This window comes from Aerosakkonema sp. BLCC-F183, assembly GCF_041929145.1.
Lineage (GTDB): Bacteria > Cyanobacteriota > Cyanobacteriia > Cyanobacteriales > Aerosakkonemataceae > Aerosakkonema.
Genome location: NZ_JBHFNU010000108.1, coordinates 1 through 54,434 on the forward strand (window position 1 = coordinate 1; position 54,434 = coordinate 54,434).

Genomic DNA, 54,434 nt, shown 5'->3' on the forward strand with positions numbered 1-54,434 from the left:
TGTTGCCAAAGTGTCCGAACGGGTTAGTAACTCACGGCAAGATTTTCTGCATAAACTTAGTTACAAGTTGGTCAGCGATAGCCAAGCTGTCATAGTAGAAAATCTTCATGTCAAGGGCATGGTTCGCAATCACAATTTGGCGCAAGCAATATCTGATTGTGGATGGGGAATGTTCACCAACTTTTTAGCCTATAAGTTAGAGCGTAAGGGCGGAAAGTTGGTTGAGATTGATAGATTCTTTCCCAGTTCCAAACTCTGTTCTAACTGTTTCTATCAAGTCAGCGAAATGCCACTAGATTTGAGGGAATGGACTTGTCCCCATTGTGGCACTCATCATGACCGCGATGGAAATGCAGCAATAAACATTAGAGCAGAAGGAATCAGAATGCTAAAGGCGGATGGTTCAGACGTCTCTGCTGTAGGAGGGGAAGTAAGACCAAAGATGGGGCGAAAGTCTCATCTACGGCATTCCCCCGTGAATACAGAAGCTCCAACTATAGCCTCAGCTTAGTTGGAGTAGTTCACAGGCGTCACTTCATCAAGAAGAACGCCCTGGTTGCCGCTTATATGCGATCGACTATTGTTAAATTTTTTGCTGCGCGAGAATATTCATACCTCAGCAAGATAAGAAAAATTGCAATTTCTAATCTTGCTTTGACAGCCTCTAGCTCAAAGCGGGATGGCTGCCATCTTAGCTTGCCCGAACACTAGGGTTCGCTTTGCTTTGATTAACGTTCAAATCTTCACCATCAACTGACAAGCCAACTTCAGCTGCTGCACGTCCCAGCATGGATTGCTGTCGATTCTTAATCAAGTGCTGATGACGCATCATGAGGGCGCGAGCTTGTTCGTTAGCAGACATAGTAGTTTCTCCTTGTTTTTCCATTGCTTTATTGCCTTCAATAACTAATTTATCAGATAATTCTGTAGCTAAAGCTACAAAATTGACATCGTAATAAAAATTAATACTTTTTTAAGGTTAGCGGGATACTTTCGTTTGACAAACTCTTTGTCTGGCGGCGTCCCGGCAGGCAAGATCGCCTTGCTTGTTCCGCCTACCCAGCTGGAAGCCATACCTGAAGAGACTCTAAATTTGCATCTACCGCAGGAATAGAGAAGGGCGCTAACCTGGATACAGAAACCCGTATCTCCAACAGCAATGCCTACATCCTGTCACATCGTCGTAGAAGGGAATCCTGTCATCGTCTACGCCAGCAGAAATGGCACACCAAACAAAGTCCTGCTCATCCTCGAACCATTTTTAGAAAAGTTTTGGCAAGAAAGAGAAACCTGCGGAGAATACTGCGATACTCCTGAGTGCTTAGTAGCTCAGATTGTCGTCAGGTTTGGCTATGAGATTTGCGAGGATGATTTTTCTAACTTAAGAGTGGGTGTCAACTACGACCCCAACGTTGAGTACATCTATTCGATCGGATTGGATCGATCTCTCAATGTTTGGCTTCCAGAAGCAGACTATCGCAGCAATCCCACTTTGGGATTGAAAGGTTGTCGTCAACTGGCGACTCAGGTTTGCTGAATTGCCACTACACGCTAGGGAAAGTCAAAAGCCAAAAAAAAGCGTCGGGCGTCGGGAAGAGGGAAGAGAGAAGAGGGAGAGGGAAGAGGGAAAAGATTAATTCTTTTGCCCCCCTGCTCCCCCAGGGCTAATTCATGTTCGCGGAAGAAATTATTTTTATGTTGGTGGCGTGTAGAAAAATCGTCAAACTTTCTTCCCCCCCTGCCCCCCTGCTCCCCTGCCCCTCTGCCCCCCTGCCCCCCTACTTATTACAAATTTGGGGGTTCTAACCCCTCATCCAGCATTTTTAAATCGGTGATAGATTTTATATTGGGTAGAACGCGGACGCGGGCAAATTTTAAGCCAGTCACTCCTTGGAGTGCTTCCACCGTACCCGATTCAATTTCTGTATCAACCCAACCTTCGCGAGCTAAGTATCGCAAGTACTGTTGGTACTCTGTCCACTCGTCATCAGTAGAATAAACTACTGTAAGCAAACCCGGTTGGGTTATCCGTTTGTGCGATTGTGTGTCAATAGCTTTATCAATACGCTTTTTGACGAGCTCGTAACGGGTGTCGCGGGTGCCTCTAACTTCAAATAATTTTTCGGTATCTTCGTTGTGGAAGATATCAACTGTGGCATCCTGCACTAAGACCAAATGAGTTACTTGCATTTGGGTGTTATATTCAGCTTGAATGTTGAAGGCTGTTCTGGCACAGTCACACATAGCTCGCAGTTGTTCGTAGCGCAAACTGCGAAGATGAAAAGTTGAAAACTTTGGATCGATTGATGCGCCGGCATAAATCATGTGATCGATACCGTCGGTAGACTCGATATCGCAGTAGTGGGGTGTAATTTTTTGCATGGAAACCTGCCAGCGATCCCAAGTTTCGCGCAGAAGCGCGTTGATTTGTCCAATTGTGCGATCGTAGCGATCGCGAGCCTTGTAAACGCACTGATGCTCATTGTCGCACCCAGATCGGTAAGCTGCGACAGCTGCGTTGACATTGGGACAGCATTGTGCAAAGTAATCGAAGTAAATTTCCAAAGAAGAACGCAGATAGCGAATAGCAGTGACTTCCGCATCTACAGTTATCCCCGACTCTATTTGTTCGATGTGATAAAGCAGATCGAGGCGAAGTTGTTCCCCTAAAGAGGTTTCTTGAGATTGACAGAATGCCTCAACCACTTTTAATCCCATCTGAAATTGTTCCAGCACATCAGTCTGAATAGCACGGTTGCGCTCCTCAGAAGAACCGCGAATGTCCGAGATACCATACAGGGGGTAAACATTGCTAAAGATAATTGGTTCTGGGCGCATTCCCCAGCTGCGCCGTTCTGCTTCTTGCAAGAATTTCCATTCCACTGCTGGGTGGATATTGTTAAATTGAGTAAATCTTAACTGGATAGCTTGACGCAGCGCCACTGTAAAAGGGAGGATGAGTTCGGAAGCATACCGACAGTCAACGCTGCTGAAGTTGTAAGCCCGATCGCTCGTCAACCCCACTACGCCTGCCAGTTGGCGAAATCCCGCTTTATATCCTTTCGCTTTGACGACCAGTGGAATGAGCAACAAAGAACGGACACCCATCTGAAGTAGCGATCGCTCGCACTCGGTAGGACAATCCTGACTGAGATCGCCAACATTCCAAACTTGATTTGCCTCCGCTGCTCGTAGAAAGTGCGACCCTTGCAGAGACTGCATAGAATAAGTAGTAGTTCTTAACTCTTTCGAGTCTGGCCCAAAAAACAGCCGCGCCTCGGAGCGTTCGGTACTTAGAATCAAGCTATTTTTAGCGTGCAGAACCGATCTCAGCAACTGGTCAATTTTCCGAAACTTCTTCGGTCGTAAAATCGAGTCCTGGTCAATCAACAGATTCGTGAGGCGGCGCAGCATTTCGCGGATTGTGACATCAACGCCCTCCAGCAGCAAAAATCCTTCTACCCGGTAGTTGTTCAGTTGCAATCTGGATAAAAGCAATTCTATCTGGGTAGAGTTTCTTAACCAATTTTCCCAATCTCCCGTCTCCATCCGTTCGATATTCAAATCCGCAAACTCGTCTACATTGCGATCGAGCCGGACAACTTTTAATTGTGGCCATTGGTCCGCGCTTTTGTGGGGTAATCGCAACCAAAACTCCACCCAGCGGATCTCTTGTCGATCGGATTTGCCAACAGAGGCGAGGATCGGTTGGTCAAAGAGACCTTGAATGTCAATCTGGTAAATATCTTGCAAAACCAATCCCAGTAACAGCCGACGGTATAAAGATTCCGCATCTGGGCCATCCCAATCGGAGAATAAATTGGAAAGCCCGATCCCCTCAATCCCAATCTCTTGGCGGTTAACTTCTATACCTACTAAACGGCAGAAGTAATTGTTAGCATATCGGATAGCAAAGTCTGGTAGCTCAATTGCAGCCACTAGCTGCTGGCTGTTTTGCTGGAAACAAACCAGCCAGTTTAGGTATTTTTCCGATGCGTCTGTTGCTTCCGTTTCAGCAGTTTGCGGTATATAAGCCTCATCATTAGCCGTTAAAGAGGCTTTAGACAAAAATATTTCCTTATTCTGCACATTTTGCTCGTTTGCTTGGTTTTCCTTACCTTGCTGAGCAAGTTCGATCGCGCTCTTGCTTGCTGCTCCAGAAGAGATCGGCTTTAAGTGATTCATAAGTTTGCACCCAAGGACGTTGGATTTAAAACACGTATAAAGGCAGGAAAATTGGAGCAGACAGAAGTGGTAAAATTCGATTAATGTATCCAAAATATCTCAGTAAAGCATTTTTTTTCAATTTTTCCAGTTTAGATTATTGTGATCTGCTATACTAAAAAAATCAGTTTTATTTTATGCCAACAGCACTTTTTTGGTGTTTTCAATCTAAATCAAGTAGGGAAGCCAAAATTATCGCAGGCTCAGATATCCCCCGCGATATATAAAATTTTGCGTCTGATATTTTTGTTTGATATTTTTCTTATCTGAGATAACCTTAGAAGCCCCAACCGTAAGCGTTGCAGGTTGGGGTACTTCATAAGGTTTGAATATAGAACCATACGAGTGTGCCGCAACTTATTTTTTAGGCTGCATCGGCAATCACCGCAGGCGTAATTAACAAGTCTAAGCCTGCTTTGTATTGAGGATCTGCTTCTGTAGCAACTAGATCTCGACTGACAGACTCCCAACTGACAACTCGATCGGGTATGATGCCTAACTTGTTGATATCGTGATGGTTTGGGGTTTCGTACTTAGCGACGGTAACAGCCAATCCAGATCCATCCGAGAGGTCAAACAATGATTGGATTAAGCCTTTGCCGAAGGTTTTTTCCCCGACAAGGAAAGCACGATGGTTGTCTTGCAACGCACCGGCAAGGATTTCGCTGGCACTGGCGGTACCGCGATTGACCAATACTACTAGGGGATCTTTGGTAAGTGCAGATCCTGTAGCATCAAAGCTGCCGATGATTCCTTGGCGATTGACTGTATAAACAATAGTGCCTTTATCTAACCAAAGGCGAGCAATTTCAATCCCGGATTGCAAGAGGCCACCTGGATTGTTCCGCAAGTCTAAAATGTAAGCGTCAGCTCCTTCTTGCTCTAGGCGAGCGATCGCGTTAGCCAGCTCTTGAGTTGCGTTAGCGTTAAACTGATTGAGGCGAATGTAGCCAAATGGCACTCCTCCTGGTTGGGTACGCAATTCTGCAAACACTGGGTTGAGAGCTATGCGATCGCGTACCAATTTAATTTCTTGCGGTTCTGTCTTATCTCGTATGATTCTGAGGGTAACGTTGGTGCCGATCGGCCCGCGCATACGAGCAGCTGCTTCGTCAAGGCTAATATTTTTTGTTGAGAAACCATCAATTTCCAGGATGCGATCGCGCGGTTGAATCCCCGCCCGTTCCGCTGGCGAACCTGCGATCGGCGACAACACCTGCAACTCTCCAGTTTGTTCGTCCAGAGCAATTTGCAGTCCCACACCCGTGAGTTCTCCAGAAGTGTTGACCTGCAAACTGCGATATTGGTCGGGTTGGAGGTGTCGCGTAAAAGGATCGTCCAAACTTGCCAGCATTTGTCCAATTGCTGCGTATGCTTCCTCTCGATTTTTGAGAGGTTGTTTTAGTGCCTTTTGGCGCACTAACCACCAGTTTTGATGATTGAAAGTGTCATCAACATAAGACTGGTTGACAATTCGCCATACTTCTGCTATTACCTTTTGTTCTTCTGTAAAAGCAGAAGCAGGCGGCGTCCACCAGCCAAAGACAAAAACAACCGATAGGAGTAGTAGGAATCCGAACCTAAAGAAGCGTTTTTTCATAGCTCAAATTTTAGACTTCATTTTACAAAAGTCAAAAGTCAAAAGTCAAAAAGCTGGGGGTTAGGGGTTAGGGAAAGTCAAAAGTCACTCATTCAAAAGTCAAAAGTCAAAAAGAAAAGGGAAAATATTAATTCTTTCGCTCCCCTGCTCCCCCGCTCCCCCACTCCCCCGCTCCCCCACTCCCCCACTCCCCCGCTTCCAGGCTTGTGTCAGACTGAAGTCAGTACAAGAATTTATTGAAATCGTGATTGAGGTAGAAGTACACAACTCACTGCGAGCGTTCCTGCGATCGCTAGGTGCAGGACACTGGCCCCATCATTTAACGATGGCAAGGCTGGTGGCACGAGCCTTGCGACTGGGGCGGAGCGCCTTGATTCAGGTAGGAGTTCCCGCAGGAATAAACGTGCGGTATCGCCTGAGTTACCTGGCACCAGCCTTGATCTGGCCGGGGCCAGTTATTCTGGTAGTAACGGAATCGGTGCAGCAGCGTCTGCTGAAAGTGGAAATACCCCAGCTGTTGGGCTGGATTCGGACTCGGAAGGCGATCCGAACAGGTGACGCCTTGCCTGACGCGGATTTCCAGGGACTGTTACTTACTTCTCCAGAAGCATGGCTCTTCGATCGGCTGACGAACCAAAACCGTTTTGGCGCAGGCATTCCCACCATCGTAGATGGTGTTGACGATTTGGAAACTTGGACTCGCGATCGGCTGACTGCGGCGATCGCACCCCCCAACTGGGACGAATTGATGTTAGCGAAACCATCCCAGGCGAAGGCGATTCGCAATGCACGGGTGCAACTGACAAAGGCCGTGTTTCAGCATCCTGCCAACCCCTACGAATGCTATCCGATCGAGCCTTTAGAGCAAAATATCTTGAAGCATTTGTATGAAAAACTGACAGTATCAGAAGACACAGAAGAAAATTTCTCCGCTTCCGATCGGGATTTACCGGATGCGTGGAGAATTTTTTGGCAGCGATTTCAAAGCGATGGGCAGCTAGTCTGGGCTGAAATTAGCAGGCGACAAGGCCAGTTTTCTTTATACTGCGCTCCTGTAGATGTAGGTTCAACTCTTGGCGGCATATGGCAGCAGCAACCTGTGGTTTTAATTGGCGGTGCTTTGGAGTTGGAAGCAGAGGCTCCTATTTATCGCCAGCGTCTGGGTTTGGGAGAGTTGACTTGTGTGAAGTTTTCTGCCGATCGTCACAATGAATTAATTCATCTGTATTTACCAGATGGGTTACCTATGCCCAATACGCCCCAATTTCAATCTGGGCTGTTATTGGAGATTCGCAGATTGCTGATTGTGAGTACGGCGGTGCGAGGGCTGACGGTTCTGTTAGTGAGCGATATGCCGCTTAAGGCTCAGGTGGCGGCAACTCTGGCCGCTGAGTTTGGCTCGCGAGTTCAGGTGGAAAAAACTTGTTTGGATGAGAATGGCATTTTGGTCACAGGTTGGGAATTCTGGCTTGAGTATCAGAATGTGCTTCCCGCACCGCATTTGCTCGCGATCGCTAGTTTGCCGATCCCATCTCTGGAAAATCCTTTGGTTGCCGGTCGCGTTGCTTATTACAAGCAACAGCGTCAGGATTGGTTTCGCTTGTATCTGTTGCCGGAAACTCTCAACTCTCTTGCTAGAGCGATCGCTCCGGTACGAGAAACTCAGGGCGCGATCGCTTTGCTGGATAGCCGAGCCATTCACCGCAGCTACGGTCAGCAGGTACTCGCAGCTCTGAGTCCGTTCGCCCGCATCGACTATTTAGACCTCAACTTTTTGAGTTCCGATCGTTAATTCAATACCGCAATAATCTCTTAAATTGTGTGCATATCGTTGTATTTTTGTCAAAATTTTGGCGACCACTGGAAGACAAACGCTATCATCAAGCCAAAGTATAGAAGTTAGTTCTTAAGGTCATGGGCGAAGCGAAACGGCGTAAAGCCACTCTCGGAGATAAATACGGGCAAGAACCTTACCTTGTCCCCTGGTTACCGTTGACGAAATCTCAGGCACAAGAGATTTCTAAATGGGTAAATCGCGGTACTTGGATAGGCATTGGCCTACTTGTCTTTTTCTGGGTGAGCGTGCGGTTTATAGGGCCTGCTTTCGGTTGGTGGCAAGTTAATTAACTCTTGTCTCAAGCAGATAAATTCAGACTTCCGGGAGTTGGGGCTACCTAAAAATTTCATTTTTTGCCTGGGCTGTCCCCAAAGTATTTCTCTGGTAGGAACTCCGTTTTTGTTTTTTGCGTCTATGATGCAGTTGAATCGATCGGACTGTCACTACTGATACGTTGCTGACACCCTCGATAGGTTAACCTAAAACAAAAGAGTTAGTCGTTCGGTGGAAAAGTCTGGTGGCCATTTTACCAACCTCAGAATGTCTGAATTCTTAAGAAAATATAAAACACGTCTAAAATTAGGTGTGGTGGTTGGAGGATAACCGTGTTTATCAGACTTGCAGAGCAACACCGCCAATTTGTTCAAGATCTGGTTATGAACCTTCAAGCGCTGGCAATCGTGCTAGAGCGGCGAGGATACCTAGCTTCTTGCTATACGTGCGGTGGCCAAATGACAAGCGCCTCTTTTATGGTTAACTTGGGGGACAATCATCTGATCAGATTTTTAGTCTCCGACTATGGCATAACTTGGACAGAGATGCGAGACGATCGGGAATTAATGAAGCTAGAGGGTGCAGAAGCGATCTCTCAGCTACAGGAACTGGCTAATCTCGTTAAATACCAAATGGAAGTTTCTGGGTGTTGTGCTGTTAGCGCCAAGACAGATTAGAAACCTCGATCGCACAGTTTACCTAGTGATTCAGTCTCAGAAGCGAGGAGTCCCGCGCTGTCAGCGGTAAGGCAGTGTCGGGCCGATCGTCTTTATGCTGCTCATTTTTGAAACGCAATCATTCTATTTTACCGGGATCGCGCCACTGATGGGCCAATTTTTTTATTCTCAAATACCTGGCATATTTTTCTTTAATCAAAAATAATTTTAACAAAATTTTAACATAAATTTTAACAGAAATGTCACCATTCGTACATAAATATCTTAGTGGTAACGAACTGCACAACCAGGGCGTGTCTGTAAATTAGTAGAAATTAGGAAAACTTTATAATATTTCCGTATTTGTGCGGGACTCTTAAGAGTCTAAACCTTCTAAGTTAATAAACAGGGGGAATATAGCGGTATGCGCTTTTAGCATCTTGAAATAGTCAATGCGGTAGTTTGACCTCCTGGATGGAGAGTAGCTGGCAAGCCAGTCACCTTGGTGGGAGCCAAAAGACCGATCGAGCCAAGGGTAGCAGTAACTGCTTGATTTCCCAACAGCAGTCTCGGATTCAACATCTAGCTAACGATCGTTAACCCGCGTGTATCCACGCCAAGCATCTCATTGCTCCTGGAGTCATCTGAAGGTATGGAACTGGAAAAACGCCTCGGTTTATATCAGGTATTTTTAAGGATTTACGAGCATAATCGTGGCTTATTGGATGAAATTTTACAATTAGAAAACTCAGCCGCTTCATCTCTAGGGAGGGCACCAGCTTACGTGCAAGGAGTGGTGCAGGGGCAGCAAGCTTATATTGTCACCAATTTACTGAACGGCAAAACGCAGCGACTATTTCAGCCTCAAAAAATCTGGATAATAGGGCGAGATCGCCGGATTGCCCTACCAATCCGGGATGGGTGGATGTCTCGCCGTCACGCCGCCATACAGTATATCCACAACGAAGGTTTCTACTTAGTTGACTTAAACAGCACCAACGGTTCATTTGTGAACGGCGAACCGGTGATTAAACGTGTGTTGCTCCAGGATGGCGATCGAATTCGCTTGGGAAGTTTAGCCATAACCTTTTTCTTTGGTCAAACAGCCCAAACGGTAGAGCCAGTACCCCCAGAAATACTCGCCCAAATCAACGCCAGCACAGTGCGTCCTCCCGCACCAACAGATCGACAGATGCTGACATCGATTACAGACGAAGATGATTATCTGAGTGACAACCCAGATGATACTTCTCTGGTTCTCAAACAAAAACTCTCCTCTGAAAATCCAACCTCACCATCTCCTTTACCGCATTTGTCGGCATCTGAGCGATCGCAAATTTTAGACCGCTTTCTGAGCAGTCGCCATACAACAATAGAAAAAAACTGAGTTAGGGGAGTGAGGGAGCGAGGGGGCGGGGGAGTCAAAAGTCAAAATTCCTCTCTCTCCCTCTCCCTGTTAACTCTATTCCAGATCCTCGATATCTTCTGCCTCGATATCGCTTGGGTGAGCTACCGAGTTAGCCGAAACAACCGCTCCCTTATCCAGTTTTTCGCGGATTTGCTGCTGGATAGTTTTGGCGAGTTGGGAATTTTCGTCTAGATACTTGATGGTATTGTCCCGACCTTGGGCGATATTATCACCGTTGTAGCTGTACCACGCTCCTTTACGGTTAATCACACCAACTTCTTCCGCAATGTCTACAATACAGCCCATTGTGGAAATGCCCTTACCAAAGATAATGTCAAACTCGGCAATCCGGAACGGAGGAGCGACTTTGTTCTTGGCAACTTTGACTTTGACGCGGTTCCCGAATTCTTCCGCACCTTTTTTGAGGGTTTGAATGCGGCGAATATCGAGTCGCACCGAAGCGTAGAACTTGAGGGCGTTACCGCCAGTAGTGGTTTCTGGATTGCCGTAAGTGACGCCGATTTTCTGCCGCAATTGGTTCAAGAAAATAACCGTACAGCCAGATTTGCCTATATTACCAGTTATTTTACGTAGGGCTTGGCTCATCAAGCGAGCTTGCAAACCAACGTGGGCATCGCCCATATCGCCTTCAATTTCAGCTCGCGGTACCAGGGCGGCTACGGAGTCAACGACTACGATGTCAACTGCCGCAGAACGTACTAGCTGATCGACAATTTCCAGTCCTGCTTCCCCAGTGTCGGGTTGGGAAACGAGCAAATTTTCGATATCGACGCCCAGCGACGCAGCGTAGGTGGGATCGAGGGCGTGTTCCGCATCCACAAAGGCGGCTATGCCACCGGCTTTTTGTATTTCTGCGATCGCGTGTAGCGCCAGCGTTGTTTTACCGGAACTTTCTGGGCCATAAATTTCGATCACCCGTCCTTTGGGTAACCCACCACCCAAGGCTAAATCTAAAGTTAGTGCCCCGCTGGGGATGGTTTCCACCCTCATACGGGTAGCATCGCCCAAACGCACGATCGCCCCTTTACCAAATTGTTGTTCAATTTGTTTGAGTACCAGGTTTAGCGCTTTTTCCTTGCCAGCGATATCATTTGCTACCATACTTATTCCGCGTCTCTAAGTTAGAAGGTTGTAAAATGGTGGTCTGGGAGACCTGACTAGAACAGATATACTATTTTAGTTTAGTCTTCCCCAGTTGGAACGTCCAAGCTTGCCTATTCTTTGTTGGTTTAGAATGCTGTTGATGCTCGATCGGAGTCTAGCATCTGAGGAGTTAGGGCGTGTTTAAAGCTTTCTTAAGCTGATTCGGGATCGAAGTGGAAATGAGCTCTTATTTTACCGATACAGTAATTCCAGACACGGCCCTATCCCTGGCTGGGTTGACCGACTATATCCAAGACCTATTAGAACAAGACGATCGACTGCGACAAGTTTGGGTATATGGTGAGGTTTCTAGCACTAATAAGCATCCCAGCGGGCTGTTCTTTACGCTGCAAGACTCAGACGGGAAAGCGACAATTCGCTGTGTGGTGTGGAATAGCCAAATGAGCAAACTCGCACAGCAGCCCACAAGAGGCGAACAGTTGCTTGTTTTGGGCAGCATCCGCCTTTATCGTCAGCGGGGAGAGTATCAGCTGACTGTTTGGCAGGCTTTTCCAGCCGGGGAAGGGTTGCAGGCGTTGCGCTACAAGCAGTTGCGATCGCGTCTGGAAGCGGAAGGACTGTTCGACCCCGAAAGAAAACGATCGCTTCCTATTCATCCCCAAACTATTGCCGTCGTCACTTCACCCTCTGCCGCCGCTTGGGGGGATATACGGAAAACACTGAGGCAGCGATATCCGGGTTTGCACGTACTCTTTTTTCCAGCGCAAGTGCAGGGCGAGCAGGCACCAGCTTCGATTGTGGCAGCGATCGAACGAGTGGAGCGAGATGGTCGGGCAGAGGTTTTGATTTTGGCGCGAGGGGGCGGTGCAGTTGAGGATTTAAGCTGCTTTAATGATGAAGGGGTGGTGAGAGCGATCGCTTTATGTCCTATTCCCGTTATTACCGGCATCGGTCATCAGCGGGATGAGTCTTTGGCTGACTTGGCGGCTGATTTCTGCGCTCATACTCCCACAGCTGCCGCCGAACAAGTTGTACCGGAACTCGATTATTTAATTACACAACATCGAGAGAGAGTTGCGACTTTGAAAGAAGCTGTCGATCGACAATTAGATACCGCGCAAGCTAAAATTTTAATATTGCGAAATAAGTTGCGGCGGCTGCGACTAGACAGGCAAATTCAGCAAGAAAGTCGATCGCTTTCTTGGTTGCGTCAAAGATTAGTCCAAGTGACAAACCAAAAATTTCAGTCAGCCACTCAGCACTGTCAGCTACTCCGGCAAAAGTTGGCAACACTCGACCCGAAAGCTGTACTGCAACGGGGTTATGCGGTGGTACGGCAAGAAGATGGTACTATTTCTCGTTCTGCTGCTAGTTTAAAATTAGGACAAGAGTTGTCGATTCAGTTGAGTGACGGTCAAGTAAAAGTCAAAGTTACTGAAATTTTAGATAATCAGATTTCACAACCGAAGACAAGAAGAACGCGAAGTTATAAAAAGAAGGATATTTAATGATTAATTATACGAATTCACCAGCTTCTCCTAACATCCCATTTGAGAAAGGCTGGAATTACGAAGAAGCAGTTGCAAAAGTTGAAAAGATCATCGCCGAAATAGAATCTGGTAAATTGGAATTGGCTCAAATTTTTGATGAGTTTGCCGCTGCGGTTGAATACTTGCGTGAGTGCGAAACTTTCCTCCAAGAAAAACAACAACAGGTGGATTTGTTGATTGAAAATATTGTGGATGAAGCAGATTCTTTTTGATATATTCTGGCATATGCCATCATAGATGGCTTAGCAAATCAGCGAGCGAGCGAGCAAAATCTAAAATTTATATATATTTTTTTACAAAATATCTATGATGTGAAATAATTTTATTTGCTGAATTCCTGGAGAAATATGAAAGGGATAAAATTGAGCTCAATCGCGCTATTGGCAATAATAGCGTTAGCTGGATGCAGACAGCAAGAGCCGCCCCCAGCAGCAAAAAAAGCACAACCAGTAGCACAAACAACACAACCGACACCACCAAAAAAAATTGAATGGGTAGGTAAAACATTCTTGATTGATTTTGGCGAACTAAAAATAAAGGCACACTTTCCAGCAGCCAACAAGTATAAATGGGAATATCTTACAGGTAACGAGAAAGGCAAAACAGGCGAAGAAACTATACGTTCTGTAGAAATCCGCCCCAATGTCCATATAAATTCGTGGGTAGAAAAAGACGGAACGGCGATAGTTGAAGTATTGGATTTGGAAAAAAAGGCCGTGCTTGCCTATGGTACTAAAGATAAGAAGATGAGCGAATACAAAGCAAAATTGAGTGAAATGAAGTAATACCAAATCCGCGTTAGCTACCCCCTTTATTGAAAGTGGTGGTCAACTCCATCCCCTTGTGGGTGGAGTTTTTCATATATTTTTCTCAAAACAAGTTGCTGACGGTGTTAAAGACAGTTTTATGTAGATGCAAAGCCAAATTGATTTAAATAGAGTTTAAGCGATGCTACTGCGCTTGCGAGTTTCCTTGTAAGATGTGCCCACATTCTTCAAACCTGCTTTAATCATTTGTTGTTCCAGCAAAGCGAAGAAACGAGCGCGATCGGCCCCTTTAACTACCGCATGATTGTGCGCTTCTGAAAGTACAATTGGATAACCATCCCCTTTTTGAATTTGCGCCAACATTAGACCGAGGGATAAATCTAATAAAGCAGAATTTTCTGCTACCCATGCCGGCATTTCAATGCGAGCAATTTCGCTCCCTACATGAACGTAGCAAAAATAAATTTTGTGAGCATCACCGTACAAATTAATAATTTTATTCGTACTGCGCCACAGCGGACCCCGTTGTCCCGGTTGCAAACGGGATGCCCAAAAAATTATATCCCTTAAAGGATCGAAAACTTGACACGGCGTTTTTTCTTGTGAATGATTGCAATGAGCCATGCAGTTAGGAGTAGAGTAAGTGCAAGCTTGCAGGCGCAGAAAACTCAGAGATTCGCTGCTGCGAGAGGCGCTGAGATACCCTAGCAAGGGAATGCCAGATCTTCGCATTTGTTCCCAAGCTTCCATAATAGGCGGTATGATGTGGGCGATCGCCTCTGTCGGCAATTCATCCAAAAACCAGTACAGCAGCGAACCATCAACCATTGCTAAAGTTGGTACATCCAATTTTGGATTGGCAATTTCCGATTGATGATTTTCCTGTTCCTTGTTTTCCGACGCCGAACTTGCAACTTGACTTTTTGCCCAATCTGTTGCTAATTCTGACAAAACTAACGCTTCCGAGACAGTACGGCGATAACCCATCCATTCTTCAGTACGAATTCCCCATTGGCGAGAAACATACAAATCTTCAGGTCGATAGAAAACTTCTGGTAAGCTATCGAGAAGCGGATGGCGTCCCTGCCCGTAATGTAACATCACCCGACCGATATTGATTAGATAGCAATAAGCAATCTCGTGGTGAGAAGGGGCAATTTGGGAACCATCCGTAGCGATGACAGTATGCGCCTTTGGGGGAACTGGAATCTCAACGCAGGTATCCAAGGGTTCGACTGGTATGGGCGGGTAAAATATAAAGCGATCGGAACCTTCTTCTATTTGTTCCGCCAACTCCGCCTGTCTAGTATAAGCCTCCTCCAGCAATTTTTGAGCCACTTGCAATCTTTGGCGACTCGCCGTCGCCTCCGCACTCAAGTGCTGACTCAAACCTTGCATTTCTCGCGCTACTTTTGTCAGATCCAGCATAATGACTTTAGTGGTTCCAAACGTCCTGCCATTTCACAGTACCTTGAGGTGCTAAAATCCAGCGACGATTGAGGACTTCTTCTCGCACGGGTGGTTGGTTCTCGCGCAATATAGCATATTTGTATGCGATTCCCTTCCCAGCACTTTCGTTAAACGGAATTTCGCCAAACCAGGTATTCGGATTGATATATTCCAAAGCGAAAGCCTTACTGATATCCCAATTTCCCAATTCCGGACAATCTCCCGTCACCACAATAGTTTCTCCCGGTTTGGTAGCAACACCATTCAGTTGCGCCCGCACAATCGTTTGTCCTCGCACCTTTTCTCCCAGGTAACTGAGAACGATCGTTTCTTTCGCTCCCAATTCTAAACCCAACAACTGTCCGTTTTGGATATGGAAATGACGTTTCGTGATAATACAGATATATTCCCCATCTTCCAAATCTGTAGACATCACATCAATCTTAGCCGGATACCCCTTATTCATCGCTACAAAACAACGGGAATCGCGATATTTCCGCACATAGCAGTAAATATCGGGAGTGATATATTTTTGTACCTGACTTCCCAGAGAAATGGCTGGATTGATTCGCCGCAACTTCGATAGCAGCTGCATATCTTTATAAATCTGGGTATCGGTATCCCACTTTTCCATCATCGGGCGGTTGTAAGGGTCGTTCCCGCCATTTGTATCATTGTGTAGATATTGTTCGGTGCCGTAATAAATACAGGGAATGCCGCGAGATGTCATCACCAAGTTAATGGCAAGTCTTAAAATATTCGGATCGGAATTGAGGCTTTGAAATCGGGGCATATCGTGGTTATCGATAAAAGTAATCAATTCCGTTGCCCGATTGTAAAGGTAATCCAAATCCAAAATGTTTTGAATTAAATAAAATCCACCTTGGCTATTTTTTGCTAAAGCCGATCGAATTGCTTCGCACAATCCGAAGTCGAGAATTGACATACCGGATTTATTGGCAAACTGTGGCGATTTGCCATCCCAAGGCTTGCTGAAACCCCACTCACCGAATGCGAACACCGAAGGTTTATGAGTTTGGATATCGGTAATAAATTCTTGCCAAAACCAAGTTGGCATATGCTTAACGGTATCGATCCGCAAAGCATCGACTCCCCGGTCTAGCCATTGCTTCATTGCTGTTTTAATATAGTTGCGATAGTCAGGATTGCTTTCATTAAAAGTCGCTAAGCCTGCCATTTCGCCGTACAGTAGTTGCCATTCATCTTCCCAATTAGTTATTTCCCCGTTGTGGTAGTACCAATTGTTAACATCGTTGTAAAAGTTGGCAATCAAAACTCCATCATCGTATAGTTCTCCTTTGTGTCCGTTTACATCAGGGCTGCTGTGATTGCACACAATATCAAGAATTAATTTCATTCCCCGTTTGTGCATTTCGTCAATCAAGCGATCGAACACATTACACTCAAATAAAGAAGTTGGTTCGCCCTTCCCGACAAAACGAGGATTAATTCGTTTGAAATCTTTTGTCCAATAGCCGTGCATCGCAGCAGATTCAAACTGCAAACCTTCCACTTGTTCAAACAAAGGAGAAACCCATATCGCGGTTACTCCCATGTCTTTTAGATAATCTAATTTCTCGATAATACCTTGCAAATCTCCACCCCAGTATCTACCCCATTTTGTCCGAGTTGGATCGTAAAGTTCTGGGGTTGGGCCTTCGTCATTGTTAGAATCGCCATCAAAAAAGCGATCGACAACAATAAAATAAATTGTTTCTTGACGAAATTCAATAGATCTGGTAAAGAGAAACTCAAAATCTGCATACTTATCAGGTTGAACTTCTTCTGTATGAAAACCAGCGGCTGCTTTGGCTACTGTGACATCAAGTTTCAACTGAGCTGGAGATGAAGGAGTTTGTACCATAAAATTAGCTCGCTCTGTTGTGAAAATATCGATAAGCGCATCAAATTTCGCTTTTAATGCACTAATTATTCACAATAATTTCTAAATTGTCCAGACTGTCAATCCCCAACACCCTTGGATAGAAACGTGAAAAATCAAGCGATCGCGGCGTTACAGCAGTTGCTTAATTTATTATTAAAACGCCAAAAAATTTTTAACTTATATTTAACTTATACAGTTAAAAAATAATTAAATTTAAGGCCAAACAGAAAAATATTCGGCAAACTGAGAAAGGGACAAAAGCTGAATCCGCTTGTCATCGCGAATAGATTCGTGTTGCGCTTGAGTGTTATAGCCCCAATCTGCCAAATAAAGCCTTACCTCATTCAATTCTGACTGCTTTTGCACCGCTTGCAGCGTTTTCAGCCGATCTTCCACAAACCAGATGACTGGGGATTCAGCTGAAGCCTCGATCAATTCGATTAAGAGTTGAGACTTGGGACGCCGATACTCTTTCCCAAAGATCGATCGTTCAGACAACTCGATATTCTGTTGCTGCAAAAGTTGCCGAACAAACCGTCCCTCTTTAGTCGTGATAATATAAAGCTGAACTGGACTGGCAATTATTTCTTGCAATCGCTCTACAACTCCCGGATAAAAGCGATGCAGACTCAGCCATTCATCTAAATTGCTGGCAATCCATTCATCCCTGATGCTGTCCAGCTTTGCGCCAATGTCTGTAGCTTTCAGACCTTCTTCGACAAGGATTTGCTGAGCGATCGCTACCCAATCCTGCCAAATCTTCGCTTCTGGTATACCCGTCAGCAACGCACGCAGCAGCACAGGCATTTCCCAACCCACCTCAATCACAGGTCGCAGGCGATAAAACCGAGCTGCTAAATCATCCGGCGGCGTTAAACTTGCAGGCGACCACACTTGACAATAAGTGCGCCAAGCTGTCTGAAAATACTCGATCAGCCCGTCGCAAATAACACCATCAAAATCGAGAGCTAGAATGTTGGGATGATTTTCTGACATTTTTTTTAATTAACTGGGGTGCAAGGATTCGAACCTCGGAATGTCTGGACCAAAACCAGATGCCTTACCACTTGGCGACACCCCATCGCGCTGCCTTAACTATATTAACAGTTGGTTACCGCAGTTTGTCAAGTAGTCAAACAGGAAATCGCACAGGAAATTTTGGGATATTTAAATGCCATTGGCTTGAGAGGCTGTGGGCGCGACCCCACCCAGTCAAAAATTATCGCCCTTTTGTTCGATCGCCTGCAACCGGGCAGTGAACGATGGCACAAAACCCAAGATTTTCTGTCCAAATGCTTCGCCCTGCCCTCGGTCTAAAGCCAAGCACAGATTATGTTGTTTTTGTCAACCTCTTTTACTGAACCGGCGCTCTAGCTTAAAGCTGAAGCGGCTTTCCCGTTTTTGTGGTAATGATACAAACTTATCTAATCGTAGAGTCGGTTAGGCACGGAGGAGGAATAGGAGTGGGCCTCAGATCGTTAAATTTGGACAATTCACAGTAATTTTTAGGTTCTGACGCACCCTACGGATTATAACTAGCAACTTGCGTTAAATATTGGATAGTAGCTCAACAATGTTACGTTTGAAAAACCGCTCGTTCTCTTCGTACCAGTAACGAGCATTTTCACCCAATCGCTTTTTTGATACGAGATCCATTTCCAATACTTCTTCTACTTTCCGTTCGAGATCCGAACGATCGACATAATAGTTCGTTCCCAATCGCTGAACTTGAGTATAATTATAATCGACTAAAATACCTCTTTCAGATGAGATCGCCTCATTCATTGGCGGTGCATTTGTAGTGATAATTACTGCTTGACAACTCATTGCTTCCACAATATAATGCCCGAATCCTTCTGCTTCCGATACGCAAAGGTGAATGCCGTGGTAATTCTGATATTCCCGGAGTAGGGCATCATCGACATATTCAGTAATGTATTCGATATTATCAGCCGCCACAGGCCGTGCATTTTGGGGATTTTGTACGATTTTTATGCAAGGCCATTCGGGATGCTGCAACCACAGATCGATCAGCGTATTCGTGCCTTTTTGCAAGCTTCTACCTGCCAAATGGAAGAACGTATCGTAGTTTTTGGTTTGTTTGCTGTCTAGTCGATCGAAGCTGGTAAAGCTAATAAACTCTGTCTGGCATCCCAACTTATCAAAAATCTCTTGGGCGTATTTTGTTTTGCAGAGTATCCTGTCGAATTTATCTAGATAAGAAAGCCACGATTTTTGAAACCATTCCTGATTGGGAATGAGCAAGTTAACACGCGCATAAGGAAACCATTTAGGCTCAACAAATTCAAGGAACAAGTTTATATCATAAGGCGGCTGATGAAAAATGGCTTCGCTAAACGAGCGATAAATTTCGTGCTGAAGGTCAAGATATTTCTTATATAAAAATCTTTTGGCTCTATCGAAGTTGGTATCTTTGGCAAGCCGGGGATAAACTCCATTAACTGTAACTTGAAACCCAGCATCACTGAGAAACTGAGAAATAATCCTCGTGGTTCGGCTCGAACCCACACCATTATGCCATCTTATGATATTTACTCGTTTCATTGAATTTATCTGGGCTGTTAGCACTTACATAAAAACCCCCACCATATCGTTAGATTGGAGGGGGTTAAAGTTACTAAGCTGGATAAATCCGCAGCCGTCGATTCGGCTCATCGCCAAAACTGGTCGATCGCAAGCGGTAATGTTCTACCAGCTCGTGTTGCATCTTTCGCACCGTAGCCGATCGCGGTAACAATTCCACCGGCTGACCCTTGGGAATCACAATTTGCTCCACAGCCAATCGCGCTTCTTCCAAAGCTTCCAGCTCGTCATCGCTGCCACTTTGGGCAAACAGCCGCAGATCCGCAGTTTCCGGCAAACTCGTGTCATCGATGTTCAACATCCGTTGCAGAGCGTGGACAATCTGCGGGATATTGCTGTCCTTGATCGCATGGATAGGAACGTGATGTGCTTTAGCAACGTGTCGCAACTTAGAATGATTTTTAACGTGCGACCTCAACGCCAACACCGCATCAGCACTATCCAAGTCTTTTGTCAATACCACAGGCAAATTCAGCACCCGGATCGCTTGTTCCAACTGATGGCGGCTGACACCGTAGGGATAGACGTGCAAGGGCAAATCTTCCCCATTCGGCCCAGATGTTTTGGCATCGGCATCAAAAAAATCCGCCTGTGGGAAAGAAGCATCCAGCAACTGCTCGAAACTGGTAGCTTCATTATGGCTATGGCGATCGGTTTCTGCCTTTGCAGGTATCGGCGTCATTTGTCCGGAAGCTCGCCAGCCCATCGGTCGCCAAGACGGTGTAGGTTGCCCTAAAGCTGGAGCAGCCGGCAACTCCCGCGTAATCTTGACTTCACCAGTATCGCTGACAGTCCTGACTTGCAAACTCGGTTGCCGTCCCCGCAACAAACTATCTACAGTTTCCGCAGTACTTTCGTGTACCACCCAGCGTTGCCGTTCCAGCATTTCCACCGCAATTTCAAACGTTGGGGGAGCTTTGCGCTCCAACACCGTTTTTTGAGAACCCCGGCGGCGAGCTTCTTCATCTCCCAAAGTTACAGCCTGAATACCGCCCACCAAATCGGATAGAGTTGGGTTTTTCACCAAATTTTCAATCCGGTTGCCGTGAGCGGTACCAACCAACTGAACGCCTCGTTCGGCAATAGTTCTAGCCGCTAAAGCTTCCAGTTCCGTGCCGATTTCATCAATAACGATGACCTCTGGCATATGGTTTTCCACCGCCTCGATCATCACCTGATGTTGGAGTTCCGGACGAGCAACCTGCATCCTTCTGGCACGACCTATAGCAGGATGGGGAACGTCACCATCACCAGCAATTTCATTAGAAGTGTCGATAATGACAACCCGCTTATCCAGTTCATCTGCCAAAACGCGGGCAATTTCCCTTAAAGCAGTTGTTTTTCCGACACCTGGACGCCCCAGCATGAGTATCGACTTTCCAGTTTCTACTAAGTCGCGGATCATGCCAATTGTGCCAAAGACGGCACGCCCCACGCGGCAGGTCAAGCCAATAATTTCCCCGTTGCGATTGCGGATGGCGCTAATCCGGTGCAGGGTTTGCTCTATGCCGGCGCGGTTATCGCCGCTGAAATGTCCTACCCGTTGTATGCAATAATTAAGGTCTTCGCGAGAAATCGGTTTTTCCGACAAGTACTCTGCCTTCCCTGGGAAGCGGGCTTCTGGGCGTCTGCCCAAATCCATAACAACCTCAACTAAACTGTTTTGGGATGAATGCTCCTCCAAGACCTGTCGAATTTCTTGGGGCAAAATTTCCAGCAATTTATTGAGATCGTCTGTAACCTGCCTTCTTCCTACGGCGACGTTTTTGACACTAACTTGCGATTCAGGGTGGGCCTGTTTGTCGTAAGGAGTCGTACCGATAGGATTTTTCATCATGTTTGAGGTAAACAACTGGTGACAGAACGGTCAAAAGGTGGGGCAAAACTTAGAGGCGAGTTTAACCAAATTGTCTCTTATTCCACAACTTTGTGGTAAACCCGTTTCTATAAATAAAGCGACTTTTGGGGGGCAATATTTAAGGCCGCCCCATCAGCCCTAGAAGTGGGATAAATCAGGATCGTTTTCGGTATCGACTGTTGAAGTATTTCATAATACATATATATTACAAAACTTTTAAGGGGTTTTGATCTGGGAAACTAAAGAATAAGCTAGTGCCACTGCTTGCCAGAGAAGTTCCGGTTCCTCTTCCAAACGCATCGGTTGAACTGTGTCTGGGGATGGGACAGGCGAGACGCCTGTTCCACAAGAGAGGACGGGGATTTTTTCCAATTGCTCCAGAATTGGCGACAAGAGTACGCGAGCGTAGCTACCGTAGGCAATACCTGCGATGTAGTTCCGGAAATTGGCAGATACGGAATTTTCGCTGCGATTGAGCAACCCCATACTTCTCAGCTTCGTAACAGTGTGGCTGTTAGTACCTCCTGCTAATTGCACATATCCGGGTAAGTCTGCCGATAGAACTTTTTGTCCTAATTTCACGGCGGCATGAGTAGTTCCCATCCCGATATCGCCACTCATCGGGCGTCCGTCAGTCTGCCAAACGAGGGTAGAAGGTACAGGTTTCATCAAGTCGTACAGTGTCCATAGGTAGTCGATCAGTTTCTCACCGTCGGGACAGCTGATGGCAATCAGTTTGAGTTGATTTATCCAGGGAGAAATTGCTTTCCACAGTCTTTCAAAATCTCGATCGCGTCCCACCTGCGTATGGATTTCTAAGGCATCGACCCCTGTTGGTAAGATTAGAGGTGCGATCGCATCTGGTGTCGATACATAAGATCGAGTAAAAATCAACTGGCTCGGACAAATCGGCAAGCATCTCCCACAGCCATAGCATAAGCGATCGATTACACCAGAAAAACTATCTTTGGTGCGATCGAAAACAATCGCCCCAGCGGGGCAAACCTTTTCACACGGACGCGGACACTCACTCGGACACTCGGTTGCGTTAAATTCTGCTTTGCGAAAATGGGGATCTTCCCCATCATTCAAACTCACCATCAACCACGGCAAACTATGAAAGCCAAACCCTCGCCGTTTAGCTTCTGCACTTAGGCACGCAGCAGTTCTTAACCCTTCTTGTGCCGCCGCAATGACTGCCGGGTCAGCAGCAACATCGATACAGTCAGCGCCCGCCAGGGTATAGGCTAGGGTAAGATTTCTCACCGCCGGGAGATGTTGAAAGCTGGCTCCGCAGATCAGCTTAAACCACCGTCCCTCTTTTAAAGAATGTAAAGGATAAGTAAAATTAGTCACACTTTCATGCTACTGCTTTCCTTATCAAATGGGAAAGTGAACTACCTACACCGCACCGTCAGGTCGGTGTAGGCTTCCCAACTCATTGGGGATTGCCTCAGACTGAGTGGATTTTTTACGTCCAGAAGTCTTTGGTCTTACATCCCCTCCTTGGGCAGAGGCGCTAATTCCTAACGCCAAAAGTCGCAAACCCTCATTTCTTATATTGATTGCAGCGTTGATGTCTCTATCATGCTGACGCAGGCAGTGCGGACAATCTACAAACCTAATACCCAACGAATCATAACCGTTTTGTAACATTGGGATTGGTAGTAGAGTTTCGCTGCAAAGTTGAGATGATGGGAAGAAACGACCAATTTCAAGATAGACATGACCGAATTTCTCAGCTTTGTATTTGAGCATAGTTAAAAACATTCCCCATCCTTGGTCACTAATAGCTTTGGCCAAGTTAGGGTTCTTCACCATATTTTTAACTGCCAAATCTTCTACACAAATCACTTGGTTTTCGTATGCTATTTGGCGAGATAGCTTGTGTAGAAAGTCCTCTCTTACTCTAGCTATTTTGCTTGAAGCTTTAGCCACTAAGCGTTGAGCTTTTTGACATTTCTTAGATGTCTTGTCCTTTTTCCTGGCTAATTTTTTCTGTTTACGCCTTCTATTCTTCTCTAGTTTGGCTAATCGCTTCTTAGGTATGTCATATTTTGAACCGTCAGAAGTGACTGCAAAATTTTTTAAGCCAAGGTCAACGCCAATAGCCTCGTTAATCGCAACTACTGGTTTATCTTCTTGGTTAAACAGAATAGAAGCGTAGTATCTACCATCTACATTTTTGGATATAGTTACAGTCGTAAATTTTGCCGAGGGTAGTTCTTTGTGAAAGACAGTTTTAACTATCCCCAAACTCCCTGGAAACTTAATCACAGAATCCTGTGGCATAAGCTTCACATTTTGAGGGTACTGAATTGATTGTTTACCATGTTTGGACTTGAAGTTGGGATATTTTACCCGACCCTCAAAAAAGTTGACGAATGCGCTGGAAAGATTGAAGGTTACTCGCTGCAATACCTGACTGTATGCAAGCCCTAACCATTCATGCTCTTTCTTTAACCCTGGCAACAATTTGTCCATTGCCACCTTAGAAAGACCTTTACCTGTTTGTTTATATGCAGTCGTTGTGGCATTGAGCATATAATTCCACAACCATCTAGTATTGCCGAAACATTGAGCCAGATAAGACTCTTGCTCATCGGTAGGATAAATTCTAAGTTTGACTGCTCTGTACATGGTATCGACCTTTTACCGTGTTTCAATATTTATGATAGCATACACAGCGACGGCAAATCAGAATACAAGAAGTTGTTCGTTTCCGACCTGTCTCCTGACCGATGCGATAGCAAGGTCAAGAGACTGTCGTCAATTCACGCGCAATTCATCTCACGCTTCCCTATGCCTACGGCACGCTACGCGAACAGGTAAGACATGAGATAAATTGCTGTTTAAAGTAAAAACCCCACCTCAACCAAACGGTTTACACCCTAGTCGTTAATGGCGTTTAGCAACACTTCAGCTAAACTCATATCTGCCATATCATCCATAGTTACAGTATCGCAGATATCAAACTTGGCCCCAGCACCTTGCAGTTCATCATCCAACGCCTTCAAAAAGCGGTTTGCCGTTGCATCCGCACCCACTTGAATCATCGTAATTCCCAGTTCTTCATCTCTGTCCATTCGGCGCGAAGCTTCAATAATTGCTTTCATCACGCCTTTGCGATCGTCCGGTTCCCCATCTGTGACTACAATAATAATTTCGCCATTCGCCTTGGTTTGACCTGCTGCTTTGCGCTCAAAATACCGATTAGTGGCATCTTGTAGCACGCCAGCTAAGTTAGTTGTGCCAGCCGGGTCATTTTCCTGAAAGATTTGCGCCACTTTGCTAGAAGTCACATTATCGTAACGTTTAAATCGACTGGAAAACACATAAACCGTTATCCCATCCGGGTCAAATTGTTCGCACTTTCTCGCTAAGGCTAAAGTTGATTCTTGCGCGGTTTCCCAGCGACTTCTACCGCCAGCTTGGTCTGGGGTAGACATACTGCCACTTTTGTCAATAATTAATGTGTAATCTCGTTCTTCCATGTCAAAAATCTCCTTCTGAATATTTGGCAATTATTATTACGTAGGCCCAAGTAAGAAACCCGGTTTTTTCATCTATCTTTAGCTGTAAAGCTTAAGATTTTGTCGAGCAACCGGGTTTCTTAGCACCCACAAATTAATAGTCGCTCGTCACCCTAGTCAGCGATCGCATTTAACAGCACTTCTGTCAAAGTCATGCTCTCCATGTCATCCAGCGTTACCGTATCAACAATGTCAAATTTTGCACCTGCGCTTTGCAGATCGTCATCCAAAGCTTTGAGAAACTTTGTCGCCGTTGCATCTGTACCGACTTGAATAAACGAAATAGCCAATTCTTCATCCCTATCCATGTGGCGAGATGCTTCAATAATTACCCGCATCACCGCTTTGCGATCGTCAGGTTCCCCATCAGTCACCACCAATATTGTCTCGCCATTTGACTTTGTTTGACCGGCTGCTTTGCGTTGAAAATAATTATTTATTGCATCTTCCAACACCCCAGCTAAATTGGTAGTACCGGCTGGGTCATTTTCCTTGAAAATCTGAGCGACTTTGCTAGACGCCACATTATCGAAGCGTCTGAATTTACCGGAAAACAGGTAAAGTGTAATCCCATCTGGGTCAAACTGTTCGCATTTTCTCGCGACTGCTAGGGTAGACTCCTCTGCTGCTTGCCAGCGACTTCTACCACCTGCTTGGTCTGGAGTAGACATACTGCCGCTTTTGTCGATAATTAAGGTATAATCGCGGTCTTCCACTAGAGAACCTCCTGTCATAAGAGATAAACTCCAACAATCGTCAGACTTCTTTATCTAGCGTAACCAAATTTATTGCGATCGCCCTTACTTTCTAGGTAAAAATAATAATTAATCCAGCCATGACGCCTATCCTTTATCAAACATAACAAATCAGCTCGACAACTTACGTAAAATCGAGACGATCGCATTTGACAGCTATCTTTAGGATTTAGTTTCTTTCAGAGCTTGCAAGTAGTCGATCGCTGCCTCCAATTTGGAAGGATAAGAATAAGAAAACTCTTCAAACCACAACCCCTCTTCCGAACGCAGATTTAACTTTTTCAACCACGCTACCGCCTCCTTTTCCAGCGCTTGTCGTTGTTGCTGCTGGATGCGCTCTTGTCTGGCTTGTTCCTCTTTAATTTGTTGCTGTCTCTTGAGTTCTTCCTGTCTATCTTTTTCTGCAAATTCAGACTTGATTTCGTCCAGTAAGCTGTCCTCAGCAGCCGAGGGATAAATAGTGTTTGACTGCCAAGACACCTGCACTTGACGTTTTGGTATTGGTGGTAACTGAGGAGATTTTTTTTCTTGGGGAAGTGGCTGTTTTTGTTGTGGCTGAGGTTTATCCTTTTCTTCGTACTCAGATTTGATTTGATTTAATAAATCGTCAATCGATTCCATCATATTTTACCCCAATCTTGTGAAAACTACTCGTTCGCACTTTTAACACAAGACACTCTCAGTCAGTGATAGCATTGAGCAAAACTTCAGTCAGGGTCATATCCTCCATATCATCGATCGTCACCGTATCTACAATGTCAAATTTCGCTCCCGCATTTTGCAATTCGTCGTCCAAAACCTTAAGGAACTTTGTTGCTTGCGCGTCGGTACCTACTTGAATGAAGGAAATCGCCAATTCTTCATCCCGATCCATCAATCGAGATGCTTCTATAATCACTCGCATCACAGCTTTGCGATCGTCTGGCTCACCATCAGTTACGACTAAAATTGTTTCACCGTTGAGCTTGGTTTGCCTAGCAGCTTTACGCTGAAAATAATTATTGAGGGCATCTTGGAGGACACCAGCTAAATCAGTTCGTCCAGCCGGTTCGTTTTCGCGGAACATCTGAGCAACTTTGCTCGCAGTTACATTCTCGTAGCGTTTAAACTTTCCAGAAAACAAGTAAACTGTCAAACCATCTGGGTCGAGTTGTTCGCATTTGCTGGCTAAAGCGAGGGTAGACTCCTGCATAACAGCCCAGCGACTTTTACCACCCGACTGGTCTGTCAGAGACATACTGCCGCTTTTGTCAATTATCAAGGTGTAGTCACGGTTTTCCAGCATAAGAGTCTTCCCTATTAGCTCGGTCTAATTCCAAGGTATCAAAACCTGAGAGGGCGTCGGGGTTAGGGCGTCGGGGCTAGGGATTAGGGATTAGGGATTAGGGATTAGGAGTTAGGGCGTCGGGGTTAGGGAAAAGGAAGAGGGAGGAGGAAGAGGGAAGAGGGAGGAATTTTGACTTTTGACTTTTGACTTTTGACTTTTGATTCCCCCACTCCCCCACTCCTTACTCAAGCCGCAGCCAAGGTATTCTTAAGGGGCATCCAGCGGAAAGATCGATCGCCACCCATTTCCACTATTAGCTTCACTCGCGGCTCCATACTGGGCAAATTCGCCAAGTACTCAACCTCTTGACTGGAAAGAATATGCCCTTCGACGATCCACAACACCAGTCCCTTGGACTTGGGTGGCAGCTGTTCCAACTGATAGTTGACGATCGGCGGCACATAGTACACATAACCGACTGCTGCGCCTGAGCCAAGGCTCTTCTTACCCAAATGGGGAGGACGCACCCCATGAACTCCAGTCAGGTACATAGCCACATCACCCAGCCCCCGCGCACTTATATTTAAAGTGGTGTAGCCAGCTGCTCGTATCCGCCGTTGGTAACGACCTTCAAAACCTCCCTCCAGGGGAACGTAAACTCCCAGTGCGCCTGACTTTTCTAGATCTCGAATCAGTTTGCTTCCAGTTGTGATTAAAGCCATAAACTTGGGTGCTACCCGCTAAATGAGTTAAAGAAACGTTACATATAATGTCATTCTAGTAGTGCGGGTAGAACTTTCTGAAGAATTTACTTGCTTCCTGGCTGGCCTAAGTCGGCAACGCTGCCAAAAAATTTCTGTCAGGGACTAGACAAGTGCAAAAAAATCGTCTATATTGTTCGATTGTGGCTAAAATTTAATTTTGCTTTTTTTTCTGTCAAGGACTGAAAGCAAAGATGGGATGCCGCCAGTTAAATAAGCTGGCTCCTCCTAGCAGAAATAAATTATTTCTGCACCATAAGGTAAGGGTCAATCTTAAAAATTATCCAGTCCTTGCGGTCACAGCGACTCTAGATGCCTTCAGCGTTAAAAGACTCCGGTTTCGATCGGTAAAAGTCAAACAAGCAAGAAGAGACATCAAAAAAAGGCAGTAATGTCCAGAGTTGTTTGAATTCTACCGAGCGAAAACAAGTGTTAAGCAAAGTGGGGTAAGCTCTCAAGCTAACCAATAAGCCACATTGAGTTCTGGCCTAAAAGAGATACTAAGCGGCTTGCTGCTTAAGTCTCAGCGCCAGGGAATAATGCCAAGCTTACTGCTGGGCTACTTAACAAACAGCTTAAATTAGCTGACGCTTTGCCAAAGTAAGGTTTGGTAAAGGTAGGAATGCAAGCAGCTGTACTTGCAGGAACCTATTTTATGAGTTTGGAGCGGGCTTAACCCTCTTTCTGAGCCGATCGACAGAGAAGCGAACAGCGAGATAGCGGTTAAACCCACCCATAAACAGAAGAAAGCGGATCGACGGATTTATTGATCCGAGTCCGAGTTGATTGTAGTGCGTAAACAAGGAGAGACCAGGTACTGTGGCTGTCGGTATCCTCGGCACTAAGCTAGGCATGACCCAAATTTTTGACGAAACGGGGAAAGCGATCCCCGTCACGGTCGTGCAAGCGGGGCCATGCCCCATTACTCAGATTAAGACGCAGCAGACAGATGGCTACTCGGCCATCCAAGTCGGTTTTGGCTCAACGACTCAAAAGGCTCTAAACAAGCCGGAAATGGGACACCTAGCCAAATCGAATTCCCCACCGTTGCGTCATCTGAACGAATATCGCATAGAGAATACGGGTGATTATCAACTGGGTCAGCCGATTAACGTCGATATTTTTACCCCCGGCCAAATAGTGGATGTGAAGGGTACAAGTATCGGGAAAGGCTTTGCCGGTTATCAGAAACGGCATAACTTTGGGCGCGGGCCAATGTCCCACGGTTCCAAAAATCACCGCTTGCCCGGTTCCGTAGGTGCTGGAACAACACCGGGAAGAGTATATCCCGGTAAGCGGATGGCAGGTCGTTTGGGCGGCAAACAAGTGACGATTCGCAAACTCACCATTGTGCGCGTAGATGCGGAGCGGAATTTGTTGCTGATTAAAGGAGCGGTTCCCGGTAAAAGGGGTGCCTTGCTCAGTATCACACCGACGAAAAAAGTAGGTAGATAGTCACGGTCATTAGTCAACAGTCATCAGTCATGTCATGAAAGAAATACTTATGACATATGACATATGACAACTGACACATGACAATTGACAACTGACAGAGGACGAAGAATATGGTTAACTGTGTGGTGCGAAACTGGGAAGGACAAGAAGTCGGGCAAGCGTCTTTGGAACTGAAAGTAGCCAAAGAAGAAAACGCAGCTCACATCGTCCACCGGGCGCTAATACGCCAAATGACCAATGCGCGGCAAGGAACTGCCAGCACCAAAACGAGATCGGAAGTTAGAGGCGGAGGTCGCAAACCCTGGCGGCAAAAAGGAACAGGTCGCGCTCGTGCAGGTTCGATCAGATCTCCCCTGTGGCGCGGTGGTGGTGTCATCTTTGGGCCAAAGCCGAGAGACTTTGAAGTGAAGATGAACCGCAAAGAAAAGCGGTTAGCTTTGAGAACGGCTTTGATGAGCAGAGCGGAAGATTTGGTTGTGGTAGAAGAATTTGTGGAAAAGCTGCCCAGACCAAAAACTAAGGAGTTAGTGGCAGCGATGCAGCGCTGGGGCGTGCCAGAAGACGCAAAAGTCCTGTTGATCGTGTCAGAACCAGCGCCGATCGTATATTTGTCAGTTCGCAATATTGCCAGACTGAAGATGACACCGGCCAACCAATTGAATGTATACGATCTGCTCTGGGCAGACAAAGTAGTGACAACATCATCCGCTTTGGCCAAAATTCAGGAGGTGTACGATGCCTGACAATACTTTGCGGACACTGGCAGATTTAGTACGCCGCCCCCTGGTAACTGAAAAAGCCACTATGCTGATGGAGCAAGAAAAATACACATTTGAAGTAGCTCCCAAGGCAACAAAAACACAAATAAAAGCAGCGATCGAACAATTGTTCGATGTCAAAGTAAAGGCAGTGAATACCGTTACACCGCCACGCAAAAAGCGTCGGGTTGGCAAATTTGTTGGGTTTAAAGCTCAGTACAAAAAAGCCATAGTCACCTTGGCATCCGGCGACGGGGAAAAAATCCGACAAGTTCTGTTCCCAGAAGTATAGGGAATTTCAAATTTTAGATTTCAAATTTCAAATTTAAATTAAATCTGCAATTTGAAATCTGCAATTTGAAATTACGCTTCACCCCATCAAGCACAAAATTCACATACTTTCATCTTTTAGTTATGGGTACCCGTTCTTATCGGCCATACACCCCCGGTACGCGCCAGTGTACAGTTTCCGACTTTGCTGAAATCACCCGCAGCGAGCCAGAGCCTTCGCTAACGGTATCGAAACATCGCAAAAAAGGCCGCAACAATCGCGGTGTGATTACCAGCCGACGTAGGGGTGGCGGACACAAGCGTCTTTACCGCATCATCGATTTTCGTCGCGACAAGTACAATATTCCAGCTAAAGTAGCTGCGATTGAATACGACCCCAACCGCAATGCTCGCATTGCACTCCTGTACTATCGGGACGGCGAAAAGCGCTATATTTTGCACCCCAATGGTTTGAAAGTGGGGACGACGATCGTTTCTGGGCCGGATTCGCCGATCGAAGTTGGCAACGCTCTGCCGCTGAGCAATATCCCGTTAGGTACCAGCGTCCACAACATCGAACTCTATCCAGGTCGAGGCGCACAAATCGTTCGAGCTGCTGGTGCGACCGCTCAAGTAGTAGCTAAAGAAGGCAACTATGTCACCCTCAAGCTGCCATCCGGCGAAGTCCGTATGGTACTGAAGGAATGCTACGCTACCATCGGCCAGGTGGGGAACCTAGATGCCAGAAACTTGAGTACCGGCAAAGCAGGTCGAAATCGCTGGAAAGGTCGCCGGCCTAAAGTTAGAGGCAGCGTCATGAACCCAGTAGATCACCCCCACGGCGGTGGAGAAGGTAGAGCGCCGATCGGTAGAAGCGGGCCAGTAACCCCTTGGGGTAAACCTACCTTGGGTGCCAAAACGCGCAAACCTAAAAAACCGAGTAGTTCCTTAATAGTGCGTCGTCGTCGCAAAGCCTCCAAGCGCGGACGTGGCGGTCGGGAATCATAAGAATTTTAGATTTGAGATTTTAGATTTTAGATTGACAAATAAAAAAATCCAAAATCTAAAATCCAAAATCCAAAATCCAAAATCCAAAATCCAAAATCTAAAATCGAACTATGGGTCGTTCATTAAAAAAAGGGCCTTTTGTCGCAGACCATCTGCTCAGCAAAATTGAAAAGTTGAATGCCAGAAACGAAAAGCAAGTCATCAAAACTTGGTCGCGGGCTTCAACAGTTTTACCTCAAATGGTCGGTCACACGATCGCCGTACACAATGGCAGAACTCACGTACCGATTTATATTTCCGATCAGATGGTGGGACACAAATTGGGTGAATTTGCCCCCACGCGCACCTTCAGAGGACACGCGAAGGGCGATAAAAAGGCGAAGAGATAGTTTGTCTTAGTCATTAGTCAGTTGTCAGTTGTTAGTTGTTAGTCTGCGGTTAATAGTCAACAATAAACAATCAACGATTAACTATGAATAATGACTCTTGACCGATGACTCTTGATTGATGACAAAGATGGAGAAATCTATGGCAACCGATACCACAGAAATTAAGGCGATCGCACGCTACATTCGTATGTCTCCCCATAAGGTGCGCCGCGTCCTCGACCAAATTCGGGGCCGCTCCTATCGGGAAGCGCTCATCGTTCTGGAGTTCATGCCCTATAAAGCTTGCGAACCAGTTCTCAAAGTGCTGCGCTCCGCCGTCGCCAATGCCGAACACAACGCAGGTTTAGATCCGGCCAAGTTAGTAGTCAGCAGAGCCTACGCAGACCAAGGCGCAACATTAAAGCGTTTCCGGCCAAGGGCTCAGGGTCGAGCTTACCAAATTCGCAAGCCCACCTGTCATATCACCGTCGCCGTCGCGGAAGCAGCAGAGAAATAGCAATTGCAAGTTTTAGGTTTCAGAATTCAAATGGCAAATTTAATCTGAAATCTGAAATCTAAAATCTAAAATCTAAAATCTAAAATCGATATGGGACAAAAGATTCATCCAGTTGGCTTTCGACTGGGCATAATCCAAGAACATCGCTCGCGCTGGTATGCCGACCCCGATCGCTACCCAGAGCTACTCCAAGAAGACTACAAAATTCGCAACTACGTCGAAAAAAATCTGGCTAACGCCGGCATTTCCGACGTGCGAATCGAACGCAAAGCCGATCAAATCGACTTAGAAATTCGCACCGCCAGACCCGGTGTAGTTGTCGGTCGCGGCGGCACTGGTATTGAAACCTTGCGAACCGGTCTCCAAGAAGAACTGGGCAGCAACCGTCAAATTCGCATCAACGTCGTCGAAGTAGCGCGAGTAGATGCCGATTCCGGTCTAATTGCCGAATACATCGCTCAACAACTAGAACGTCGGGTTTCCTTCCGTCGAGTTGTTCGTCAAGCAATTCAACGCGCCCAGCGTGCTGGAGTTCAGGGAATCAAAGTACAAGTAAGCGGTCGCCTCAACGGCGCAGAAATCGCTCGGACAGAATGGACGCGGGAAGGTAGAGTACCCCTACATACCTTACGGGCAGATATTGATTTCGCTTACCGTACCGCCAAGACTATCTACGGCATTCTTGGTGTCAAAGTGTGGATCTTTAAAGGCGAAATCATTCCCGGACAAGAAGAAGTCGCTCCTGCTGTTGCCCCAGGTACGCCTCGCCGTCGTCAAGGCAAACGCCGTCAGCAATTTGAAGACCGTTCCAATGATGGGTAATTTTAAATTTTAGATTTGAGATTTGAGATTTTTAGATGCAAAAGCAATCCAAAACCCTCTCATCCAAAATCCAAAATTCTCATTCCCAATTACCAGCACAATGACAAGCCATGTTAAGTCCTAGAAGAACTAAATTCCGCAAACAACAGCGCGGGCGCATGGAAGGGTTGGCCACCAGAGGTAGCGAACTTAACTTCGGTGACTTCGGTCTGCAAGCGCTAGAACCAGCCTGGATCACATCTCGTCAAATCGAAGCCAGCCGTCGTGCCATGACCCGCTACATTCGTAGGGGTGGCAAAATTTGGATTCGCATTTTCCCCGACAAACCAGTCACCATGCGTCCGGCAGAAACCCGGATGGGTTCCGGTAAAGGCTCGCCTGAATTTTGGGTTGCTGTAGTCAAACCGGGACGAATACTGTTTGAAATTACAGGCGTTACCGAAGCGACAGCTCGCGAAGCAATGCGTTTGGCTTCCTTTAAGTTGCCAATTAAAACCAAGTTCGTCATGCGCTCTGAGGAGAATGTATAAACTATGTCTCTTCCCAAGATTGAAGAAGCCAGAAAATTGAGCGATGAAGAGCTGGCAGAACAAATTATTCAGGCAAAGCGACAACTGTTTCAGCTACGCCTGCAAAAAGCAACTCGTCAGTTGGAAAAGCCTCATCAGTTCAAGCACACGAAGCACAAAATAGCTCAGTTGCTGACAGTAGAACACGAACGAAAAATGGCTGCCCAAAAATCCGCGAGTACCACCGGGTCAGTCGCGCAATAGGAGGAAGTGGCAATGGCAGTTAAAGAAAGAGTTGGCTTAGTTGTCAGCGACAAAATGGATAAAACCGTGGTGGTAGCAGTAGAAAACCGCTCTCCCCACCCCAAGTACCAAAAAATTGTGGTGCGTACAAAACGGTATAAGGCTCACGATGAAGAAAACAAATGTCGTGAGGGCGATCGCGTCCGCATTCGCGAAACCCGTCCCCTTAGCCGCACCAAACGCTGGCAAGTCATTGAAATTCTCAGCTCGAATAAAGCCTAATCGGAAATTTCAGATTTCAGATGGCAGATGGCAAATTTATGAAATTTAAAATTTGAAATCTAAAATTTGAAATTTACCGATTAGCGATTAGCTTTTTAGCAATCTAGCAAAGCCGTGATCCAACCCCAGACTTATCTCAATGTTGCTGATAATAGCGGTGCCCGCAAATTAATGTGTATCCGGGTATTAGGTGCCGGAAATCGCCGCTATGGCAATGTCGGTGATGTAATTATCGCCGTCGTCAAAGATGCCATCCCCAATATGGGGGTGAAGAAATCAGATGTAGTGCGAGCGGTGATTGTCCGCACTCGCAAAGGTTTGCGTCGCGAAAGCGGTATGAGCATTCGTTTTGACGATAATGCCGCCGTAATCATCAACGCAGATGGCAACCCCAGAGGCACCCGCGTTTTTGGCCCCGTAGCGCGGGAACTGCGCGATAAGAACTATACCAAAATCGTATCCCTAGCTCCGGAGGTGCTGTAATGGCTAATCGTGGCATTGGTCAAGCATCTGCTAAAAAAGCAGGCAATAATTCGGTGCGTTACAAAATGCACGTCAAAAAAGGTGACACCGTTCAAGTTATCTCTGGTAAAGATAAAGGCAAAGTCGGTGAAATCTTAAGGACGTTTCCGAAATTAAGTAAGGTAATCGTCAAAGGGGTTAACATCAAAACCAAACACGTTAAACCTCAGCAAGAAGGTGAATCGGGTCGGATTACTACCTATGAAGCACCGATTCACAGTTCTAACGTGATGCTTTATTCCACGAAGCAAAACGTCGCCAGTCGCGTCGGCTACACCTATACCGAAGAAGGTAAGAAAGTACGGGTGCTGAAGAAAACTGGCGAAATTATAGACAAATAAATGCAAGAATTTCAGATTGGAGATTTGAGATTTCAGATTTAATTAAATCTGCAATTTGAAATGTGAAATTTGAAATTTACCGGAATCGCCTTCCTGACCAAGCCCAGGAAGATAGAGAAACGAAGACAATGACTCAACGACTGAAAACCGAGTATCAAGAGAACATTGTTCCCAAACTAAAGGAACAGTTCAATTACAAAAACATCCATCAGGTGCCGAAACTGGTGAAAATTACCCTCAACAGAGGTTTGGGCGATGCAGCTGCAAACGCTAAGGCACTGGAATCTTCCTTGAATGAAATTGGCACGATCGCAGGTCAAAAACCTGTAGTCACAAGAGCCAAAAAAGCGATCGCAGGTTTCAAAATTCGCCAAGGTATGCCCGTCGGCATTATGGTGACGCTGCGGGGAGATCGGATGTATGCCTTTTTCGATAGATTAGTCAACCTAGCGCTACCCCGCATCCGCGACTTTCGAGGTATTAGTCCCAAAAGCTTTGACGGTCGCGGTAACTACAGTCTGGGCGTAAGAGAGCAGCTGATTTTTCCAGAAATCGAATACGACAGAATCGATCAAATTCGAGGTCTGGATATTTCGATCATCACGACTGCGAAAACAGACGAAGAGGGTCGCGCCTTGCTTAAAGCTTTTGGGATGCCTTTCAGCGATCGATAAGGAGGAGACGATGGCGTCGAACGACACAATTTCAGATATGCTGACGCGCATCCGCAATGCAAATTTAGCGCGGCATCAAAAAACAGCGGTACCGTCCACAAAAATGACTCGCAGCATTGCAAAAGTCCTCAAAGAAGAGGGCTTTATCGGCGAGTACGAAGAAAATGGCGAAGGAGTCAAGAAAGAGCTGGTGATTTCTTTGAAATACAAAGGAAAAAATCGTCAGCCCATCATCACCAAATTGAGAAGAGTAAGCAAGCCTGGATTGCGAGTTTACTCGAACCGCAAAGAATTACCGCGAGTTCTCGGTGGCATCGGCATCGCCATAATTTCCACTCCCAGTGGGATTATGACCGATCGGGAAGCGCGACGCCAGGGAATCGGTGGTGAAGTACTTTGCTACGTTTGGTAACTCGGTCAAGAGTCATCGGTCATCAGTCACCTACTTTCCGACTTTTGAATCATTGACTTTTGACAACTGATAACTGACAAAGGACAAAAACGTTATGTCTCGTATCGGTAAGCGCCCGATCGCTGTTCCTGATAAAGTATCGGTGACAATAGACAACCAACACGTTGCTGTAAAAGGGCCGAAAGGAGAACTTTCTAGAGTTCTGCCAGCAGGGATAACTGTAGTGCAAGACGGCGGAACTTTGCAGGTTGTGCGAGAAAATGAGTCTCGCAGCCTCCGTCAACTTCACGGTTTATGTCGCACCCTAGTAGCCAACATGGTTGAGGGAGTCTCACAAGGCTTTCAGAAAAAATTGGAAATTCAAGGTGTTGGTTACAGGGCCAGAGTTGACGGTCGCAATCTCGTTTTGGTTGTAGGTTACAGCCACGAGGTCAAAATAGAACCGCCCGCTGGCACCCAAATGGCCGTTGATGGCAACGTCAATATCACCGTCAGTGGCATCGATAAAGAACTTGTGGGTAACTTAGCAGCCAAAATTCGCGCCGTCCGCCCACCAGAAGTTTATAAAGGCAAAGGCATTCGTTATGCCGGTGAAGTAGTCAGACGTAAAGCTGGCAAGGCAGGGAAGAAATGAAGCTGAGTCGCATAGAATCGAAGCAGCGTCGGCATCGCCGCATCCGTCGCACAGTCTTTGGAACACCAGAACGTCCTCGCTTAGCTGTGTTTCGATCGAACCAGCATATTTATGCCCAAGTGATCGACGACACCAAGCACCATACCCTCGTAGCCGCCTCGACAGTCGAGCCAGACTTAAAAGCAGAATTAAAAGCTGGCTACAATTGCGATGCTTCGACGCAGGTAGGCAAATTGATTGCACAGCGAGCTCGCGAAGCGGGTATTGAAAAAGTCGTATTCGATCGCGGCGGCAATCTTTACCACGGTCGGATCAAAGCTCTCGCCGACGCAGCTAGGGAAGCCGGTTTAGACTTCTAGTTGTCAATCCTGTCATCAGTCATCAGTCATGAGGAAATGACAAATGACTTTTGACAAATGACAAATGACAAAAAAAAAGGAAAAAACTATGGCGGAAAAAGAAAAAACTCGTAAAAAAAGCAGCCGCACTAAAGAAAAAGAAACCACCTGGCAAGAGCGGGTAATCCAAATCCGCCGCGTTAGCAAAGTAGTAAAAGGTGGTAAAAAGCTGAGCTTCCGCGCCATTGTCGTCGTCGGTAACGAACGCGGTACAGTCGGCGTCGGAGTTGGTAAAGCCAGCGATGTGATCGGTGCTGTCCGTAAGGGAGTCGCCGATGGCAAAAAGCACCTGGTTGAAATACCCCTCACCAAATCAAACTCAATTCCCCATCCAGCTCAAGGTGACGGTGGTGGTGCGAAGATTATGATGCGACCGGCAGCACCGGGAACGGGGGTAATTGCAGGTGGCGCTGTCCGCACCGTGTTGGAGTTGGCGGGTGTTCGCAACGTCCTGGCCAAACAGCTCGGTTCCAACAATCCGCTCAACAACGCCAGAGCGACCGTTAACGCCTTGGAAACCCTGCGAACGTTTTCCGAAGTTGCCCAAGATCGCGGTGTGCCGATCGAGAATCTCTTCTCATAGTCACGATCGTTATGAGTCATCAAAAACCATGACTGATAACCGCTGACCGATGACATGATTGACCAATGACCCGTGACCAAAAATATGAGATTAAATGATGCTACGCCTAAAAAAGGCTCCAAACATCGCCCTCGCCGGGTAGGAAGAGGTATTTCTGCCGGACAGGGGGCCAGTGCAGGTTTGGGGATGCGCGGTCAAAAATCCCGTTCTGGCGGTAGCACCAGACCGGGTTTTGAGGGAGGACAACAGCCACTCTACAAGCGCATACCCAAGTTAAAGCACTTTACCGTTATCAATCGTCGCCAATACACTACGATCAATGTCAGTAAGCTGGCATCACTGCCTGCAAATACTGAGGTAACCCTGGAATCGCTGCTCGGTGCTGGCATTGTCACAAGCAACAAGGGACCGCTGAAAATTTTAGGAGATGGAAATCTTAACGTCTCGCTGCAAGTGAAAGCAGCGGCTTTTACAGCAGGAGCTCGCAGCAAAATTGAAGCGGCTGGTGGTAGTTGCTCTGTTGTAGAAGCTAACCGGGGCTAACCTCAATTTATTAATTGCAGCCAGTGCCAGGATCGCGTAGAGGTAACCCTTTATGATCAGTCGAGATAAAACCCCAACGGCTCAAGAAACTTTTGCCCAAATGGCACAAGCAGCCGGACTCAGAGGCCGGCTGCTTGTGACAATTGGCTTGCTTATTTTAGTGCGCCTGGGAGTATTTTTGCCTGTACCGGGAATAAACATACAGGCATTTAAAGATCAGGTTCAAAACAGTCCTTTAATAGGCTTGTTGGATCTTTTCTCTGGCGGCGGTATAGTGGCTTTGGGAATTTTTGCTCTGGGAATCTTGCCCTACATTAATGCTTCGATTATTATGCAGCTGCTGACAGCAGCACTGCCCAGCTTGGAAAATTTGCAGAAAAATGAAGGCGAAGCAGGGCGACGCAAGATTTCTCAGATTACTCGCTATGTCGCTTTGGGATGGGCGGTAATTCAAAGTATCGGTATTTCTATTTGGGTTGCTCCTTTTGCAGAAACTGCCAATCCGGGGTTTTTCTTCTATGCCAAAACGGTGATAGCGCTGACAGCTGGTTCCATGTTTGTGATGTGGGTGTCGGAGCTGATTACCGAACGTGGTGTTGGTAATGGTGCTTCCCTTTTGATTTTCCTCAACATTGTGGCAGTTATACCCAAGTCTTTCGGGGCTACATTGGCATTAGCTCAAGATGCGGCTGGACGGGCTGATGGCCGAGAAATTGTCGGTAAGGTGATTATTTTGCTGGTAGTTTTCCTGGTGATGATTGTTGGTATTGTTTTCGTACAGGAAGGAACCCGCAAAATTCCCATCGTTTCCGCACGTCGCCAAGTAGGACGTAAGCTGTATTTGGAAAGAAGCAGCTATTTGCCTTTGCGATTGAATCAGGGTGGTGTGATGCCGATTATCTTTGCATCTGCGGTCCTGTTTCTACCAGCTTCTTTGGCAAATTTATTTCCAAATGAGACTTTGAATAAAATCGCCAATACCTATCTCCACCCTGGCAGTCTTATTTATGTGGGGGCTTATCTGTTCCTAATTCTTTTCTTTAGCTATTTCTATGCTTCTCTGATCGTCAATCCTGTGGATCTGGCACAGAATCTGAAGAAAATGGGATCTAGCATTCCGGGTATTCGTCCCGGTAAAGCTACCAGCGAGTATGTGGAACGGGTTTTAAACAGACTAACTCTTTTGGGAGCTATTTTCCTGGGCGCAGTGGCAATTGTGCCAACGGTAGTTGAAAGTGCTACCAATTTGGGAACGTTCAGGGGACTGGGAGCAACTTCTCTGTTGATTCTTGTTGGTGTAGCAATTGATACGTCGAAACAAATTCAAACTTACGTGATCTCCCAGCGATACGAAGGAATGGTGAAACAAGAGTGACGCGATTGATTTTTCTGGGCCCGCCCGGTGCAGGTAAGGGAACTCAGGCTAAGAAGCTGGCCGATTCATGTGCTATTCCCCATATCTCGACGGGTGATATTTTAAGAAATGAGGTAGCGCAAGGTACTCCTCTGGGCAGTAAAGCTAAGTCTTACCAAGAACGAGGCGAGTTGGTTCCGGATAGCTTGATTCTGGATATGATGCGAGAGCGGCTCAATCAAAGCGATACTCAGGATGGTTGGATTCTAGATGGCTTTCCGCGCAATGTCACCCAAGCCGGCTTTTTGGATGAACTGCTCGAACAACTGAAGCAGAACTGCGATCGCGTAGTCAACTTGGAAGTACCGGATGAAGTTTTGGTGCGCCGTTTGCTGGGGCGGGGACGTCCTGACGATACAGAGGAAGTGATTCGCCGCCGACTGGAAGTTTATCGGGAACAAACTGCTCCGTTGATCGATTATTATCGCGATCGCCAGCAACTGGTTTCTATTGAGGGCGATCGCACGATGACAGAGGTCACCGCCGAAATTAAGAAAGCGATCGATCTATAGCTACGGCAAAATTAGGCGTTGATTTCAGGGATGGGCAAGTGCATCCCTGAAATCAACGCTTTAGAGTAGAAAATCGCTCGGTGTCATAACCTTTCACGGAGGCACATTTCGTCAGTCTTTGATAAAATATGTTAAAGGGTGGCGGAGTTTGGGCTCAGATGCCTAAAATAGTCTGCGGCAGATAATTTCGGCCAACCTGTTCGATAAAATGTAGCGTTGAGGAAAAATCCACTGTCTAAGCAAGATTTGATTGAAATGGAAGGTACTGTTACCGAGTCTCTTCCTAATGCTATGTTCCGCGTTGAGCTGGATAACGGGTTTAACGTACTGGCTCACATCTCTGGCAAAATTCGTCGCAATAACATCAAGATATTGCCGGGCGATCGCGTAAAGGTAGAACTAACCCCTTACGATTTGACCAAGGGACGGATTACTTATCGCGGCGCTTACTCACCTAAAGCAAAAAGCGCACCCTTAAGGAAAAAGCAAATTGTCTAAACAAGACCTAATTGAGATGGAGGGTATGGTAAGTGAGTCCCTCCCCAATGACCTGTTTGGCGTTAATCTGGATAATCGGTTTAACGTTTTGGCGTATATCTCTGGCAAGATGAGGCGTAATTACATCCAAATCTTGCCAGAAGATGGCGTCAAAGTAGAGTAAACCCCCCGCTCGCCTTACAAAAGCCTCCTGGCTTACCACCGTAAAAAGTATGTAAGGTAAATGGGGTTCTGGCATTAAAATCCATCTTTAGTTAGGACAAAATAAATAACTGACAAATAAGATAAGAAATGATATAATATATAGTTTGTAGTCCAGCCGAAAAGGCCATGAAAGTTCGAGCATCAGTTCGGAAAATGTGTGAAAAATGCCGCGTCATTCGCAGACGGGGCAGAGTTATGGTTATCTGCTCTAACCCCAAGCACAAGCAACGCCAGGGTTAGCATATCAGCAGTATCCAGCACTGAATATGGATACTAAACAATTGCAATTTTTAGTACCAACGAAACAAATAGGGAGAGATAAAGCGTGGCAAGGATTGCCGGGGTAGACCTTCCGCGCGATAAGCGCGTCGAAATCGGTCTGACATACATTTACGGAATCGGTCTAACGCGGTCTAAGGAAATTTTAGCCGCGACCAACATTAATCCGGACACCCGTGTTAAAGAGCTCAGCGATGCCGAAGTAGCAGCATTGCGATCGGCAGTCGAAAGCAACTACCAGGTGGAAGGCGATCTGAGGCGTTTGGAGGCGATGAACATCAAGCGCCTGATCGACATCGGTACATACCGAGGTCGCCGCCATCGTCAGGGGCTTCCAGTCAGAGGTCAAAGAACTCGTACTAATGCTCGCACCCGTCGCGGTAGACGTCAAACCGTGGCAGGTAAGAAAAAGGCACCTGCGAAGAAGTAAGCATTCAATTGAGCCACAAGTAAAATTACCAAGGCAACAATACAAGCTGCTGTTCAAGATAAACCCAAGCTTATAGATCGATATGGCGCAACGACAAACAACCAGAAAAACAGGTGCAAAAAAGCAAAAGCGAAACGTACCCAACGGGGTAGCCTACATCCAGTCAACTTTCAACAACACTATTGTCACGATCGGCGATCAGAATGGAGATGTAATCTCTTGGGCATCAGCAGGTTCTAGTGGCTTTAAAGGTGCAAAAAAAGGCACACCCTTTGCAGCTCAAACAGCTGCTGAAGGAGCCGCTCGCCGAGCGATCGACCAGGGAATGCGGCAGATAGAAGTAATGGTGAGCGGCCCGGGAGCAGGCCGCGAAACCGCGATTCGAGCGCTTCAGGGTGCTGGACTGGAAATTACGTTGATTCGCGATATTACACCGATTCCCCATAACGGCTGCCGCCCACCCAAACGTCGCCGCGTCTAGACACAACAAAATTTTGTAGTGTTTTAAAGCACAAGGGTCAGCCTGGTGGATGTTAGGTCTGCGGTTTGCTTCCGGCTCTGGTGTCGCCAAGACCGATCCTTGTAGTTGGCGAGTGGGTTGCCTTAAATATTGCCAACCCACTAGCTGGAGACAGTGGCAATGGCAATAGTCATCTGAACACTCAGCTCAGAAATAAACAGGGGAGGCTGCTTGTGCTGCCTTCCACCGGATCGAGGAAGAAGGGGGATCGTTACGTGGCGCAATTTCAAATTGAATGTGTCGAGTCTAACATTGAGAAAAATCGCGGTCAATACAGCAAATTTGTCCTAGAGCCACTGGAACGGGGTCAAGGAACGACAGTTGGCAACGCATTGCGACGAGTACTGCTATCTAACTTGCCGGGGACAGCAGTTACTGCCGTCCGCATTGCCGGAGTCAATCACGAATTTGCCACGATTCCAGGAGTGCGGGAGGATGTGCTGGAGATCCTGCTTAACATGAAAGAAATAGTTTTCAAAAGCCATGACTCCCAACCGCAGATAGGCCGATTAGTAGCCACCGGAGCGGGTACGGTAACGGCGTCACAATTCGATTTGCCTTCTCAGGTGGAAGTAGTCGATCCAAGTCAGTACGTAGCCACATTGGCAGCAGGGGCTAAGCTGGAAATGGAATTCCGCCTGGAAACAGGTAAGGGTTATAGATCGGTCGATCGCGGGCACGATGAAGCAGCTGCTTTAGACTTTCTCCAGATTGACGCCATTTTTATGCCGGTTCGCAAAGTCAACTACAGCGTAGAAGAAATTCGCGGTGATGGTGCGGCAGAAAAAGACCGACTGCTGATGGAAATCTGGACGAATGGCAGTATTTCACCCCAAGAAGCACTATCGCAAGCAGCGGGTATCCTCGTGGATTTGTTCAACCCGCTGACAAACATGAATCTGCAACCCATAGACACAGATAAATCAGACGATGAAGACCCCACCAGCCAAATACCGATCGAGGAATTGCAACTATCGGTGCGGGCTTATAACTGTCTGAAGCGGGCTCAGATTAACTCAGTAGCCGACTTGTTGGATTACACGCAAGAAGACTTACTGGAAATCAAAAACTTCGGTCAGAAGTCTGCGGAAGAAGTAATCGAAGCTTTACAGCGACGATTGGGAATCACATTGCCAGCAGAAAAGTCTGCCAAATCAAACGGATGATTTCATCTACTAATTGAGTGTTGCGTTAATTCAGGTACAAAGGAAGTGTTATGCGTCACGGACGTCGTGTTCCTCAACTCGGCAAGCCAGCCGACCAGCGTCGGGCTCTCCTCAGAGCTCTGACAACTCAATTATTGCGTCACGGTCGGATTCAGACCACTAAAGCAAGGGCAAAAGCAGTTCGTTCGGAAGCAGACAGGATAATTACCCTGGCCAAAGATGGCACTCTGGCAGCTCGTCGTCAAGCAATCGGCTATCTTTACGATAAACAGTTGGTTCACGCGCTGTTTGAACAGGTAGGCGAACGCTACGGCAACCGTCAGGGCGGATATACCCGCATCCTCCGCACTGTCAGACGCCGAGGGGATAATGCGGAAATGGCAATTATCGAACTGGTCTGATTGATGAGGATTTTAGATTTTGAGATCGATGACATATCCTCAATCGCAAATCGAAAATCTAAAATCGTCGCAGCGAGTTGCCCTGGTGATTCAATACTTGGGCACTCATTTTCATGGATGGCAACGACAGCCCGAACACCGATCGGTACAGGCAGAAATTGAAAAAGTTCTTTCTGAGATGATGAATCGATCGGTAACCCTGTACGGTGCTGGGAGAACCGATTCAGGGGTTCACGCAGCTGCCCAAGTAGCTCATTTTGAAGCTACGGGTACTATCCCACCAGAAAAGTGGGCGACAATTCTCAATACTCACCTGCCAAAGGATATATTAATTCTGGCTTCGGCTGAGGTAAGCCCTACTTGGCACGCCCGCTTTTCCGCTAGCTATCGCCGCTATCGTTATACCATCTATACCGATCGCCAACCCAACTTGTTCGTGCGTCCCTTTGCTTGGCATTATTATTATGCGCCGCTAGACGAACGAGCAATGCAAGCAGCCCTCAACCCTTTAATTGGCAAGCACGATTTGGCTGCTTTTCACCGCTCGAATTCCGGTCGGGCTCATTCCTGGGTAGAAGTGCAGGAAGCACAAACATATCGCGAAGGGCCATTCGTTTACATCGAAGTGCAAGCGAATGGATTTTTGTACGGTATGGTAAGGCTGCTGGTGGGATTGCTGGTGCAAGTGGGTCGAGGCGAACGATCGCTCGATAACTTCACCAATCTTTGGGTTAACCAACTTCGTCACGAAGTAAAGTACGCCGCACCAGCTCATGGGTTGTGTCTGTTGCGCGTAGGTTATCCAGAATTCCCCTTTCCTCCAGAAATCTGGTTCGATCGACAACCCAAATTTTTATTCAGTCAATAGTCATCAGTCTCGGTCATTAATAAAAAAAACTACCGACAAATGACAACTGACAACTCTCAACTGACAACCCACAAATAAACTATGGAAAAAACCTATCTACCTCCTCAAAATACCTCAGAGCGCCAGTGGTACTTGGTAGATGCCGCCAATCAGCGCTTGGGAAGACTCGCCAGCGAAATTGCGATGGTTCTAAGGGGAAAAAACAAACCCCACTACACACCTCATCTGGATACAGGTGATTTTGTGATTGTAGTTAATGCCGAGAAGGTCACGGTCACCGGTAAAAAACGCACTCAGAAAGTGTACCGCCGCAATTCCGGCAGACCGGGCGGTATGAAGACGGAAAATTTTGCCCAACTGCAAGCGCGTTTGCCAGAAAGGATTATCGAACACGCTGTACGCGGGATGCTACCCAAAAATTCTCTGGGCAGAAGCTTGTTTACTAAGCTAAAAGTGTACTCTGGCCCCGACCATCCTCACCAAGCGCAAAAACCTCAAGAATTGAAAGTTAACACTATTCCAGGAGAAGATTAATGCAAGCAACTGAAACTAGCGATCGCGTTATGTACTGGGGCACCGGTCGCCGCAAATCTGCCGTAGCTAGAGTGCGCCTCGTTCCCGGTAACGGTCAAATACTCATTAATCAAAAAGCTGGAGATCTTTACCTCCAGTTCAATACAGGTTTCCTTTCCGCCGTTAAAGCTCCCTTAGAAACGCTGGGATTGGAAAATGAATACGATATCCTCGTCAACGCCCACGGTGGTGGAGTGGCGGGACAAGCTGATGCGATTCGTTTGGGAGTAGCTAGAGCTCTGTGTCAGTTAGACCCAGATAACCGCAAGCCCCTGAAAACTGAAGGTTATCTCACCCGCGACCCACGGGCGAAAGAACGCAAGAAATACGGTTTGCATAAAGCTCGCAAAGCACCTCAGTACTCCAAGCGTTAAAATAGTGGAGTTATTGCCGATCGAGAAATTTCAAATTTTAAATTGCAGATGGCAAATTTCGATAAATCTGAAATTTAAAATTTGAAATCTGCAATGGCGATCGCAACTCACTATTGACTAATTGCCCAATTAGCGAAATATCTCAAGGAAACAAGAAATATGCCAAAACCCGATATTCATCCCAAGTGGTATCCCGATGCCAAAGTCTACTGTAACGGTCAAGTAGTTATGACCGTCGGTTCGACAAAGCCAGAACTTCACGTTGATGTCTGGTCTGGCAACCATCCCTTTTTCACAGGCACTCAAAAAATCATCGACACCGAAGGTCGGGTGGAACGCTTCTTGCGTAAATACGGTATGTTGGAAGGCGGCGATAGCCAAGCCAAACCAGCTCCCGGCGGCAAAAATAAAAAGTAGCAGGATAGTCAATTGTCTGTAGTTTGTTGTTTGTAGTTTTTTCTACCGACAACCGACCCCTCCTAATTTTTCACAAACGACAACTGACAACTGACAACTGACTATGGCTGAAACATACCTGCTAAACAAACTAAAATCTGTCGAACAAACCTTCAACGAACTGAACCGGCGTCTGGCAGATCCAGATATCGCCACTGACCCGACCGAGTATCAAAAAGTGGCTAAGGCACGCTCTTCTTTGGAAGAAGTGGTCAACACTTACGATATGTGGAAAACCGCTCAGGAAGAGTTGGTGGGCGCTAAACAAGTTCACAAGGAAGCAAATGGCGATCCAGAGCTGCAAGAAATGGCAGCCCTGGAGGTAGATGAATTGGAGTCCAAAATAGAAGAGTTAGAGACTCGCCTGAAAATTTTGCTTTTACCCCGCGATCCCAATGATGAGAAGAATATCATGTTGGAAATTCGCGCAGGCACCGGTGGAGATGAAGCTAGTATTTGGGCGGGTGACTTGCTGCGGATGTACTCGCGGTATGCGGATAGCCAAGGCTGGCGCGTAAAATTGGTGAGCGAGTCGCTGGCAGAAATGGGCGGTTTTAAAGAAGCTGTTCTGGAAATTCAGGGCGGCCAAGTTTACAGCAAGCTGAAATTTGAAGCTGGAGTTCACCGGGTACAACGGGTGCCGGTGACTGAAGCTGGGGGTCGGGTTCATACTTCAACGGCTACTGTGGCGGTGATGCCAGAGGTAGATGATGTGGAAGTGCATATTGACCCGAAGGATATTGAAATGAAGACTGCTCGATCGGGCGGTGCTGGTGGGCAAAATGTCAACAAGGTGGAAACTGCTGTTGATTTGATCCACAAACCTACGGGTATTCGGATTTTCTGTACGGAAGAACGCTCTCAGCTGCAAAATAAAGAGCGGGCTATGCAAATTCTGCGTGCCAAGCTGTATGAAATGAAGCTGCGGGAACAACAGGAGGCGGTGACTTCGATGCGTCGCTCTCAGGTGGGTAGTGGGGAGCGATCGGAAAAGATCCGCACTTACAACTACAAGGATAACCGCGTTACCGATCACCGTTTGGGTCAGAATTACACTCTCACCACTGTTTTGGAAGGTGACATAGAGGCGGTAATTCAAAATTGCATTAGCAAAGACCAGCAGGAACGTTTGGCGGAACTGGCTGCTTCTGGTTCGTAATCATATAAGTGATATTTTGTCAACAGCCTAGCGCGATCTTGTGAGCGAAGAAGCAGGTTTGCGTCTAGGCTGCGTTAATTTGTCGCGCTTTGAGCTGATAGAAGCGCTCTCTCAACTTATCCCAAATCGCATCGGTCATTTCCGGTGGATAGGGGAACCGCAGTAGGTCGTACTCGATGATGTCGCCCAAAGATTCCCATTCTGAGATATTCTGGAGATCGGCAATGAGTTTTTCCACGGCTTGCTGCCAACGGGCAAAACAGCGATAGCTGAAAAAAGAACTGCAAACTTGTCCGGCTTCATTCCAGTAGGATACGCAAACCTGGTGCTGAAGGCAATTTACTTTTTTTATTTCTCTGACCGGGATGTCGAGTGCTTTTAGGGCTACATAAGCTTCATCTTTGGAAATGTTCCACCGTTCGGGGTGGATTTTGCCAGCAGTAGTGAGGCTTTGGCCTTTTGGTTTCCGTTTGGGGGTTTTGCGAGTTGGCATGGTATCGTGGTGAGCGATCGCCCCGTAATCGATCGGTGGGTTTGCTAATTTTGTTAAGCTGTGTCAGCAAGCAAACTTCTTAATTTAAAGTCTAATTACAGAATAAAAGTTATAAGTAACCTTGTCAATATGTAAAGACAAATGTAATATTTGGCAAGTAGACTTTCAGATATAGCTAAATAACGATTAATGTTGTGAACGCAGAAGGGAAGGAAAAGCTAATCGAGGTCATCAAACGGGCGCGTGGGTCTATGAGCCAACGAGCATTTGGCAAGATGTTGGGGGTTTCTGCCACTGCTGTTCAACTTTGGGAAAAAGGGCAGACGATCCCGGATACGGAAAATTTGGCTCAAATTGCGCGTCGAGCAGGCTTCACGATGGAGGAGTTATTTTGTTATCTAGAAGGGAAGCCACTGCCAGAACCTGTCGATCTCACTGTGATGCTCAAGCAAATACAGTGTATGCCTATCAGTCAGGTGGCGGTAATCGTGCGAGCAGGGGTGGATAGAATGGCTACTGCTGCTGAGTCATCAGACGATGAGATAAAAGCTAGTTGAGTTGTGCTGTTATTTTGCTTTGGATAAATATGTCAGAATTGACCAGTTAACTTGTAGATGCGGTAGCCCAGACTTCAAGTCGTGAATATAGAAGGTAGAGAAAAACTGATTAAAATGATCAAAAAGGCTCGTGGCTCGATGAGTCAGCGAGCGTTTGGGAAACTTTTGGGAGTTTCTGCGACGGCTGTTCAGCTGTGGGAAAAGGGTGATACGCTTCCCGACACCGAAAATTTGGCGAAGATAGCCGCCAGATCCGGTTATACTCTGTCAGAGCTACTGGGCTTTTTGGAAGGTAAGCCAGTATCAGAGCCTTCCGAGTTAAACCAGATTCTGAACAAAATCAAAGTCATGCCTCTGGCTCACGTTGCTATGATTAGTAGAGCTGTTGCAGATAGATTCTCTGAAGCTGCTGAGTCATCAGGGGATGAAGCAAAAGCTAGTTAGATGGTGCATAACGATTAACACTGTGAACTACGCGCAGGCTAGGCCAACAAGAGAAAAGGACTGCAAGCCCTACTGGACTTTGGGCTAAAACTTTATAGGGCGGCTTTTATCATCAAGTGCTTTCCAAAACAAATCCATATCATCTGTTTTGAGATGTTGCGCCATGCGATAAACACCAGGTTCTATCGCCTTCTCTGTGGTAGCAAGTTTGATCAATCCCAGCAGCTGCATTGTGACAATTGGATCGATATATTCTGTTTTTACACCTTTCTCATGTTTGGCAAAAAAGTTGATCACAAAACCATGCGCTAACAGCACCAATCTTTTAGAGTGATTTTGAAATCGAATATGATAAATCGTGCCAATATCCTGATGAAGGGACTTACGAATTGAAAGATTGTCTTTAATCTTATACCGAATACATTTAGCTAAACAATCAGCCCACCTATCCGCTTGTACATCATTAAGTCCAATTTTTTGGATGAATTCAGGATATTGCTTCAGTTTTTCTATCATAGCATCAGGTGTTCCCACAGAAGAAAGCACCTGTTCAACTACTCCACGATCGCTGTCTAAAATTAAACATAGTTTCTGCTGATAATATCTCTTGTACCAGGTTAACTGTTGATCAGTATCTATGGTCTTTTCTGAAAGAATCTCTAATAACTCATTCAGAAAAGTAATAGCCTTTTTAAATTCATAATCTTTCGATGAACCACTGACAAGAACAAGTTCATCTACATTACCCCCACTATGCTTTCTGGAAAAAAAAGCATTGATATCCTGTTCATCAACCACAGGCAACCCAGTTATTCCAATTATGGTATCAATGTGGTTCTGAATCAAGCGTGTAACTTTTTTAAAAGATAGTATCTGCTCAGTCACTAATAAAGTGACTTTTTTTGAGCAATTTTGCTTACTAAAGAATTGGCTCATCCCTTGTCTATTGGGTAACAATTCTATTTTCTCAGGAACATACCCAGATTGCTGACAGATGGATTCCCACAGAAGATTCAACTTATTAATTTGCTCCCATAGCATTTGCAAGGGAGATTCTGGACTTGGGAAAGAATTAGTGATAACTAATTCATTAAAAGACTCATGTTTGGAGGATGAAGATAAAAACTCTAGCACCAATTTCTCAATATTCTCATAAGACAATTGAATATTATGCTGACCAAAAGGCAAATCAACAATCACAGGTAAACAAGTGTCTTCCACGAGATATCTACCCAAATTTAAATAATCAACTTTCGTTGCAGCATAGGGAAATCTTTGTCCATCAATTTCTCTAGAAAATGCTCGATCTACGATATCGATAGCGAAAACATTACTTGTACTATTTTGCATTTCTGTCAGTTCTTCAACCAGTCGGGTTCCGATTGCACCATTACCTCCTATAACCGCTACTTTTCGTGTTTCAAATGTGGGCAATCCTAATCTACCTAAAGCTGTTGAAGTTGAATCAATAATTGCTTGTGAAACCCCTTTCGCCTCAAAAATGGTCTTGAGGTCATCGCGTGCTGTGGAGAGTACAGGAAGTAAAGCTTTTCCTTCAAAAGATTCAATAGCTGCCAGATCTCTTCGTTCTCCAGTAACAGTTACTTCAACAGCACCAGTAATGATCTTTTCGTCGATCGCTTGTTCGATCAGAGAATGTAAACGGTGGGTGGAATCTTGATAAATTTGATAAATAAGCGGTATAGCATATCCCCCGTCTTCATAAATCAACAATTTTGTTTTTTCTTGCATACATCGTTGAATGCTGCGAACAAGTTCTGTTTCAACTAAAGTTGTCATTGCAACCATATAGTCTCCATTTGCTGTTGATTCGTCATATAAGGTAGTGAATAACTTTTCGTCAGCATTCTGGAGAAAAGAGGATTGTTTAAAGTCAAATTCATATCGTGTCGGCTCAATTGGATGTTGAATCATCCGTAAACATCGATAGGTTTGACCAGATACGTAGTCTAACATCCTCATGGTCGGCCAGTTGCTTTCACCATAAGGAATCCCAATAAATGTATCAATGTGAAACCCTAATGCACCCAGAGTTTGTAAAGTCATAACCACTTCATGCGTGCGATGATGAATCACTAACAGATGATAAGGATTCCTTTGTTGAAGAGATGATTTTTCAGGTAAATTATCATAAACATGCTGTTGAATCGGCATATTTATGCTTGATATCAAATCTTTAATATGCTTATTAACAGACGATTTATCATCACTCACATAGATAAAAATATTAGCCATTGTGGTTGAAGAGGCTTGATCGTAATGCACACCCTTGACTTCCCAGTGAACAAAGAATGTTTGCTTTTGTGAGTCGTACTGCTTATGTACAACTAAACTGCCAGAGCGTCCTAATGAATCAGGATTATAGATAATTTCAAATAAATTTATCGGAACCTCTTTGTCTAGACAGCTATTACCGATCTGGAAAAAGAGAGTATTCAAAACTATTTCACCTGAAGGAGTTCCTGCTTTGAGAAGATTTTGCAGAACATCAGGTGTGGAGAAAAGCATCAGGTCAATGTCTTCTTTTTCGGGAGAAACATCTAAAATTCGCTGAGAACCAGATAATATAAAATGAGCCCGATCTCTGATAATAAGTTTTTTCTCTAACGGAATGATACCATCAGATTTATGAGACTCTGCATAAATTTCTTCACATAAAAAATAAAGATAATAATTGTCGAGTATTTGCCGAGCGATTAAGGCATTTCTTTCCCGAATTTTATTATATAGGTTAGTTCCAATATTTTGGAAAATTTGATATCCAATTTCCGGATGCTCTTGACTCAGTTTTGTAAATGATTCTTGAGAAATTTGTAATATTTTTACATTCTTTGAAACGCATATTGCTGACTCAGAACTAGGAAATTGATCAATTAATGAAATTTCTCCGAATGATGTTCCCTCTATTTGTTCCGCAACTTTTTGTAATTTAATCGTTCCCTTTTCTACATTTGCCTGGAAAGCTGGATCTATGAAAATATCAACCTTACCTTCCAAGACAATATAAAGAGCGTGATTTTCTGTTCCTTCGTCAAAAATATGTTCACCGTATTGATACTGTTGAATTTCACCAATTTCTAGTATCTTCTGACGCTGTTGTTTGCTCAGTCCTTTCAATATCAGTAGTTGTGTCAAAAGATTTTCAATGTTCATATTTGTGCTGCGTTTTTAGAGGTTATTTTTTTGCTTTTTCAATATAAAATATCGGCTAAAACCATTACTTTACGTGGTATTAGCCCTAAAAAATTCTGAGATTGAAATAGAATTGCCCTTCAGTGAATCTGCGTTCGATCGCTGGTTAGGAGAGGATTAAGTGGTGCAGGTCTGGAGCAATAGAACAGAGGAGTTGTGCTTCTTTGGAAGTGCTATCGAGTAGCTCAAAATTTGCGAATTCAAAACCAGGGGCGACGGAACAACCGACTAAAATGCTATCTTGAATCGGCATAGCTGCTTGCCACATACCTGAAGGGACGACATAGCAGAACTGGTTTTCTTCTGGTGATAATGTAATACGTTGTGGCGGTGACTGAGTACCATCCCAAAGATAGAGATAGAGACCTGCGCCTTGATAGAAATTCCAAACTTCGTCGCCGTTAACCCGATGGAAATGACTTTTTTCCTCTGGATTGAGGGAGAAGTAGATATGGGTGAGAGCGGATCTCAGGGTTGAATCGGCAGTGCTTACGGATGTGTTTGAGCGAAATATCTCATGGTATCTTCCTCCTTCTGGGTGTTCTATCAAATTCAGAGGCTTCATGGTTGTTATTTGCATGAATTTTTAACTAAGTATTAGTTATTAAGCATCAGTATACACTGGACTAAGTATGATGCTTTGTAACTTAATATTACGTAAAGTCTTACGGTTCGCTCATTTGTTAGGGAGTTAGAGAAATTGGGTAATAGAACGTGAGAGGCATACCACTAAAGGGAACAAGGGAGTAGAGAGAGTTGGGTGCAACCCCAACTCTCTCTACTCCAGATCGTGTAGGGTACAAAGCTATGAGCCAAACCCTAAATGTCACCAACGAGCGAGTAGACGATATACCCCTGCTTACTGCATTCCTCAAGGAGATGGGAGTACAATCGTTGCTAGATCGGCACTTTCCCACTACTGGACAGACTTATGCGAGGCGATAAGCTCACGCTTGTTGTTGCCTGTTGTGACCGACTCGCTCGGTTTGGATGAGAGGGGTGGAAATGGCTACTGCTGCTGAGTCATCAGACGATGAGATAAAAGCTAGTTGAGTTCTGCTGTGATTTTGCGATCGCACTCCAGCTGCACCATCCTTTCAACCCTGCGATCGCGCCTGTCTCACCATTGCGATGAGAGTGTGGTGAGCATCTTCGGAATCTTTGAGAACGCGGTCAAATTGAATGCGGACTGGTACAGTAGCATCATTGACTTGCACGGATAAATTCATGCCTTCAGGATCGATAGAAAGCATCTGTGCTGATGTCGCATGAGTTAAACTGCCAAAAGTTTGGGCGTAGATAAGTAGGGCATCTCCATGATCTTCGTTCATGTGGGAGCAGATGCGATCGCTCACTTGAGTAGAAAACGGTTCCGACATAACTGGATTCCCTGGAAACAGTGTAAAAACTTATTTATTTATACTATCTTGATACCTAAAATATAAAATTGCCAACCCCGATCGATACATGGGTTGGCAAAAAGGGGATTGTGTGTGTGTTTGGATGAACGCTGTTAGGGCAATTGCCTAATGGCTGGAAAACCCTTTATTAATGGCTACCTGCACTCGTCCTTCGATGACCCTGACTTGATAAGTTGGTAATTTGACGTTTTCGTCATCGAAACACTGTCCTGTTTGCAGGTTGAAGTTTTGTTTGTAAATTGGGGAAGCAACTTTGGGAATGCCGTTGCGATCGCCTATAATTCCCCGCGATAAAACATAAGCTTTGCTAAACGGATCGTAGTTACCGATCGCGTAAAGATCGGTTCCGTATCCAAGTCGGAAAACTGCTACCTGTTCGCCTGCTACTAAGGCGCAAACGCCAGTATTGGGTGCGATCGCAGACAGAGGGCAGATATTTACCCATGTTGTCATTGTATCGCGAACTGGTAATGCTTGAACCATTTTGTTTCTCCTCTTTTGTTAGCTGTCAGTTGTCAGTTGTAGAGCGGCCATGATTAATAACTAATGCCGCGTCCGTTTTTTTTGAAATCCTCAACAGTTTGCAGTGAAAGTTGGTTAGTTGCCATTGCCTGCAACATACTCAAGGGAAGCGTAAGATGATGCGCCCCTGCTTGCAGAGATGCGGCGGCTTCTTCTGGCGATTTGATGCTAGCGGCGAGAATTTCGGTGTTACTGTTTGCCAAAATGCTTGCCATTTCTCGCACTAAAGCAATACCATCACCTAATAGTTTGGTAGCGCGGTTAACATAGGCGATCGCATATTTTGCCCCCGCCTCTTTTGCCACAGCCGCTTGTGCTGGACTGTAAATTGCGGTCACCGAACAGGTAATTTCCGGAGAGAGGAGGGTAACAGCTTGAAAGCCAACTATTGTAGCCGGAATTTTCAGCACCGTTTGATAACCGATAATCTCAAAAGCCTTGCGACCTTCCTTAACCATTTCATCCAGTTCCGACGATATTAGCTGGTAATAAACCGGGCCATCGGTTAATTTAGCTAGTTCCTTGAGTGTCGTTTCTACTGGTAAATCGGTTTTCGATAAAAGAGTTGGGTTAGTGGTAATTCCTTTTACCCAGCCCAACTCTTTAGCGGTTTGGGCTTCTGAAATAATTGCGGAATCGAGATAAATGGTCATCAGTCTCCCAACCAGTTTGAAATTTGAATCCTGTCACTTATTTCAGCGGGACTTCTGCATTCAACCAATTGAAAAAGCCTTCATTGATTGACTCAGGAGAGATTTCAGCAATTAAATTGGTATAGCTGATGTGCTGGCGGATTACCTCTTCGATCGCTTCTCGATAGCCGGATTGGGTTTTGACAATCAGCACTGTTTCTGGTTCGTCTACGATTTTGCCTTCCCAACGATAAGCACAAGTGATGGGAAACCAATTCGTACAGACAGCTAACTGTTGCTGAAGCAATGCCTGACTAATCTGACGCGCTTCGTCTGAGGTGTTGAGAGTAATGTAGTAAAGTTTCATCGCTATTAATTCGGTGACG

General features: G+C 45.8%; 70 protein-coding genes and 1 tRNA gene. 45 read left to right on the forward strand and 26 right to left on the reverse strand.

Annotation, left to right across the window (positions count from 1 at the left end; genetic code table 11):
* A partial coding sequence (locus ACE1CD_RS31585; RefSeq protein WP_374792204.1) for an RNA-guided endonuclease InsQ/TnpB family protein occupies window positions 1-511 on the forward strand: 511 nt, incomplete at its 5' end.
* A gap of 180 nt (window positions 512-691) precedes the next feature.
* Here the strand turns inward: ACE1CD_RS31585 and ACE1CD_RS31590 are convergent.
* Window positions 692-886: a hypothetical protein gene (locus ACE1CD_RS31590; RefSeq protein WP_190461173.1), complete on the reverse strand. Its 195-nt coding sequence runs from the start codon at window positions 884-886 to the stop codon at window positions 692-694.
* A gap of 273 nt (window positions 887-1,159) precedes the next feature.
* Between ACE1CD_RS31590 and ACE1CD_RS31595 the strand changes: the two genes are divergently transcribed.
* On the forward strand, window positions 1,160-1,537 hold the full coding sequence (locus ACE1CD_RS31595) for a histidine kinase (RefSeq protein WP_374792206.1): 378 nt from the start codon (window positions 1,160-1,162) through the stop codon (window positions 1,535-1,537).
* 248 nt (window positions 1,538-1,785) lie between these two features.
* Here the strand turns inward: ACE1CD_RS31595 and ACE1CD_RS31600 are convergent, their stop codons facing one another.
* Together ACE1CD_RS31600 and ctpA are read right to left on the reverse strand one after the other, a co-directional pair.
* Window positions 1,786-4,185: a GAF domain-containing protein gene (locus ACE1CD_RS31600; protein ID WP_374792208.1), complete on the reverse strand. Its 2,400-nt coding sequence runs from the start codon at window positions 4,183-4,185 to the stop codon at window positions 1,786-1,788.
* A 403-nt stretch (window positions 4,186-4,588) separates the two neighbouring features.
* Window positions 4,589-5,824 carry a carboxyl-terminal processing protease CtpA gene (ctpA, locus tag ACE1CD_RS31605; RefSeq protein ID WP_374792210.1) on the reverse strand — a complete coding sequence of 412 codons (1,236 nt, stop codon included), beginning with the start codon at window positions 5,822-5,824 and terminating at the stop codon, window positions 4,589-4,591.
* Window positions 5,825-6,068: 244 nt separating this feature from the next.
* On the opposite strand from ctpA, the gene ACE1CD_RS31610 reads away from it, so the two are divergent.
* From ACE1CD_RS31610 to ACE1CD_RS31620, 3 genes are all read left to right on the forward strand, one after another.
* Window positions 6,069-7,616, forward strand: coding sequence for an ATP-dependent DNA helicase (locus ACE1CD_RS31610; RefSeq protein WP_374827309.1), 1,548 nt, complete (start codon window positions 6,069-6,071; stop codon window positions 7,614-7,616).
* Between the two features lie 122 nt (window positions 7,617-7,738).
* Window positions 7,739-7,951: a DUF2839 domain-containing protein gene (locus tag ACE1CD_RS31615; protein ID WP_374827310.1), complete on the forward strand. Its 213-nt coding sequence runs from the start codon at window positions 7,739-7,741 to the stop codon at window positions 7,949-7,951.
* A 315-nt stretch (window positions 7,952-8,266) separates the two neighbouring features.
* A complete protein-coding gene (locus ACE1CD_RS31620) occupies window positions 8,267-8,611 on the forward strand; it encodes a DUF1815 family protein (RefSeq protein ID WP_374827312.1) in 345 nt (114 codons plus the stop codon).
* Between the two features lie 411 nt (window positions 8,612-9,022).
* Here the strand turns inward: ACE1CD_RS31620 and ACE1CD_RS31625 are convergent, their stop codons facing one another.
* Window positions 9,023-9,172, reverse strand: coding sequence for a hypothetical protein (locus ACE1CD_RS31625; RefSeq protein ID WP_374827313.1), 150 nt, complete (start codon window positions 9,170-9,172; stop codon window positions 9,023-9,025).
* A gap of 70 nt (window positions 9,173-9,242) precedes the next feature.
* Between ACE1CD_RS31625 and ACE1CD_RS31630 the strand changes: the two genes are divergently transcribed.
* A complete protein-coding gene (locus ACE1CD_RS31630; protein WP_374792220.1) occupies window positions 9,243-9,977 on the forward strand; it encodes an FHA domain-containing protein in 735 nt (244 codons plus the stop codon).
* A 75-nt stretch (window positions 9,978-10,052) separates the two neighbouring features.
* Here the strand turns inward: ACE1CD_RS31630 and recA are convergent, their stop codons facing one another.
* Entirely contained in the window at window positions 10,053-11,120 is a 1,068-nt protein-coding gene (gene recA, locus ACE1CD_RS31635; RefSeq protein ID WP_374792222.1) for a recombinase RecA, read from the reverse strand.
* Between the two features lie 221 nt (window positions 11,121-11,341).
* Here recA and xseA point away from each other — a divergent pair, with 221 nt between their 5' ends.
* From xseA to ACE1CD_RS31650, 3 genes are all read left to right on the forward strand, one after another.
* On the forward strand, window positions 11,342-12,631 hold the full coding sequence (gene xseA, locus ACE1CD_RS31640; protein ID WP_374792224.1) for an exodeoxyribonuclease VII large subunit: 1,290 nt from the start codon (window positions 11,342-11,344) through the stop codon (window positions 12,629-12,631).
* Window positions 12,631-12,885: an exodeoxyribonuclease VII small subunit gene (xseB, locus tag ACE1CD_RS31645; protein ID WP_374792226.1), complete on the forward strand. Its 255-nt coding sequence runs from the start codon at window positions 12,631-12,633 to the stop codon at window positions 12,883-12,885. Before xseA ends, xseB begins: the two co-directional genes overlap by 1 nt.
* Window positions 12,886-13,020: 135 nt before the next feature.
* Window positions 13,021-13,458, forward strand: a complete 438-nt coding sequence (locus ACE1CD_RS31650; protein WP_374792228.1) for a MoaF N-terminal domain-containing protein — start codon at window positions 13,021-13,023, stop codon at window positions 13,456-13,458.
* 156 nt (window positions 13,459-13,614) lie between these two features.
* On the opposite strand, the gene ACE1CD_RS31655 is transcribed toward ACE1CD_RS31650, so the two are convergent.
* The 4 genes from ACE1CD_RS31655 to ACE1CD_RS31670 form a co-directional block, all read right to left on the reverse strand.
* A complete protein-coding gene (locus ACE1CD_RS31655) occupies window positions 13,615-14,868 on the reverse strand; it encodes a DNA double-strand break repair nuclease NurA (RefSeq protein ID WP_374827314.1) in 1,254 nt (417 codons plus the stop codon).
* A gap of 7 nt (window positions 14,869-14,875) precedes the next feature.
* Complete coding sequence (locus tag ACE1CD_RS31660) at window positions 14,876-16,774, reverse strand: alpha-amylase family glycosyl hydrolase (RefSeq protein ID WP_374827315.1); 1,899 nt, start codon at window positions 16,772-16,774, stop codon at window positions 14,876-14,878.
* A 234-nt stretch (window positions 16,775-17,008) separates the two neighbouring features.
* Entirely contained in the window at window positions 17,009-17,791 is a 783-nt protein-coding gene (locus tag ACE1CD_RS31665) for an HAD family hydrolase (RefSeq protein ID WP_374792234.1), read from the reverse strand.
* A gap of 13 nt (window positions 17,792-17,804) precedes the next feature.
* Window positions 17,805-17,876, reverse strand: a tRNA-Gln gene (locus ACE1CD_RS31670).
* Between the two features lie 26 nt (window positions 17,877-17,902).
* Here ACE1CD_RS31670 and ACE1CD_RS31675 point away from each other — a divergent pair.
* Window positions 17,903-18,112, forward strand: coding sequence for a hypothetical protein (locus ACE1CD_RS31675; protein WP_374792236.1), 210 nt, complete (start codon window positions 17,903-17,905; stop codon window positions 18,110-18,112).
* 231 nt (window positions 18,113-18,343) lie between these two features.
* Here ACE1CD_RS31675 and ACE1CD_RS31680 read toward each other — a convergent pair whose 3' ends face one another.
* From ACE1CD_RS31680 to ACE1CD_RS31720, 9 genes are all read right to left on the reverse strand, one after another.
* Window positions 18,344-19,360 (reverse strand): glycosyltransferase, encoded by a 1,017-nt coding sequence (locus ACE1CD_RS31680; protein WP_374827316.1) that lies wholly within the window; start codon window positions 19,358-19,360, stop codon window positions 18,344-18,346.
* A gap of 73 nt (window positions 19,361-19,433) precedes the next feature.
* The gene (locus tag ACE1CD_RS31685) at window positions 19,434-21,233 is read right to left on the reverse strand and encodes a R3H domain-containing nucleic acid-binding protein (protein ID WP_374792505.1); all 1,800 of its coding nucleotides are present in this window, start codon (window positions 21,231-21,233) and stop codon (window positions 19,434-19,436) included.
* Window positions 21,234-21,473: 240 nt separating this feature from the next.
* The gene (gene ldpA, locus ACE1CD_RS31690) at window positions 21,474-22,613 is read right to left on the reverse strand and encodes a circadian clock protein LdpA (RefSeq protein WP_374827317.1); all 1,140 of its coding nucleotides are present in this window, start codon (window positions 22,611-22,613) and stop codon (window positions 21,474-21,476) included.
* A gap of 45 nt (window positions 22,614-22,658) precedes the next feature.
* Complete coding sequence (locus ACE1CD_RS31695; RefSeq protein ID WP_374792241.1) at window positions 22,659-23,897, reverse strand: RNA-guided endonuclease InsQ/TnpB family protein; 1,239 nt, start codon at window positions 23,895-23,897, stop codon at window positions 22,659-22,661.
* 251 nt (window positions 23,898-24,148) lie between these two features.
* Complete coding sequence (locus ACE1CD_RS31700) at window positions 24,149-24,751, reverse strand: VWA domain-containing protein (protein WP_374792243.1); 603 nt, start codon at window positions 24,749-24,751, stop codon at window positions 24,149-24,151.
* 152 nt (window positions 24,752-24,903) lie between these two features.
* Window positions 24,904-25,524 carry a VWA domain-containing protein gene (locus tag ACE1CD_RS31705; protein WP_374792245.1) on the reverse strand — a complete coding sequence of 207 codons (621 nt, stop codon included), beginning with the start codon at window positions 25,522-25,524 and terminating at the stop codon, window positions 24,904-24,906.
* 183 nt (window positions 25,525-25,707) lie between these two features.
* Complete coding sequence (locus ACE1CD_RS31710; protein WP_374792247.1) at window positions 25,708-26,169, reverse strand: salt stress protein, Slr1339 family; 462 nt, start codon at window positions 26,167-26,169, stop codon at window positions 25,708-25,710.
* A gap of 55 nt (window positions 26,170-26,224) precedes the next feature.
* Window positions 26,225-26,830 carry a VWA domain-containing protein gene (locus tag ACE1CD_RS31715; RefSeq protein ID WP_374792249.1) on the reverse strand — a complete coding sequence of 202 codons (606 nt, stop codon included), beginning with the start codon at window positions 26,828-26,830 and terminating at the stop codon, window positions 26,225-26,227.
* Between the two features lie 227 nt (window positions 26,831-27,057).
* Window positions 27,058-27,534, reverse strand: coding sequence for an NAD(P)H-quinone oxidoreductase subunit N (locus ACE1CD_RS31720; protein ID WP_374827318.1), 477 nt, complete (start codon window positions 27,532-27,534; stop codon window positions 27,058-27,060).
* A gap of 858 nt (window positions 27,535-28,392) precedes the next feature.
* Here ACE1CD_RS31720 and rplC point away from each other — a divergent pair.
* From rplC to prfA, 32 genes are all read left to right on the forward strand, one after another.
* Window positions 28,393-29,028, forward strand: coding sequence for a 50S ribosomal protein L3 (gene rplC, locus ACE1CD_RS31725; protein WP_374792253.1), 636 nt, complete (start codon window positions 28,393-28,395; stop codon window positions 29,026-29,028).
* 110 nt (window positions 29,029-29,138) lie between these two features.
* Window positions 29,139-29,771, forward strand: coding sequence for a 50S ribosomal protein L4 (gene rplD / locus ACE1CD_RS31730; RefSeq protein WP_374827319.1), 633 nt, complete (start codon window positions 29,139-29,141; stop codon window positions 29,769-29,771).
* On the forward strand, window positions 29,764-30,078 hold the full coding sequence (locus tag ACE1CD_RS31735; protein ID WP_374792257.1) for a 50S ribosomal protein L23: 315 nt from the start codon (window positions 29,764-29,766) through the stop codon (window positions 30,076-30,078). Before rplD ends, ACE1CD_RS31735 begins: the two co-directional genes overlap by 8 nt.
* Before the next feature lie 122 nt (window positions 30,079-30,200).
* Window positions 30,201-31,064 (forward strand): 50S ribosomal protein L2, encoded by an 864-nt coding sequence (rplB, locus tag ACE1CD_RS31740; protein WP_374792259.1) that lies wholly within the window; start codon window positions 30,201-30,203, stop codon window positions 31,062-31,064.
* A 110-nt stretch (window positions 31,065-31,174) separates the two neighbouring features.
* Window positions 31,175-31,453, forward strand: coding sequence for a 30S ribosomal protein S19 (gene rpsS, locus ACE1CD_RS31745; RefSeq protein ID WP_190460889.1), 279 nt, complete (start codon window positions 31,175-31,177; stop codon window positions 31,451-31,453).
* A gap of 139 nt (window positions 31,454-31,592) precedes the next feature.
* On the forward strand, window positions 31,593-31,949 hold the full coding sequence (gene rplV / locus ACE1CD_RS31750; RefSeq protein WP_374792261.1) for a 50S ribosomal protein L22: 357 nt from the start codon (window positions 31,593-31,595) through the stop codon (window positions 31,947-31,949).
* A 90-nt stretch (window positions 31,950-32,039) separates the two neighbouring features.
* Window positions 32,040-32,771, forward strand: coding sequence for a 30S ribosomal protein S3 (rpsC, locus tag ACE1CD_RS31755; protein WP_374792263.1), 732 nt, complete (start codon window positions 32,040-32,042; stop codon window positions 32,769-32,771).
* A 110-nt stretch (window positions 32,772-32,881) separates the two neighbouring features.
* Entirely contained in the window at window positions 32,882-33,301 is a 420-nt protein-coding gene (rplP, locus tag ACE1CD_RS31760; RefSeq protein ID WP_190460882.1) for a 50S ribosomal protein L16, read from the forward strand.
* A gap of 3 nt (window positions 33,302-33,304) precedes the next feature.
* Window positions 33,305-33,544 (forward strand): 50S ribosomal protein L29, encoded by a 240-nt coding sequence (rpmC, locus tag ACE1CD_RS31765; RefSeq protein ID WP_190460880.1) that lies wholly within the window; start codon window positions 33,305-33,307, stop codon window positions 33,542-33,544.
* Window positions 33,545-33,556: 12 nt separating this feature from the next.
* The gene (gene rpsQ, locus ACE1CD_RS31770) at window positions 33,557-33,805 is read left to right on the forward strand and encodes a 30S ribosomal protein S17 (protein WP_190460878.1); all 249 of its coding nucleotides are present in this window, start codon (window positions 33,557-33,559) and stop codon (window positions 33,803-33,805) included.
* 114 nt (window positions 33,806-33,919) lie between these two features.
* Window positions 33,920-34,288 carry a 50S ribosomal protein L14 gene (gene rplN / locus ACE1CD_RS31775; protein ID WP_190460876.1) on the forward strand — a complete coding sequence of 123 codons (369 nt, stop codon included), beginning with the start codon at window positions 33,920-33,922 and terminating at the stop codon, window positions 34,286-34,288.
* Entirely contained in the window at window positions 34,288-34,668 is a 381-nt protein-coding gene (gene rplX / locus ACE1CD_RS31780; RefSeq protein WP_242056995.1) for a 50S ribosomal protein L24, read from the forward strand. Before rplN ends, rplX begins: the two co-directional genes overlap by 1 nt.
* A gap of 128 nt (window positions 34,669-34,796) precedes the next feature.
* Window positions 34,797-35,342: a 50S ribosomal protein L5 gene (rplE, locus tag ACE1CD_RS31785; RefSeq protein WP_190460874.1), complete on the forward strand. Its 546-nt coding sequence runs from the start codon at window positions 34,797-34,799 to the stop codon at window positions 35,340-35,342.
* Window positions 35,343-35,352: 10 nt separating this feature from the next.
* Entirely contained in the window at window positions 35,353-35,754 is a 402-nt protein-coding gene (gene rpsH, locus ACE1CD_RS31790) for a 30S ribosomal protein S8 (RefSeq protein WP_190460871.1), read from the forward strand.
* A gap of 94 nt (window positions 35,755-35,848) precedes the next feature.
* Window positions 35,849-36,388, forward strand: a complete 540-nt coding sequence (gene rplF / locus ACE1CD_RS31795; protein ID WP_190460869.1) for a 50S ribosomal protein L6 — start codon at window positions 35,849-35,851, stop codon at window positions 36,386-36,388.
* Window positions 36,385-36,747 carry a 50S ribosomal protein L18 gene (gene rplR, locus ACE1CD_RS31800; RefSeq protein WP_190460867.1) on the forward strand — a complete coding sequence of 121 codons (363 nt, stop codon included), beginning with the start codon at window positions 36,385-36,387 and terminating at the stop codon, window positions 36,745-36,747. The genes rplF and rplR overlap by 4 nt, the downstream gene beginning before the upstream one ends.
* Before the next feature lie 88 nt (window positions 36,748-36,835).
* A complete protein-coding gene (rpsE, locus tag ACE1CD_RS31805; protein ID WP_190461141.1) occupies window positions 36,836-37,369 on the forward strand; it encodes a 30S ribosomal protein S5 in 534 nt (177 codons plus the stop codon).
* 84 nt (window positions 37,370-37,453) lie between these two features.
* Window positions 37,454-37,912 carry a 50S ribosomal protein L15 gene (gene rplO / locus ACE1CD_RS31810; RefSeq protein ID WP_374792508.1) on the forward strand — a complete coding sequence of 153 codons (459 nt, stop codon included), beginning with the start codon at window positions 37,454-37,456 and terminating at the stop codon, window positions 37,910-37,912.
* Window positions 37,913-37,964: 52 nt separating this feature from the next.
* Window positions 37,965-39,287, forward strand: a complete 1,323-nt coding sequence (secY, locus tag ACE1CD_RS31815; protein ID WP_374792269.1) for a preprotein translocase subunit SecY — start codon at window positions 37,965-37,967, stop codon at window positions 39,285-39,287.
* A complete protein-coding gene (locus tag ACE1CD_RS31820) occupies window positions 39,284-39,838 on the forward strand; it encodes an adenylate kinase (RefSeq protein WP_374792271.1) in 555 nt (184 codons plus the stop codon). Before secY ends, ACE1CD_RS31820 begins: the two co-directional genes overlap by 4 nt.
* A 231-nt stretch (window positions 39,839-40,069) precedes the next feature.
* Window positions 40,070-40,336: a translation initiation factor IF-1 gene (infA, locus tag ACE1CD_RS31825; protein WP_374792510.1), complete on the forward strand. Its 267-nt coding sequence runs from the start codon at window positions 40,070-40,072 to the stop codon at window positions 40,334-40,336.
* Complete coding sequence (gene infA, locus ACE1CD_RS31830; RefSeq protein ID WP_374792273.1) at window positions 40,329-40,499, forward strand: translation initiation factor IF-1; 171 nt, start codon at window positions 40,329-40,331, stop codon at window positions 40,497-40,499. The genes infA (ACE1CD_RS31825) and infA (ACE1CD_RS31830) overlap by 8 nt, the downstream gene beginning before the upstream one ends.
* 167 nt (window positions 40,500-40,666) lie before the next feature.
* Window positions 40,667-40,780: a 50S ribosomal protein L36 gene (rpmJ, locus tag ACE1CD_RS31835; RefSeq protein WP_071776899.1), complete on the forward strand. Its 114-nt coding sequence runs from the start codon at window positions 40,667-40,669 to the stop codon at window positions 40,778-40,780.
* An 85-nt stretch (window positions 40,781-40,865) separates the two neighbouring features.
* Entirely contained in the window at window positions 40,866-41,249 is a 384-nt protein-coding gene (gene rpsM / locus ACE1CD_RS31840; RefSeq protein ID WP_374792275.1) for a 30S ribosomal protein S13, read from the forward strand.
* Window positions 41,250-41,331: 82 nt separating this feature from the next.
* Window positions 41,332-41,730: a 30S ribosomal protein S11 gene (gene rpsK / locus ACE1CD_RS31845; protein WP_190460858.1), complete on the forward strand. Its 399-nt coding sequence runs from the start codon at window positions 41,332-41,334 to the stop codon at window positions 41,728-41,730.
* Between the two features lie 254 nt (window positions 41,731-41,984).
* Window positions 41,985-42,935, forward strand: coding sequence for a DNA-directed RNA polymerase subunit alpha (locus tag ACE1CD_RS31850; protein WP_190460856.1), 951 nt, complete (start codon window positions 41,985-41,987; stop codon window positions 42,933-42,935).
* A 50-nt stretch (window positions 42,936-42,985) separates the two neighbouring features.
* Window positions 42,986-43,336 carry a 50S ribosomal protein L17 gene (gene rplQ / locus ACE1CD_RS31855; RefSeq protein WP_190460853.1) on the forward strand — a complete coding sequence of 117 codons (351 nt, stop codon included), beginning with the start codon at window positions 42,986-42,988 and terminating at the stop codon, window positions 43,334-43,336.
* 28 nt (window positions 43,337-43,364) lie between these two features.
* Window positions 43,365-44,204, forward strand: a complete 840-nt coding sequence (truA, locus tag ACE1CD_RS31860) for a tRNA pseudouridine(38-40) synthase TruA (protein ID WP_374792278.1) — start codon at window positions 43,365-43,367, stop codon at window positions 44,202-44,204.
* Window positions 44,205-44,285: 81 nt separating this feature from the next.
* Window positions 44,286-44,738: a 50S ribosomal protein L13 gene (gene rplM, locus ACE1CD_RS31865; protein WP_374792280.1), complete on the forward strand. Its 453-nt coding sequence runs from the start codon at window positions 44,286-44,288 to the stop codon at window positions 44,736-44,738.
* Complete coding sequence (gene rpsI / locus ACE1CD_RS31870) at window positions 44,738-45,151, forward strand: 30S ribosomal protein S9 (protein WP_190460848.1); 414 nt, start codon at window positions 44,738-44,740, stop codon at window positions 45,149-45,151. Before rplM ends, rpsI begins: the two co-directional genes overlap by 1 nt.
* 159 nt (window positions 45,152-45,310) lie before the next feature.
* Window positions 45,311-45,568, forward strand: coding sequence for a 50S ribosomal protein L31 (rpmE, locus tag ACE1CD_RS31875; RefSeq protein ID WP_374792283.1), 258 nt, complete (start codon window positions 45,311-45,313; stop codon window positions 45,566-45,568).
* Window positions 45,569-45,671: 103 nt separating this feature from the next.
* Window positions 45,672-46,766: a peptide chain release factor 1 gene (prfA, locus tag ACE1CD_RS31880; RefSeq protein WP_374792285.1), complete on the forward strand. Its 1,095-nt coding sequence runs from the start codon at window positions 45,672-45,674 to the stop codon at window positions 46,764-46,766.
* 64 nt (window positions 46,767-46,830) lie between these two features.
* Here the strand turns inward: prfA and ACE1CD_RS31885 are convergent, their stop codons facing one another.
* A complete protein-coding gene (locus ACE1CD_RS31885) occupies window positions 46,831-47,259 on the reverse strand; it encodes a hypothetical protein (RefSeq protein WP_374792287.1) in 429 nt (142 codons plus the stop codon).
* 194 nt (window positions 47,260-47,453) lie between these two features.
* On the opposite strand from ACE1CD_RS31885, the gene ACE1CD_RS31890 reads away from it, so the two are divergent.
* Together ACE1CD_RS31890 and ACE1CD_RS31895 are read left to right on the forward strand one after the other, a co-directional pair.
* The gene (locus tag ACE1CD_RS31890; protein WP_374792289.1) at window positions 47,454-47,816 is read left to right on the forward strand and encodes a helix-turn-helix transcriptional regulator; all 363 of its coding nucleotides are present in this window, start codon (window positions 47,454-47,456) and stop codon (window positions 47,814-47,816) included.
* A 114-nt stretch (window positions 47,817-47,930) separates the two neighbouring features.
* On the forward strand, window positions 47,931-48,260 hold the full coding sequence (locus ACE1CD_RS31895; protein WP_374792291.1) for a helix-turn-helix domain-containing protein: 330 nt from the start codon (window positions 47,931-47,933) through the stop codon (window positions 48,258-48,260).
* Window positions 48,261-48,344: 84 nt separating this feature from the next.
* On the opposite strand, the gene ACE1CD_RS31900 is transcribed toward ACE1CD_RS31895, so the two are convergent.
* The gene (locus tag ACE1CD_RS31900) at window positions 48,345-51,434 is read right to left on the reverse strand and encodes a Crp/Fnr family transcriptional regulator (RefSeq protein ID WP_374827320.1); all 3,090 of its coding nucleotides are present in this window, start codon (window positions 51,432-51,434) and stop codon (window positions 48,345-48,347) included.
* A gap of 145 nt (window positions 51,435-51,579) precedes the next feature.
* Window positions 51,580-52,038 (reverse strand): cupin domain-containing protein, encoded by a 459-nt coding sequence (locus ACE1CD_RS31905; protein WP_374827321.1) that lies wholly within the window; start codon window positions 52,036-52,038, stop codon window positions 51,580-51,582.
* Window positions 52,039-52,280: 242 nt separating this feature from the next.
* Here ACE1CD_RS31905 and ACE1CD_RS31910 point away from each other — a divergent pair, with 242 nt between their 5' ends.
* A complete protein-coding gene (locus tag ACE1CD_RS31910) occupies window positions 52,281-52,418 on the forward strand; it encodes a hypothetical protein (protein ID WP_374792297.1) in 138 nt (45 codons plus the stop codon).
* A 2-nt stretch (window positions 52,419-52,420) separates the two neighbouring features.
* On the opposite strand, the gene ACE1CD_RS31915 is transcribed toward ACE1CD_RS31910, so the two are convergent.
* The 5 genes from ACE1CD_RS31915 to cutA all read right to left on the reverse strand — a co-directional run bounded on the left by ACE1CD_RS31915 (window position 52,421) and on the right by cutA (window position 54,415).
* A complete protein-coding gene (locus ACE1CD_RS31915) occupies window positions 52,421-52,552 on the reverse strand; it encodes a hypothetical protein (RefSeq protein ID WP_374827323.1) in 132 nt (43 codons plus the stop codon).
* A gap of 18 nt (window positions 52,553-52,570) precedes the next feature.
* On the reverse strand, window positions 52,571-52,852 hold the full coding sequence (locus ACE1CD_RS31920) for a DUF2470 domain-containing protein (RefSeq protein ID WP_374827324.1): 282 nt from the start codon (window positions 52,850-52,852) through the stop codon (window positions 52,571-52,573).
* Between the two features lie 147 nt (window positions 52,853-52,999).
* Window positions 53,000-53,377 carry a nitrite reductase small subunit NirD gene (gene nirD / locus ACE1CD_RS31925; protein ID WP_374827325.1) on the reverse strand — a complete coding sequence of 126 codons (378 nt, stop codon included), beginning with the start codon at window positions 53,375-53,377 and terminating at the stop codon, window positions 53,000-53,002.
* Window positions 53,378-53,430: 53 nt separating this feature from the next.
* Complete coding sequence (locus ACE1CD_RS31930; protein WP_374827326.1) at window positions 53,431-54,069, reverse strand: transaldolase family protein; 639 nt, start codon at window positions 54,067-54,069, stop codon at window positions 53,431-53,433.
* 37 nt (window positions 54,070-54,106) lie between these two features.
* Window positions 54,107-54,415, reverse strand: a complete 309-nt coding sequence (gene cutA / locus ACE1CD_RS31935; protein WP_374827328.1) for a divalent-cation tolerance protein CutA — start codon at window positions 54,413-54,415, stop codon at window positions 54,107-54,109.
* Window positions 54,416-54,434: the final 19 nt, after the last annotated feature.

Bases quoted from the DNA above. Each gene is read 5' to 3' on its own strand.
- ACE1CD_RS31590 (WP_190461173.1), bottom strand. From the start codon at position 886: ATGGAAAAACAAGGAGAAACTACTATGTCTGCTAACGAACAAGCTCGC.
- ACE1CD_RS31595 (WP_374792206.1), top strand. From the start codon at position 1,160: ATGCCTACATCCTGTCACATCGTCGTAGAAGGGAATCCTGTCATCGTC.
- ACE1CD_RS31600 (WP_374792208.1), bottom strand. From the start codon at position 4,185: ATGAATCACTTAAAGCCGATCTCTTCTGGAGCAGCAAGCAAGAGCGCG.
- ctpA (WP_374792210.1), bottom strand. From the start codon at position 5,824: ATGAAAAAACGCTTCTTTAGGTTCGGATTCCTACTACTCCTATCGGTT.
- ACE1CD_RS31615 (WP_374827310.1), top strand. From the start codon at position 7,739: ATGGGCGAAGCGAAACGGCGTAAAGCCACTCTCGGAGATAAATACGGG.
- ACE1CD_RS31625 (WP_374827313.1), bottom strand. From the start codon at position 9,172: ATGTTGAATCCGAGACTGCTGTTGGGAAATCAAGCAGTTACTGCTACC.
- ACE1CD_RS31630 (WP_374792220.1), top strand. From the start codon at position 9,243: ATGGAACTGGAAAAACGCCTCGGTTTATATCAGGTATTTTTAAGGATT.
- recA (WP_374792222.1), bottom strand. From the start codon at position 11,120: ATGGTAGCAAATGATATCGCTGGCAAGGAAAAAGCGCTAAACCTGGTA.
- xseA (WP_374792224.1), top strand. From the start codon at position 11,342: ATGAGCTCTTATTTTACCGATACAGTAATTCCAGACACGGCCCTATCC.
- xseB (WP_374792226.1), top strand. From the start codon at position 12,631: ATGATTAATTATACGAATTCACCAGCTTCTCCTAACATCCCATTTGAG.
- ACE1CD_RS31650 (WP_374792228.1), top strand. From the start codon at position 13,021: ATGAAAGGGATAAAATTGAGCTCAATCGCGCTATTGGCAATAATAGCG.
- ACE1CD_RS31655 (WP_374827314.1), bottom strand. From the start codon at position 14,868: ATGCTGGATCTGACAAAAGTAGCGCGAGAAATGCAAGGTTTGAGTCAG.
- ACE1CD_RS31660 (WP_374827315.1), bottom strand. From the start codon at position 16,774: ATGGTACAAACTCCTTCATCTCCAGCTCAGTTGAAACTTGATGTCACA.
- ACE1CD_RS31665 (WP_374792234.1), bottom strand. From the start codon at position 17,791: ATGTCAGAAAATCATCCCAACATTCTAGCTCTCGATTTTGATGGTGTT.
- ACE1CD_RS31680 (WP_374827316.1), bottom strand. From the start codon at position 19,360: ATGAAACGAGTAAATATCATAAGATGGCATAATGGTGTGGGTTCGAGC.
- ACE1CD_RS31685 (WP_374792505.1), bottom strand. From the start codon at position 21,233: ATGAAAAATCCTATCGGTACGACTCCTTACGACAAACAGGCCCACCCT.
- ACE1CD_RS31695 (WP_374792241.1), bottom strand. From the start codon at position 23,897: ATGTACAGAGCAGTCAAACTTAGAATTTATCCTACCGATGAGCAAGAG.
- ACE1CD_RS31700 (WP_374792243.1), bottom strand. From the start codon at position 24,751: ATGGAAGAACGAGATTACACATTAATTATTGACAAAAGTGGCAGTATG.
- ACE1CD_RS31705 (WP_374792245.1), bottom strand. From the start codon at position 25,524: ATGACAGGAGGTTCTCTAGTGGAAGACCGCGATTATACCTTAATTATC.
- ACE1CD_RS31710 (WP_374792247.1), bottom strand. From the start codon at position 26,169: ATGATGGAATCGATTGACGATTTATTAAATCAAATCAAATCTGAGTAC.
- ACE1CD_RS31715 (WP_374792249.1), bottom strand. From the start codon at position 26,830: ATGCTGGAAAACCGTGACTACACCTTGATAATTGACAAAAGCGGCAGT.
- ACE1CD_RS31720 (WP_374827318.1), bottom strand. From the start codon at position 27,534: ATGGCTTTAATCACAACTGGAAGCAAACTGATTCGAGATCTAGAAAAG.
- rplD (WP_374827319.1), top strand. From the start codon at position 29,139: ATGGTTAACTGTGTGGTGCGAAACTGGGAAGGACAAGAAGTCGGGCAA.
- ACE1CD_RS31735 (WP_374792257.1), top strand. From the start codon at position 29,764: ATGCCTGACAATACTTTGCGGACACTGGCAGATTTAGTACGCCGCCCC.
- rplB (WP_374792259.1), top strand. From the start codon at position 30,201: ATGGGTACCCGTTCTTATCGGCCATACACCCCCGGTACGCGCCAGTGT.
- rpsS (WP_190460889.1), top strand. From the start codon at position 31,175: ATGGGTCGTTCATTAAAAAAAGGGCCTTTTGTCGCAGACCATCTGCTC.
- rplV (WP_374792261.1), top strand. From the start codon at position 31,593: ATGGCAACCGATACCACAGAAATTAAGGCGATCGCACGCTACATTCGT.
- rpsC (WP_374792263.1), top strand. From the start codon at position 32,040: ATGGGACAAAAGATTCATCCAGTTGGCTTTCGACTGGGCATAATCCAA.
- rplP (WP_190460882.1), top strand. From the start codon at position 32,882: ATGTTAAGTCCTAGAAGAACTAAATTCCGCAAACAACAGCGCGGGCGC.
- rpmC (WP_190460880.1), top strand. From the start codon at position 33,305: ATGTCTCTTCCCAAGATTGAAGAAGCCAGAAAATTGAGCGATGAAGAG.
- rpsQ (WP_190460878.1), top strand. From the start codon at position 33,557: ATGGCAGTTAAAGAAAGAGTTGGCTTAGTTGTCAGCGACAAAATGGAT.
- rplX (WP_242056995.1), top strand. From the start codon at position 34,288: ATGGCTAATCGTGGCATTGGTCAAGCATCTGCTAAAAAAGCAGGCAAT.
- rplE (WP_190460874.1), top strand. From the start codon at position 34,797: ATGACTCAACGACTGAAAACCGAGTATCAAGAGAACATTGTTCCCAAA.
- rpsH (WP_190460871.1), top strand. From the start codon at position 35,353: ATGGCGTCGAACGACACAATTTCAGATATGCTGACGCGCATCCGCAAT.
- rplF (WP_190460869.1), top strand. From the start codon at position 35,849: ATGTCTCGTATCGGTAAGCGCCCGATCGCTGTTCCTGATAAAGTATCG.
- rplR (WP_190460867.1), top strand. From the start codon at position 36,385: ATGAAGCTGAGTCGCATAGAATCGAAGCAGCGTCGGCATCGCCGCATC.
- rpsE (WP_190461141.1), top strand. From the start codon at position 36,836: ATGGCGGAAAAAGAAAAAACTCGTAAAAAAAGCAGCCGCACTAAAGAA.
- rplO (WP_374792508.1), top strand. From the start codon at position 37,454: ATGAGATTAAATGATGCTACGCCTAAAAAAGGCTCCAAACATCGCCCT.
- secY (WP_374792269.1), top strand. From the start codon at position 37,965: ATGATCAGTCGAGATAAAACCCCAACGGCTCAAGAAACTTTTGCCCAA.
- rpmJ (WP_071776899.1), top strand. From the start codon at position 40,667: ATGAAAGTTCGAGCATCAGTTCGGAAAATGTGTGAAAAATGCCGCGTC.
- rpsK (WP_190460858.1), top strand. From the start codon at position 41,332: ATGGCGCAACGACAAACAACCAGAAAAACAGGTGCAAAAAAGCAAAAG.
- rplQ (WP_190460853.1), top strand. From the start codon at position 42,986: ATGCGTCACGGACGTCGTGTTCCTCAACTCGGCAAGCCAGCCGACCAG.
- truA (WP_374792278.1), top strand. From the start codon at position 43,365: ATGACATATCCTCAATCGCAAATCGAAAATCTAAAATCGTCGCAGCGA.
- rplM (WP_374792280.1), top strand. From the start codon at position 44,286: ATGGAAAAAACCTATCTACCTCCTCAAAATACCTCAGAGCGCCAGTGG.
- rpsI (WP_190460848.1), top strand. From the start codon at position 44,738: ATGCAAGCAACTGAAACTAGCGATCGCGTTATGTACTGGGGCACCGGT.
- rpmE (WP_374792283.1), top strand. From the start codon at position 45,311: ATGCCAAAACCCGATATTCATCCCAAGTGGTATCCCGATGCCAAAGTC.
- prfA (WP_374792285.1), top strand. From the start codon at position 45,672: ATGGCTGAAACATACCTGCTAAACAAACTAAAATCTGTCGAACAAACC.
- ACE1CD_RS31885 (WP_374792287.1), bottom strand. From the start codon at position 47,259: ATGCCAACTCGCAAAACCCCCAAACGGAAACCAAAAGGCCAAAGCCTC.
- ACE1CD_RS31895 (WP_374792291.1), top strand. From the start codon at position 47,931: ATGATCAAAAAGGCTCGTGGCTCGATGAGTCAGCGAGCGTTTGGGAAA.
- ACE1CD_RS31900 (WP_374827320.1), bottom strand. From the start codon at position 51,434: ATGAACATTGAAAATCTTTTGACACAACTACTGATATTGAAAGGACTG.
- ACE1CD_RS31905 (WP_374827321.1), bottom strand. From the start codon at position 52,038: ATGAAGCCTCTGAATTTGATAGAACACCCAGAAGGAGGAAGATACCAT.
- ACE1CD_RS31910 (WP_374792297.1), top strand. From the start codon at position 52,281: ATGAGCCAAACCCTAAATGTCACCAACGAGCGAGTAGACGATATACCC.
- ACE1CD_RS31920 (WP_374827324.1), bottom strand. From the start codon at position 52,852: ATGTCGGAACCGTTTTCTACTCAAGTGAGCGATCGCATCTGCTCCCAC.
- nirD (WP_374827325.1), bottom strand. From the start codon at position 53,377: ATGGTTCAAGCATTACCAGTTCGCGATACAATGACAACATGGGTAAAT.
- ACE1CD_RS31930 (WP_374827326.1), bottom strand. From the start codon at position 54,069: ATGACCATTTATCTCGATTCCGCAATTATTTCAGAAGCCCAAACCGCT.
- cutA (WP_374827328.1), bottom strand. From the start codon at position 54,415: ATGAAACTTTACTACATTACTCTCAACACCTCAGACGAAGCGCGTCAG.